The 57,671-nt window shown below is 69.1% G+C and carries 51 protein-coding genes, 1 tRNA gene and 2 pseudogenes (2 of these 54 running past the window's edge); 25 read left to right on the top strand and 29 right to left on the bottom strand.

Features of this window, described 5'->3' with window-relative positions; genetic code table 11:
- The 4 genes from AB0H49_RS18980 to AB0H49_RS18965 form a co-directional block, all read right to left on the bottom strand.
- Positions 1-341: the 5' portion of an endonuclease gene (locus AB0H49_RS18980; protein WP_357253057.1), read on the bottom strand. 295 nt of this gene lie to the left of the window's left edge; only the first 341 of its 636 coding nucleotides appear in the window; it begins with the start codon at positions 339-341; the stop codon falls past the left edge of the window.
- A 502-nt stretch (positions 342-843) separates the two neighbouring features.
- On the bottom strand, positions 844-2,412 hold the full coding sequence (locus tag AB0H49_RS18975) for a dynamin family protein (RefSeq protein WP_357253054.1): 1,569 nt from the start codon (positions 2,410-2,412) through the stop codon (positions 844-846).
- A 94-nt stretch (positions 2,413-2,506) separates the two neighbouring features.
- Positions 2,507-4,369, bottom strand: a complete 1,863-nt coding sequence (locus AB0H49_RS18970; RefSeq protein ID WP_354998581.1) for a dynamin family protein — start codon at positions 4,367-4,369, stop codon at positions 2,507-2,509.
- A 17-nt stretch (positions 4,370-4,386) separates the two neighbouring features.
- Positions 4,387-5,496 (bottom strand): hypothetical protein, encoded by a 1,110-nt coding sequence (locus AB0H49_RS18965; protein ID WP_357253188.1) that lies wholly within the window; start codon positions 5,494-5,496, stop codon positions 4,387-4,389.
- Between AB0H49_RS18965 and AB0H49_RS18960 the strand changes: the two genes are divergently transcribed.
- The gene (locus AB0H49_RS18960) at positions 5,458-8,004 is read left to right on the top strand and encodes a hypothetical protein (RefSeq protein WP_357253186.1); all 2,547 of its coding nucleotides are present in this window, start codon (positions 5,458-5,460) and stop codon (positions 8,002-8,004) included. The two genes, AB0H49_RS18965 and AB0H49_RS18960, sit on opposite strands and share 39 nt — an antisense overlap.
- Here the strand turns inward: AB0H49_RS18960 and AB0H49_RS18955 are convergent.
- Complete coding sequence (locus AB0H49_RS18955) at positions 8,001-8,390, bottom strand: hypothetical protein (RefSeq protein ID WP_357253183.1); 390 nt, start codon at positions 8,388-8,390, stop codon at positions 8,001-8,003. The genes AB0H49_RS18960 and AB0H49_RS18955 overlap by 4 nt on opposite strands.
- A 200-nt stretch (positions 8,391-8,590) precedes the next feature.
- On the opposite strand from AB0H49_RS18955, the gene AB0H49_RS18950 reads away from it, so the two are divergent.
- Complete coding sequence (locus tag AB0H49_RS18950; protein WP_357253180.1) at positions 8,591-8,833, top strand: hypothetical protein; 243 nt, start codon at positions 8,591-8,593, stop codon at positions 8,831-8,833.
- Here AB0H49_RS18950 and AB0H49_RS18945 read toward each other — a convergent pair.
- Positions 8,800-8,898, bottom strand: a pseudogene (locus AB0H49_RS18945) (hypothetical protein); the annotation flags it as partial. The gene AB0H49_RS18950 and the pseudogene AB0H49_RS18945 sit on opposite strands and share 34 nt — an antisense overlap.
- A 297-nt stretch (positions 8,899-9,195) precedes the next feature.
- Between AB0H49_RS18945 and AB0H49_RS18940 the strand changes: the two are divergent.
- The 6 genes from AB0H49_RS18940 (at position 9,196) to AB0H49_RS18915 (ending at position 18,682) form a co-directional block, all read left to right on the top strand.
- On the top strand, positions 9,196-10,980 hold the full coding sequence (locus AB0H49_RS18940) for an Hsp70 family protein (RefSeq protein WP_357253050.1): 1,785 nt from the start codon (positions 9,196-9,198) through the stop codon (positions 10,978-10,980).
- On the top strand, positions 10,973-13,534 hold the full coding sequence (locus tag AB0H49_RS18935; protein ID WP_357253047.1) for a LuxR C-terminal-related transcriptional regulator: 2,562 nt from the start codon (positions 10,973-10,975) through the stop codon (positions 13,532-13,534). Before AB0H49_RS18940 ends, AB0H49_RS18935 begins: the two co-directional genes overlap by 8 nt.
- Before the next feature lie 42 nt (positions 13,535-13,576).
- Entirely contained in the window at positions 13,577-14,707 is a 1,131-nt protein-coding gene (locus AB0H49_RS18930) for a hypothetical protein (RefSeq protein WP_357253045.1), read from the top strand.
- Between the two features lie 175 nt (positions 14,708-14,882).
- Positions 14,883-16,238 (top strand): S1 family peptidase, encoded by a 1,356-nt coding sequence (locus AB0H49_RS18925; RefSeq protein ID WP_354998577.1) that lies wholly within the window; start codon positions 14,883-14,885, stop codon positions 16,236-16,238.
- A 139-nt stretch (positions 16,239-16,377) separates the two neighbouring features.
- Positions 16,378-17,622, top strand: coding sequence for a S1 family peptidase (locus AB0H49_RS18920; protein ID WP_354998576.1), 1,245 nt, complete (start codon positions 16,378-16,380; stop codon positions 17,620-17,622).
- 178 nt (positions 17,623-17,800) lie between these two features.
- Positions 17,801-18,682, top strand: coding sequence for an NRDE family protein (locus tag AB0H49_RS18915; RefSeq protein ID WP_357253041.1), 882 nt, complete (start codon positions 17,801-17,803; stop codon positions 18,680-18,682).
- A 128-nt stretch (positions 18,683-18,810) separates the two neighbouring features.
- Here AB0H49_RS18915 and AB0H49_RS18910 read toward each other — a convergent pair whose 3' ends face one another.
- Entirely contained in the window at positions 18,811-19,563 is a 753-nt protein-coding gene (locus AB0H49_RS18910; protein ID WP_357253038.1) for a hypothetical protein, read from the bottom strand.
- A gap of 467 nt (positions 19,564-20,030) precedes the next feature.
- Between AB0H49_RS18910 and AB0H49_RS18905 the strand changes: the two genes are divergently transcribed.
- Positions 20,031-23,237 (top strand): (Fe-S)-binding protein, encoded by a 3,207-nt coding sequence (locus AB0H49_RS18905; RefSeq protein ID WP_357253035.1) that lies wholly within the window; start codon positions 20,031-20,033, stop codon positions 23,235-23,237.
- Between the two features lie 93 nt (positions 23,238-23,330).
- Here the strand turns inward: AB0H49_RS18905 and AB0H49_RS18900 are convergent, their stop codons facing one another.
- From AB0H49_RS18900 to AB0H49_RS18875, 6 genes are all read right to left on the bottom strand, one after another.
- Entirely contained in the window at positions 23,331-23,690 is a 360-nt protein-coding gene (locus tag AB0H49_RS18900; RefSeq protein WP_357253032.1) for a hypothetical protein, read from the bottom strand.
- Entirely contained in the window at positions 23,687-24,154 is a 468-nt protein-coding gene (locus AB0H49_RS18895) for a hypothetical protein (protein ID WP_357253029.1), read from the bottom strand. The genes AB0H49_RS18900 and AB0H49_RS18895 overlap by 4 nt, the downstream gene beginning before the upstream one ends.
- Positions 24,155-24,184: 30 nt before the next feature.
- Positions 24,185-25,348: an acyl-CoA dehydrogenase family protein gene (locus AB0H49_RS18890; RefSeq protein WP_357253026.1), complete on the bottom strand. Its 1,164-nt coding sequence runs from the start codon at positions 25,346-25,348 to the stop codon at positions 24,185-24,187.
- On the bottom strand, positions 25,348-26,577 hold the full coding sequence (locus AB0H49_RS18885) for an acyl-CoA dehydrogenase family protein (RefSeq protein WP_357253023.1): 1,230 nt from the start codon (positions 26,575-26,577) through the stop codon (positions 25,348-25,350). Before AB0H49_RS18885 ends, AB0H49_RS18890 begins: the two co-directional genes overlap by 1 nt.
- Positions 26,578-26,829: 252 nt before the next feature.
- The gene (locus tag AB0H49_RS18880) at positions 26,830-27,372 is read right to left on the bottom strand and encodes a hypothetical protein (protein WP_357253020.1); all 543 of its coding nucleotides are present in this window, start codon (positions 27,370-27,372) and stop codon (positions 26,830-26,832) included.
- Between the two features lie 171 nt (positions 27,373-27,543).
- Positions 27,544-28,080, bottom strand: a complete 537-nt coding sequence (locus tag AB0H49_RS18875) for a YdcF family protein (RefSeq protein WP_357253017.1) — start codon at positions 28,078-28,080, stop codon at positions 27,544-27,546.
- A 138-nt stretch (positions 28,081-28,218) separates the two neighbouring features.
- Here AB0H49_RS18875 and AB0H49_RS18870 point away from each other — a divergent pair, with 138 nt between their 5' ends.
- Complete coding sequence (locus tag AB0H49_RS18870) at positions 28,219-29,541, top strand: UDP-glucose/GDP-mannose dehydrogenase family protein (RefSeq protein ID WP_357253014.1); 1,323 nt, start codon at positions 28,219-28,221, stop codon at positions 29,539-29,541.
- Between the two features lie 146 nt (positions 29,542-29,687).
- Positions 29,688-31,121 (top strand): Hsp70 family protein, encoded by a 1,434-nt coding sequence (locus AB0H49_RS18865; protein WP_357253011.1) that lies wholly within the window; start codon positions 29,688-29,690, stop codon positions 31,119-31,121.
- Between the two features lie 13 nt (positions 31,122-31,134).
- Here AB0H49_RS18865 and AB0H49_RS18860 read toward each other — a convergent pair whose 3' ends face one another.
- The 3 genes from AB0H49_RS18860 to AB0H49_RS18850 all read right to left on the bottom strand — a co-directional run bounded on the left by AB0H49_RS18860 (position 31,135) and on the right by AB0H49_RS18850 (position 35,265).
- A complete protein-coding gene (locus AB0H49_RS18860) occupies positions 31,135-32,415 on the bottom strand; it encodes a YibE/F family protein (RefSeq protein WP_357253008.1) in 1,281 nt (426 codons plus the stop codon).
- 548 nt (positions 32,416-32,963) lie between these two features.
- A complete protein-coding gene (locus AB0H49_RS18855) occupies positions 32,964-34,211 on the bottom strand; it encodes a pyridoxal phosphate-dependent aminotransferase (protein ID WP_354998563.1) in 1,248 nt (415 codons plus the stop codon).
- A gap of 43 nt (positions 34,212-34,254) precedes the next feature.
- A complete protein-coding gene (locus tag AB0H49_RS18850; protein WP_357253005.1) occupies positions 34,255-35,265 on the bottom strand; it encodes an XRE family transcriptional regulator in 1,011 nt (336 codons plus the stop codon).
- 604 nt (positions 35,266-35,869) lie between these two features.
- On the opposite strand from AB0H49_RS18850, the gene AB0H49_RS18845 reads away from it, so the two are divergent.
- A complete protein-coding gene (locus AB0H49_RS18845; RefSeq protein WP_354998561.1) occupies positions 35,870-36,319 on the top strand; it encodes a hypothetical protein in 450 nt (149 codons plus the stop codon).
- A gap of 98 nt (positions 36,320-36,417) precedes the next feature.
- On the opposite strand, the gene dcd is transcribed toward AB0H49_RS18845, so the two are convergent.
- Positions 36,418-37,017 (bottom strand): dCTP deaminase, encoded by a 600-nt coding sequence (gene dcd / locus AB0H49_RS18840; protein WP_354998560.1) that lies wholly within the window; start codon positions 37,015-37,017, stop codon positions 36,418-36,420.
- 108 nt (positions 37,018-37,125) lie between these two features.
- On the opposite strand from dcd, the gene AB0H49_RS18835 reads away from it, so the two are divergent.
- The 4 genes from AB0H49_RS18835 (at position 37,126) to AB0H49_RS18820 (ending at position 38,796) form a co-directional block, all read left to right on the top strand.
- Positions 37,126-37,845 (top strand): phosphatase PAP2 family protein, encoded by a 720-nt coding sequence (locus AB0H49_RS18835; RefSeq protein WP_357253001.1) that lies wholly within the window; start codon positions 37,126-37,128, stop codon positions 37,843-37,845.
- On the top strand, positions 37,791-38,294 hold the full coding sequence (locus AB0H49_RS18830) for an SRPBCC family protein (protein WP_357252998.1): 504 nt from the start codon (positions 37,791-37,793) through the stop codon (positions 38,292-38,294). Before AB0H49_RS18835 ends, AB0H49_RS18830 begins: the two co-directional genes overlap by 55 nt.
- A 64-nt stretch (positions 38,295-38,358) precedes the next feature.
- Positions 38,359-38,499 (top strand): hypothetical protein, encoded by a 141-nt coding sequence (locus AB0H49_RS18825; protein WP_357252995.1) that lies wholly within the window; start codon positions 38,359-38,361, stop codon positions 38,497-38,499.
- Positions 38,500-38,725: 226 nt separating this feature from the next.
- Positions 38,726-38,796 (top strand) — tRNA-Gly (locus tag AB0H49_RS18820).
- Positions 38,797-38,845: 49 nt separating this feature from the next.
- Here the strand turns inward: AB0H49_RS18820 and AB0H49_RS18815 are convergent.
- From AB0H49_RS18815 to AB0H49_RS18805, 3 genes and pseudogenes are all read right to left on the bottom strand, one after another.
- On the bottom strand, positions 38,846-39,196 hold the full coding sequence (locus tag AB0H49_RS18815) for a hypothetical protein (RefSeq protein ID WP_354998557.1): 351 nt from the start codon (positions 39,194-39,196) through the stop codon (positions 38,846-38,848).
- 25 nt (positions 39,197-39,221) lie between these two features.
- Positions 39,222-39,746 (bottom strand): flavin reductase family protein, encoded by a 525-nt coding sequence (locus AB0H49_RS18810; RefSeq protein WP_357252992.1) that lies wholly within the window; start codon positions 39,744-39,746, stop codon positions 39,222-39,224.
- Positions 39,747-39,930: 184 nt separating this feature from the next.
- A pseudogene (locus AB0H49_RS18805) lies at positions 39,931-40,413 on the bottom strand (NAD(P)H-dependent oxidoreductase); the annotation flags it as partial.
- Positions 40,414-40,783: 370 nt separating this feature from the next.
- Between AB0H49_RS18805 and AB0H49_RS18800 the strand changes: the two are divergent.
- Complete coding sequence (locus tag AB0H49_RS18800) at positions 40,784-41,086, top strand: DUF1905 domain-containing protein (RefSeq protein WP_357252989.1); 303 nt, start codon at positions 40,784-40,786, stop codon at positions 41,084-41,086.
- 195 nt (positions 41,087-41,281) lie between these two features.
- On the opposite strand, the gene AB0H49_RS18795 is transcribed toward AB0H49_RS18800, so the two are convergent.
- From AB0H49_RS18795 to AB0H49_RS18785, 3 genes are all read right to left on the bottom strand, one after another.
- A complete protein-coding gene (locus tag AB0H49_RS18795; RefSeq protein WP_357252986.1) occupies positions 41,282-41,677 on the bottom strand; it encodes a hypothetical protein in 396 nt (131 codons plus the stop codon).
- Positions 41,678-41,739: 62 nt separating this feature from the next.
- Positions 41,740-42,036 (bottom strand): hypothetical protein, encoded by a 297-nt coding sequence (locus AB0H49_RS18790; protein WP_354998553.1) that lies wholly within the window; start codon positions 42,034-42,036, stop codon positions 41,740-41,742.
- Positions 42,023-42,247 (bottom strand): hypothetical protein, encoded by a 225-nt coding sequence (locus AB0H49_RS18785; protein ID WP_354998552.1) that lies wholly within the window; start codon positions 42,245-42,247, stop codon positions 42,023-42,025. Before AB0H49_RS18785 ends, AB0H49_RS18790 begins: the two co-directional genes overlap by 14 nt.
- 95 nt (positions 42,248-42,342) lie before the next feature.
- Here AB0H49_RS18785 and AB0H49_RS18780 point away from each other — a divergent pair, with 95 nt between their 5' ends.
- Positions 42,343-43,125, top strand: coding sequence for an alpha/beta hydrolase (locus tag AB0H49_RS18780; protein WP_357252983.1), 783 nt, complete (start codon positions 42,343-42,345; stop codon positions 43,123-43,125).
- 74 nt (positions 43,126-43,199) lie between these two features.
- On the opposite strand, the gene AB0H49_RS18775 is transcribed toward AB0H49_RS18780, so the two are convergent.
- Genes AB0H49_RS18775 through AB0H49_RS18765 form a run of 3 tightly spaced genes read right to left on the bottom strand, consistent with a single transcriptional unit; the run spans position 43,200 to position 46,139 of the window.
- Entirely contained in the window at positions 43,200-43,841 is a 642-nt protein-coding gene (locus tag AB0H49_RS18775) for a TetR/AcrR family transcriptional regulator (RefSeq protein WP_357252980.1), read from the bottom strand.
- A 4-nt stretch (positions 43,842-43,845) separates the two neighbouring features.
- Positions 43,846-44,610, bottom strand: coding sequence for a crotonase/enoyl-CoA hydratase family protein (locus AB0H49_RS18770; RefSeq protein ID WP_357252977.1), 765 nt, complete (start codon positions 44,608-44,610; stop codon positions 43,846-43,848).
- Entirely contained in the window at positions 44,607-46,139 is a 1,533-nt protein-coding gene (locus tag AB0H49_RS18765; RefSeq protein WP_357252974.1) for an acetyl-CoA acetyltransferase, read from the bottom strand. The genes AB0H49_RS18770 and AB0H49_RS18765 overlap by 4 nt, the downstream gene beginning before the upstream one ends.
- Positions 46,140-46,261: 122 nt before the next feature.
- Here AB0H49_RS18765 and AB0H49_RS18760 point away from each other — a divergent pair, with 122 nt between their 5' ends.
- From AB0H49_RS18760 to AB0H49_RS18745, 4 genes are all read left to right on the top strand, one after another.
- Positions 46,262-47,038: a crotonase/enoyl-CoA hydratase family protein gene (locus tag AB0H49_RS18760; RefSeq protein WP_357252971.1), complete on the top strand. Its 777-nt coding sequence runs from the start codon at positions 46,262-46,264 to the stop codon at positions 47,036-47,038.
- Between the two features lie 160 nt (positions 47,039-47,198).
- On the top strand, positions 47,199-48,287 hold the full coding sequence (locus AB0H49_RS18755; protein ID WP_357253169.1) for a DUF4185 domain-containing protein: 1,089 nt from the start codon (positions 47,199-47,201) through the stop codon (positions 48,285-48,287).
- A 268-nt stretch (positions 48,288-48,555) separates the two neighbouring features.
- On the top strand, positions 48,556-49,785 hold the full coding sequence (locus AB0H49_RS18750) for an erythromycin esterase family protein (protein WP_357252968.1): 1,230 nt from the start codon (positions 48,556-48,558) through the stop codon (positions 49,783-49,785).
- A 48-nt stretch (positions 49,786-49,833) separates the two neighbouring features.
- The gene (locus tag AB0H49_RS18745) at positions 49,834-50,520 is read left to right on the top strand and encodes a class I SAM-dependent methyltransferase (protein ID WP_357252965.1); all 687 of its coding nucleotides are present in this window, start codon (positions 49,834-49,836) and stop codon (positions 50,518-50,520) included.
- A 72-nt stretch (positions 50,521-50,592) separates the two neighbouring features.
- Here the strand turns inward: AB0H49_RS18745 and AB0H49_RS18740 are convergent, their stop codons facing one another.
- On the bottom strand, positions 50,593-51,189 hold the full coding sequence (locus AB0H49_RS18740) for an alpha/beta family hydrolase (protein ID WP_357252962.1): 597 nt from the start codon (positions 51,187-51,189) through the stop codon (positions 50,593-50,595).
- Positions 51,190-51,419: 230 nt separating this feature from the next.
- On the opposite strand from AB0H49_RS18740, the gene AB0H49_RS18735 reads away from it, so the two are divergent.
- A complete protein-coding gene (locus AB0H49_RS18735) occupies positions 51,420-53,255 on the top strand; it encodes an acyl-CoA dehydrogenase (RefSeq protein ID WP_357252959.1) in 1,836 nt (611 codons plus the stop codon).
- A gap of 169 nt (positions 53,256-53,424) precedes the next feature.
- A complete protein-coding gene (locus AB0H49_RS18730; protein ID WP_357252956.1) occupies positions 53,425-54,510 on the top strand; it encodes a DUF4185 domain-containing protein in 1,086 nt (361 codons plus the stop codon).
- Between the two features lie 307 nt (positions 54,511-54,817).
- Here AB0H49_RS18730 and AB0H49_RS18725 read toward each other — a convergent pair whose 3' ends face one another.
- Together AB0H49_RS18725 and AB0H49_RS18720 are read right to left on the bottom strand one after the other, a co-directional pair.
- Positions 54,818-55,201 (bottom strand): hypothetical protein, encoded by a 384-nt coding sequence (locus tag AB0H49_RS18725; RefSeq protein ID WP_354998541.1) that lies wholly within the window; start codon positions 55,199-55,201, stop codon positions 54,818-54,820.
- Between the two features lie 685 nt (positions 55,202-55,886).
- Entirely contained in the window at positions 55,887-56,234 is a 348-nt protein-coding gene (locus AB0H49_RS18720) for a hypothetical protein (protein WP_357252953.1), read from the bottom strand.
- Positions 56,235-56,998: 764 nt separating this feature from the next.
- On the opposite strand from AB0H49_RS18720, the gene AB0H49_RS18715 reads away from it, so the two are divergent.
- A protein-coding gene (locus AB0H49_RS18715) for a hypothetical protein (protein ID WP_357252950.1) crosses the window boundary here: on the top strand, positions 56,999-57,671 show its 5' portion. It continues 503 nt past the right edge of the window; only the first 673 of its 1,176 coding nucleotides appear in the window; the start codon lies at positions 56,999-57,001; its stop codon lies beyond the right edge, outside the window.

Here is a 57,671-nt window from a genome sequence, read left to right as displayed (position 1 = left end):
CGCAGGTCACCGTGGTACTGGTCGAGGACCCGGTGGGCGTTCGCACCGAGCCGGGTCGCGGTGCTCTCGTCGTAGCGCTTGTAGTGGGCGCGGCCGAGGGCGTCGACGAGGTCTTGCCAGTCGGCGTCGGCGACCTTCTGCGGCGTGCGGTAACCGCTGTCGATCAGTTCCTTGGCGGCGGAAACGGCGATGTCGGCGGAGATTCGAGTGCTCAGCAGTTCGGCGAGCATCAGTAATTGGAACAGCGGCGCTGGTTTGTCCGCGAGCTTGATGCCCGCCTCGGCGGCGTACCCGGTGCCCGCGCGGTCCAGCAGGGTCTGCACGACTTCGCGATCGCTCATCACGGCCTCCTTACAGGCGCCGTCCGCCCACAGACCACGCACGGCCGAAGGCGAGGCGGAAGTACTCCTGCCGGACGCGTACCCCGAGTCGGCGCGTTGATGCCAGGGAATCGAACCGCGGCAGTGCGCGGGCAATGTGCTCACCAACGCTGCTCGCCATGTTGCCGAGTTCGCTGAGCGGCAGCACCGCAGCCATTCCAGCCACGTCTGGGTGTGCACCGCGCGGGAAGCGATCGATCCGGAGTTGTCGACCACGGCGGGCCGGTCGTGCCGGATCCGAGTCGGTCATGCGATCTCGTTGGCGCTCGGTATCCGGCTATCACTACCGTCGCCGACTCACATGGGCGGAAGTCGGGGCGCACGCGGCGGTGACCAATTCAACCGCCTGTTCGTCGAAGCCGCCGGGCTGCCGGTTCTCGAGTGTCGCCAGCAGCAGCTCGAGAGACCTGCGCATACCTCAGGGCGCACGATCGAGGTGTTGTCGCCACCGCGCGGAAGCCGATCAGCGGCGGCCCATGCGCATCTCCGGCGCCGGGGGCAGCATGCTCAACGTGCCCTCGGCGCTGCGGGCGGCGGTGAGGCAGGCGAGGGTGGTGAGCTGGTCGGCCATGGGGTGGCGGGCGCGTTCGCGCCATTTGCGGACCGCGGCGACGGCCTGCGCGCGCTGGGCCTCCGGGCCCGCGTTCGGCGGGAGGCCGAGGCGCAGGTGGGGTGCGATGCCCGAGCCGCCGATCAAACGGTGCAGTTCGGCGAGATCCGCTGGGGGCAGGGTCAATTCGTCGGTGCGCAAGCGCCCGAGCAGGCGCAGTTCGGCGAAACCGTGCACGTCGGCGAGCAGGGTGCGGACTCGGGGCATCAGTTGATCGGCGGAGGTGCCTGGATAGGCGGTCAGCACCCTGGCCAGTGCCGTCAGTGCCGAATGCGCCTTGAGTTGGTCGGCCCGCTGGCCGAACTGGACATCGAGCACCGAACGCAGCTCGTCGACGCCGCTGCGGCTGGTCAATTCCGCCGCGAGCGTGGCGGAATCGCGGACGCCGAGCCGAATCAAAGTGACGGCCATGCGAATACCGAACATGCCGAAACGCTCGGCCAGCTGGGCGCGCAGTTCCGGCGCGACGGGCAGCGGAATGTCGGGGCGCGCGAAGCGATCCGCCGACAACATCGCCGCGGTCAGCTCGTCCACCGGGACGCTCGCCAAGGCCTGGAACGCGGTGAACTCCTGTTGCCGCAGCGTCTCCGCGGCGAAGGCGAGCAGGCCTGCGACGGGAATCACGGCCTGGCACAACCCGGTTCGCTCCAGCTCGGTGGCGAACCGGGACGCGACGTCGCGAGCCGAATGCAGTGCGTCGATGCGTCCAGCACCGATCTCATCCGCCCGTGAGACCACACCGACCACACCGAGAGGACCGGTCAATCCCGAAGCGCCTTGCCGCGCAGCGGTTCCCGAACCGATGCGCTCCAGGAAGCGAACGTCGGTGGCGTCCAACCTGCGCAGCAGATAGACGACCGCGTCGGCGCCGGGGACGGAAAGGGTGGCCTCGGCCTCCTCGTCGTCGGGGGTCAGCAGGCGGGCGGTGCGGCGGGACACCTCGCGCGAGAGCGAGGAGGTGCCCGGTGTGTCGATGATGGTGGTGTGGGCCAGCGCGGCGGCGGGCCATTCGACCTCGAGATGGTCGACCTCGCGCGGGCTCGGCGCGTTCCAGTTCAGCCGTTCCAGGTCGAAGGTCAGGCCGTGCGCACCACCACCGCGGCGCACCACCACGTTCGCGGTGGCGCCGTCGGGGGCGTACGCGGTGACGCTCGGGGTCGGGCCGTTGCGATACCAGGTGACCACCCTGGTGCACTCGGTCGCGTCGGTCGGGGCGATGTCCTGGCCGACCAGCGAGTTCAACAGCGTCGACTTGCCCGCCTTCAGTGAACCCGCCAGCGCGACCCGCAGCGGCTGATCCAACCTGCGCGCGCAGTCCGCGAGCAGAGCCCTGGGGCGCGGTTCGCGCGCGAACGCCTGCCTGGCCGCGTCCACCAGCCGATGCGCCTCGACGACGATGCCGGGCGCGACTCTCGTGGTCACCGGCGCCCCATGGCGCGAACGCCGATTCGGGCCTCGACGGATGCGCACCGGAAGGACGCGGCGCCCCTGGTCGAGCGCGAGTGGGGTGTCGTGATCACCCCGATACCGTACCGAGGGCTCCCCGGACGGGCGCGGCGGCGATGGGCTGTTGCATCGCGTCGGCGTAGCGGCGCAGTTCCGCGACGAAGCGCAGCTGCCGTTCCAGCACGGTGCAGCGCTCGGTGCGGCGCGCGGTCTCCATCGTGGCCGCCTCCTGCGCGGCGCGCAGCGAGTCCTCGAGGGAGCGGAGGCTGCGCTCGGCGACACCGCTGTAGTGGTCGCGCAGGGCGCGGTGGATGCGGTGCAGGCGGTCCTTGGATTCCTTGCCCGCTTGGAAGGCGACGTCGTCGACGAAGCGGCGCACCGCGTTCTTCGCCTCGACCCGGCGGCGCGCGAGGCGGGCCTGCTTGTCGTCGCGAAAAGCCTTGCCGCCCACGATGACACCCGCGCCGATGGAGATCGGATTGAGCATGGCCAGTCCGGCGAAGGTGCTGGCGAGACCGACCATCAGCACACCGCCGTAGGAACCGCGCATGCCGACGAGCAGCTTGCTGGCGAAGCCGATGTCCGGTTCCAGATCGCCGAGGGTGCCGGAGATCGGGTTGTCCTCGGCGTTCAATCCGCTCTTCACGTCGGGCAGGTCGACGGCGCCGAAGTGGATGAAGTGTTCGGCGACCTGTTCGGCCAGCTGGACCGCGCGTTTGTGGGTCCACAGCAGGTTGTCGGCGAGGGCACTGTCGACGGTGCCGGTGAGCCATTCGGTGATGGCGTCCCAGTGCCTGCCCGGGTCGTGCTCGTCGATCCACTCCTCGCCGGTTCGGGTGAGGTGTCGCAAGCGATCTCGCAGGTCGTGGTCGACATCGCTTGCGAGATCGGTGATTCCGTCGGAGAGCGTCTGCTGCCAGGCGGCGGTGCGCCGATGCAGGTCTTCCGCAGCGGCTTTCGCGGACTGGAGTTCCTTGATCGCGGCCGCGCCCTGGTTCGGGTCGCGCAGCGCGACGAGTTCGCTGCCCAGCGCGAGCGCCAGATGCTCTGCGGCGGACTGGATGTCGCGTGCGACGGCGGCGCGGGTCTCGGCCTGGTCGCGCGCGACCACCTGCTCGCGCAGGAATTGATACAGCACACCGAAACCCGATTCCTGGCCGAGCTGCGCGTCCTGCAAACGCATGGCGTGCTCGCGCAGCAGCGCGGACACCGGGATGATCGGCACCTCCAACCCGGCGCGGTACAGGTGGCCGAGATTCGCCTCGTGGACCTGGCGCCAGTGCGGGTACAGATCGATCTTGGTGAGCAGCAGCGCGACCGTCGGGCACAGCTCGCGGACCTGGCGCAGGAAGGCGAGCTCGGGTTCGGTGATCTCGGTGGAGGCGTCGGACAGCACGAACACCGCGTCGGCGGCCGGAACCATGCCGAGAACCGTTGTGGCGCTGGCGTTTCCGTGACCTCCGACGCCCGGGGTATCGACGAGGACGATGCCGTCGGCGAGCAGCGGATTCGGCAGCTGGATCTCCAGGCGCATCATCCGCCTGCCGTCGGCGAGCGGGCTGCGGGAGTCGATCGTCGGAATTTGTTCGATCGGGACCGGCACCCGGCTCTCGCTGCCGCCGCGCGGTTCGGTGAGCAGGAACTGAGCCTGCGCGTATTCACCGTGCGAGAGCGTGGCGGGGACGACCGTGGTCGCGTCGTCGCCCACCGGGCAGATGTCGAAGTTCAGCAGGGCGTTCACGAAACGGCTCTTGCCCTGGCCGAGTTGGCCCGCGATCACGATGCGACGCCGCGGGTCGCGGACCCGGTCGGCCGCCGTTTCCAGGCGGCCGACGAGGTCGGTGCGACCCGCGGCGCGCGCCGCGGCGATGGTCTCACCCAGTACCGACAGCAGCGGCACTCCGGGCGCGGAAGCGGGTACGGGTGTTCCCATCGCGTTGTCGTCCTCTCTCAGTGCAGGAACGCGTCACCCGACAGGTCCGTCGACCCGCCGAGCTCGGCGCTCGACTCGCCCTCGGCGAACAGCGAGGTCTCGCCGGTAGTGCCGAGGCCGCCGTCGAAGCCGGAGCCGAACGCGCTCGAAACGTCCAGCGACGACCAGGTGTTCGCGGTGGTCTCCGCCGTGGATCCGATGCTGCCACCCAGGTCCGAACCGCCGCCGAGCGCACCCTGCGCGCCGAGCGAACCCGTGGCGTCCGCGCCGCCTTCGAACGCGCCGGACGCTCCGGAGGAGAGGTCGCCGCCGAGGCCGGAGTCCAGACCGGCGCCCGCGTTGCCCAGGCCGGTCTCGAGGCCACTGTTGAGGCCCGCACCCGCGTTGCCCGCGGCGCCGAGGCCGGTTTCCAGACCACCGGACAGACCGGCACCCGCGTTTCCGGCGGCACCGAGACCGGCTTCGAGCCCGCTGTTCAGGCCAGCGCCCGCGTTGCCCGCGGCACCGAGGCCGGTTTCCAGGCCGCCGGACAGACCGGCACCGGCGTTGCCTGCCGCACCCAAACCAGCTTCGAGCCCGCTGTTGAGGCCCGCACCGGCATTCCCGGCAGCGCCCAGACCAGCTTCGAGGCCGCTACTCAGGCCAGCGCCCGCGTTCCCCGCGGCACCCAGTCCGGCCGAGAGACCCGACTCGAGCCCGGCGCCCGCCTGACCCGCCGCGCCGATCGCACCCTCGAGTCCAGCCGTGAGACCGGCGCCCGCCTGCGTGGCCGCGCCGACACCCGCCGAGAGGCCCGCCTCGAGCCCGGACACCGCCTGGCCGCCCGCTTCGAGCGCGCCGCCGAGGCCGCCCGCCAGGTCGGCGCCGGCCGCCGCGCCGGACTCGATACCGCCGGAAAGGCCTGTCTCCAGACCGGATCCGAATTCGCCGCCCGCCTCGACGGCGGCTTCGGCGCCACCGGACAGGTCGCCGCCGAACCCGGACACACCGCCGACCAAGCCCTGCAAACCGCCGCCCAGTTCCGCGCCGCCCTGCGCGCCGCTGGCGAGCACACCGCCGAGTTCGCTGTTCAGCCCGCCGCCGATCTCGTGCTCCGCGCCGAGCACCGTGCCCAGCCCGGCCGACATGCTCGTCTCCAGGCCGGTGACCGCCTGACCACCCGCGTTCGCCCCGCCGGACACACCGGACCCGACGCCCGCTCCGGCTTCCACCGCCCCCTGCAACCCGCTCTCCAGCCCGGCGCCCAGGCCCGAACCGGCCTCGACAGCCCCGCCGATGCCGCCGGCGAAGTCGCCGCCGAACTCCGCCGCGGTCCCGAGCCCGGCCGCCACTCCGGCCCCGGCCTCGGCGCCCGCGCTCAGCGCGCCTTCGACGCCACCGGCCAGTTCGCCGCCCGCCTCGAGCGCGCCGTTCGCCGCGCCTTCCAGCCCACCGGCCAGACCGGCGCCCGCATCGACCGCGCCACCGAGACCGGCCGCGAGATCAGCGCCGAACCCGCCACCGAGACCGGTCTCCAAACCAGTCCCGGCGTCGAGCGCGCCGCCCAGCCCGGTTTCCAGACCGGCCGCGGCTTCCGCACCGGCACCCAGCGCACCCTCGAAGCCGCCGCCCAGACCCGCGGCCAGGTCGCCACCGAAATCAGCGCCAGCGTCGACCGCGCCACCCAGCCCGGTCTCGAGACCACCGGCCAGTCCGGCGCCAGCTTCCGCGCCCGCACCGAACGCGCCTTCCAGACCCGCACCCGCACCCGCGGCAAGATCACCGCCGAAGTCCGCACCGGCATCGATCGCGCTGCCGAACCCGGACTCCAGTCCCCCAGCCAGCCCGGTGCCCGCACCGACAGCGCCTTCGAGGCCCGCGGCAAGATCACCGCCGAAGTCCGCGCCCGCGTCGACCGCGCCACCGAACCCGGACTCGAGGCCACCCGCGAGACCAGCGCCCGCCTCGGCACCCGCTCCGAGCGCACCCTCTACGCCCGCAGCAAGATTCGTCCCCGCGTCCAGCGCGCCATCGAAACCGGCCGACAGATCACCACCGAACTCGGTCCCCGCGTCGACCGCACCGCCGAGACCAGCCGACAGATCCCCACCGAACCCGGCACCGGCATCAACCGCACCGCCGAGACCAGCTTCGAGCCCGCCGCCGAAATCAGCGCCCGCCTCGGCACCGGCGTCGATTACGCCACCGAGACCAGCGGAAAGGTCACCACCGAGCCCGGCACCCGCGTCGACCGCGCCATCCAGACCACCGGCCAGCTGACCACCGAAGTCCGCACCCGCGTCGATCGCGCCGCCCAGTCCCGCACCCAGATCGGCACCCGCCTGAGCACCCGCGCCGAGCGCACCACCGACACCGGCGGAAAGATCGCCACCCAGTTCGGCGCCCGTACCGACACCCGCGTCCAACGCGCCTTCCAGACCACCGGCCAGCTCGCCGCCGAACTCGGCACCCGCATCCAGCGCACCCCCTACGCCCGCGCCCAGATCGGCACCGGCCTGAGCGCCAGCGCCGAGAGCACCACCGAGACCAGCCGACAGGTCACCGCCGAGCTCGGTGCCCGCGCCGAGGCCCGCATCCAGCGCACCCTCCAGACCACCGGCAAGCTGGCCGCCGAAGTCGGCACCCGCATCGAGTGCACCGCCCAAGCCGGCACCGGCGTCGATCGCGCCGCCGACACCAGCGGACAGGTCACCGCCGAACTCGCCGCCAGCATCGAGCGCGCCACCCAAGCCCGCACCGAGGTCGGCACCCGCCTGAGCTCCCGCGCCGAGAGCACCATCGATTCCGGCCGACAGATCACCGCCCAGTTCGGCACCCGCACCTACGGCACCCTCGAGTCCCGCGCCCAGACCAGCGCCCGCGCCAATGCCCGCATCCACAGCGCCACTCAGACCACCAGCCAGATCGCCACCGAACTCGGCACCCGCGTCCAGCGCACCGCCCAAGCCCGCGCCCAGATCGGCACCGGCCTGGGCACCGGCGTCGAGAGCACCACCCAGACCGGCCGACAGGTCACCGCCAATTTCAGTACCCGCACCGAGGCCGACATCCAACGCGCCATCCAGACCACCAGCCAGACCACCGCCGAATTCGGCACCCGCGTCCAGCGCACCACCGAGGCCCGCACCCAAGCCGGCACCGGCTTCTGCGCCTGCGTCGATCGCGCCGCCGACACCAGCGGACAGGTCACTGCCGAACTCGCCGCCAGCATCGAGCGCGCCACCCAAGCCCGCACCGAGGTCGGCACCCGCCTGAGCTCCCGCGCCGAGAGCACCACCGAGACCGGCCGACAGATCACCGCCGAGATCGGCGCCCGCATCCAGCGCGCCACCCAGGCCCGCGCCCAGGTCGACACCCGCCTGCGCACCGGCACCAAGAGCGCCACCGAGTCCCGCCGACAGATCACCGCCGATTCCGGCACCGGCACCGAGGCCCGCGTCCAGCGCACCGCCCAGGCCAGCGCCCAGATCGGCACCCGCATCGATCGCGCCGTCGACACCAGCGGACAGGTCGCTGCCGAACTCGCCGCCAGCTCCGAGTGCGCCGTCCAGGCCCGCGCCCAGGCCAGCGCCCACGTTTCCGACTGCGCCGAGCGCCCCTTCGAGCCCGCCCGCGAGCTCGCCGCCTGCGCCTAGAGCGCCGCCGAGGCCCGCAGACAGGTCCGCGCCCGCCTCCGCGACGGATCCGATCGTGCCTTCCAGCGCGCCGCCGAGACCCGCGCCCGCACCCACCGCGCCTTCCAGACCAGCGCCGACGGAACCTTCGAGACCCGCGCCCAGGTCAGCGCCAGCGCCGAGGCCCGCGTCGAGCGCACCACCCAAACCAGCACCCGCGCCCAGGCCCACATCGAGCGCACCACCCAAACCAGCACCCGCTCCGGCGGCGATATCACCGACACCGTCCAACACGCCACCGACAGCACCACCCAGACCAGCGCCCACACCCGCGCCCGCACCGAGAGCCCCCTCGAGCACGCCACCGAGACCGGCGCCCGCTCCGGCAGCGATATCCCCGACGCCATCCAGCACCCCACCGACAGCACCACCCAGACCAGCGCCCACACCCGCGCCCGCGCCGAGAACCCCGCCGAGGCCCGCGCCGAGCGCGCCGCCCAGGTCGAGCCCCGCGCCGAGATCGCCGTTCAGGCCGAGGTCGATGTCGGTGTTCAGATCCGCGCCGAGGTCGATGTCGGTGTTCACGTCCGCGCCGAGGTCGATGTCGGTGTTCACACCGGCGCCCAGGTCGACGCCCGCGCCGACCGCCGCGTTCGCACCCGCCGACGCGGCCGCACCGACGCCGACGGCGGCACCGGCCGACGTGCCCGCCGCGACGATCGCCGACAGCTGCGAGCCGCCGGCCACCAACGCCGACTCAGCAACCATCGGGGCCACCGCGGCGATGTCCTCCGGCGTGACCGCGGACAGTCCCGCGGCGGCCAGCGCGCCTTCCGGGTTGGCGCAGTAACCCACCGCGGCCTCGCGGTCGCGCAGCAGGCCGAGGATGAACTCGAGAATCACATTGGGGGTCATCGAGGATCGTCTCCTGGGATCGGCGGACCACGCGATCCGCACTCGTTGGAATGCATTTCACGCTAGGCACGCCTCGCGTTACGGGGGAACGGGGCGGACCCCCACCAATCACGAGAGCGACGCATTAGGGGCGCGTCCGCCATTAGGGGCATTTCCCCGCTCTTTCCCCTACCTCGGTAACGGCGGCCCCCCAGCAACCGACAGATCTGGCAGGCCGGATCACACGGCTATATCGCACAATCGAACAACACAGCAGCGACTACCGGATCCCACGGTTTCCCCATACGAGGTTCACCAATGACACAGCGTCTGGCGCTCGGCATCAAGGTCGGGGCGTCGAATTCGGTCGCCGTGGCGACGACGGGTGAGATCGGCGACACCCAGGCAGGCCCCGCGGCGGGCGGCGCCGTCGTGAGCCACCCGAGTGTGTTGCGTCTGAGCCAGGACGCCCCGCCTACCTTCGGGTCCGGCGCGGGGCGCACCGGAAGACACTCCAGTGACGCGGTGCTGGAAGGGTTTCTGGCTCGGGTCGGCGATCCGGTCGACATCCTGGCCGAAAACGGTTCCGCGCACGCGGCGGAGGACTTGGTCGCCACGGCCGTCACCTGTCTCATCGACGAAATCGCCGATGCCACAGGGGAACAGCCCGGCGCCGTCGTCGCCTGCCATCCGGCGTGGTGGTCGCGGCACACGATCGACGTGCAGCGCGCCGCGTTGGACGCCGCGGGCCTGCACGAAGTGACACTCGTCCCCGAGCCGACGGCGGCGGTGCAGTGGCTCGAGGCCGCGCACGGTCCGCTCGGCGAGGGCGCGCTGGTGGTCTACGACCTCGGCGCGACCGGATCGACCGTCTCGGTGGTGCGCACCGGTAGTCAGACGGCCCTGCTCGCGTCGCTCCGCTCGACCGACGTCGCCGGTTCCGAATTCGATCTGCTGACCATGCGTTACGTGCTGGCTAACGCATTGCGTGGAAATGATTTCGATCCGTTCGACCCGGTTGTGGAACGTGAATTGTCGGTATTACGAGAGCGCTGCAAAAATGCGAAAGAAGAGCTTTCCATAAATACCGCTACGGTCGTCCCCGTCCGCCTCGACCCGACTTCTCCCGCGGGCGACCAGATCCGCTTGGTCCGCAGCGAGCTGGAAGAACTGATCCGCGGTCCGCTGCTCACCTCCATCGATCTGATCCGCGACACCGTGCACCGCGCCGGACTCGACATCGGTGACATCAGCCGGGTGCTGCTCACCGGCGGCGGAGGTGCGATTCCGTTGGTCGGCGAGCTGATCTCGAGCGAGTTCGGTCTCCCGCTGGTCGCCGCGCCCGAGCCCGCCAACACCAGTGCACGCGGGGCTGCCGCGCTGGCCGCGGACCTGCTGGACAGCGCGATCGACACCGCGCCGGTCGCGGCGCTCGCCCAGACCCCCGCCGCGCCGAAGACCAAGGAGCTGCCCGCCCTCGAGCGGTCCAGCCGTCCCGGCGGCAAGGAGAACGCGCTGCCGGTTTCCCGTATTCGCAGGCTCACCGGCCGCCAGCGCGCCGCGATCGTCGCGGGTGCGGCCCTGGTCATCGGACTGCTCGCCACCGGAACCGTCGCGATCGGCACCGGCGCGCAGTCCCCGGCGAACTCGCCCACCGCCGAACAGTCCACGTCGCCGGGACCCGCCGAAGTCGCGGCCCCCGGCGGCACGGGCGCACCTGTAACGGACACTCCCGTCACCGATTCCGGCAACGGCACACCACAGCAGCCGAAACCCGTTTCCGCACAGCCTGGTTCGACGGCGAACTCGGTTCCCGGCTCCAGCACCGTGGCGGTGGTGAACAGTCAGCCCGCGCCCGGGCAACCCGCGCCGGGACAGCCCGCCGCCGGAGAACAGACAGCGCCGCAACCTGCGCCGCAACCCACTCCTGGCCCCCATCCCCCTGCGCCGCAACCGCAGCCGCAGCCCCAACAACCCCAGGTCCCGGACCTGCCCACCGAAGTGCTGACCGAACCGCTCGGTGAGGTCGTGGACGGAGTGGGCGGCGCGGTCGGCACGGTGCTGCGCGCGCCGGGCGAGATCCTCGGGGGGAACGGTGGCTGACACGGCGTTCGACACCCTGCCGAGCGCCCGCGACATCCTGCGCGAACTCGACAGCGCCGAGCAGGAACCGGCGGTCTACCTGATCCGCGGCCGCTCGGGCACCGGCAAGTCCACCCTGCTTTCCGTCATCCGGACACGCCTGCGCGGACGCGGTATCCCCTTGCAGGACAACGTCGCCGCACCCGGTCCGACGGTGGCGACGAACGGCGCGCACCACGGCCACGTGGACAGCGTCGACCCGGACGCGCCCCGCCCCGCGCTCGTCATCGACAACGCGCACACCTTGGGCGCGACGGAACTGCAAACGCTCTGCGCCGCCGTCGAATCCGGCAACTACACGGCGGTGATCGCGGTGCAGCCGCGCCCGCACGACCCGCAGCTGCGCACCCTCGCCGAGGCGGTGGCCCGGCGCGGGCGCATCGTCGACCTGCGACCACTCGGCGTCGCCGACATCCTGCCCTTCGCAAGGGAATTGGGCATGATGGTGCCGCGGCCCGTCGCTCAGCACATCCATCAGCAGACCGGCGGCATCCGCGGCGGCGTCGTCGCGGCGCTCACCGCGGCCTGCTCGGCGCGCTTGGACGCCGGGATTCGCGTCGTGGACGAGGCGGTGGCCGACTGGTCGCGCTCGCAGCTGGACAACCTGGAACCGGACCTGCTGGAGACATTGGTCGTCGCGACCACCGGGACCGGCCTGGATTCCAGCGAACTCACCGAGGTGCTCGGCGTCGAATCCACTGCCGCTCAGTCCCTCATCGACCGCGCCCGCGCCACCGCCCTGGTGACCGACGCCGATCTCTTGCTGGCCCCCGCGGTCGCTCCGCTGCGCACCATGCTCGGCGACCGCAGGTTCGTCGCGGTACAGCGCAGGCTGCTCACCGCACGCCTGGACGCGGGCCTGCTGCGCGACCATACCGCGCTACTGCTCGCCGAATCCGGCGTCCGCGACCCTCGGCTCGCCGAATTCCTCTGCACCGCAGCCGAAACCGCCGGACGCGAGGCCGTTCGTTACTACGCCGCCGCCGCCTCCGCAGGCGCCGATGCGAATCAGATCGCGCTGCGCTGGGCCGAGGCCGCCGCCCGCACCGGCGACGGTGAGACCGCCATGCGGCTGGCCGAACCCGTGCTGGCGAGGGCGGGCGTCGACGGACCCGAACTCGCCGACGCCGTGCGGATCTGCGCGGGCGTCCTGACTCGCCGCGGTCTGATCGGCCGCGCCGCCCAGCTCTACGGCTGGCTCGGCCCGAACCGAGTGGGGCCGGACTGGGCGGTGGGCGCCACCGTGCTGTATCTGGCGGGCAACGTGCATGCCGCGGGCGAGCTGTCCGGCACGGCGGGCAACTGGCCGCCCACCCAGGCGGGCGCGCACGCCCAACTCATCGCGACCGCGCTCTCGAACACCCTCGTCGACCACGGAAGCGCGACGCCCACCGCGGTTTCCGCGCTCATCCAGGCCGCGCACGCCGACTCCGGCGTCGACCGTTTCCTGCCGTGCACGGCCGTCTCCATCGCGACTCTGCTGTGCCTGAGCACGGGTGAGCCGCGCCGCGCCGGTGACGCGCTGCGCCGGGCCGCCACCAGCGGGCTGCGCTGCCATCAACTTCAAGTGCTCACCGCGTGGGCGGCCATGCTCGGCGGTGACGAACAGGCCGCGGCGAACACCGTCGCCGCCTTCGACTGGGACCAGCTCGACGTCCGCGACCGGCTGCTCGCGCACGGCGTCGCGGTCGGCCTGGCCCGTCGCGGCGGCGACCACGCCGCGCTGACCCGCGCGTGGCAAGCCGCCTACCCGCTTTTCGACGACGTCGACGCCGACCTGCTCACCGTGCTGCCGATCGGGGAGCTGTGGCTCGCGGGCATCCGGCTGCGCGACGAACGCCGCATTGCGCCGCTCGTCGACGCGACACTCGCCCTGCTCGGCCGCCTCGATCAGCCGCCCGCCTGGGCCAATGCTTTCCACTGGTACGGCGTGCAGGCCGCCATCGCGCACGAGAGCCCCGCGGAACTGCTGCCGCACGCGCGCCTGCTCAAAGCCGCCGCGGAGGCCGGTGACCGGCACGCGGCCGTACTGGTGGACGCGGGCCGCACCTGGGTGCTCGTGCTGCGCGGACAGGTCGAAGTGAAACCGGTCGAGGTGGCCGTCAACGGGCTGCGCGAGATCGGCCTGACCTGGGACGCGGCCCGGCTGGCCAGCGAGGCCGCGCTGTCGGCCGCCGACTCCTCGACCGCGACGGCGCTGCTCAAGCTGGCCCGCATGGTGCGCGCCGAGTCCAAGCCGCAGGAGCAGCCGGTCCCGCCGACCGCCGCGCCGCGCGCCTCGAACGCGCCGGATGCCCCGGCGGACGGCACCGCGATTCTGAGCGAGCGGGAACGCGAAGTCGCCGAACTGGTGCTGCTCGGACTGACCTACCGCGAGATCGGCGCGCGGCTGTACATCTCCGCGAAGACGGTGGAGCATCACGTCGCCCGGATCCGACGTCGGATCGGTGCGCGATCTCGCTCGGAGTTATTGTCAATGCTCCGCGCCATGGGACACGGCTCGTTGCTCGTGTGATCGCCTCTGGGCGGGCCGATCGACGTCGAAACGAGGAATGTGATGGCCACAGGGGTGGGCCTGCGGATCGCCGATGCGGACTGCACCGCCGCGATCGTCACCGACTCCGGCGACCTGCACTACGTCGTCCGGGAGTCGGTGCTGCACATGTCCGACGACGGCGACACCGTGCTCGGCGGCGACGCGCCGTCGGACCACTCGCACTCCATCACCGATTTCGTCGGCGCGGTGGGCAATCCCGCTGGTATCTCCGTCGACGACGGTGAGGCGTATCGCGCCGAAGACCTGGTCGCCACCGCCCTGTTCTGCCTGATCAACCTGACCACCGAGCACCTCAGCGGCGCGGCCGAGTTCTATGCCACCCACCCCGGCGCCTGGCCTGCCCAACAGGTGCAGTCGCTGCGCGAGGCGCTGGACTACCTGGGCCTGAAGTCGGTGGTGTTGGTCAGCGAAGCCGATCTGCCCGCGGTCGACACCGCCGAACCCGGCAAGTCGTTCGCCTACGACGCGGCACGGGCCGCACTGGCCTCGGTACTCGCCACTCCCGCGGGCGCGACGCCGCCGGATCCGAGCGCCGCCGAGAACTCGACCGTGGTGACCGACGTGATCCCCGCGGTGCCCGCGCCCGAGCCCACCATGCAGGCCTATTCGGCGGCGCTGCCCGCGGCGCCGCTGCCGACCGAGCTGCTCACCGAGGCGACGCCGCTCGAAAAACCAGCCCCGCCAGCCGAATCCGGCGATCGTCGCCGCGTCACGGTGCTGATCGCGGTCGCCGCGTTCATCGGCCTGACGCTCGGCGGCCTCGGTGTCGCCGTGCTCTTCCGCGGCGACGAATCGCCCGCCGTTCCGCAGGTGCGCGACGCCCAGTCCGGCACCTCGAGCACCGTCGTCCCGCCCCCGCCACCGCCCGCGCCGATCGCCCCGCCGGTCGCCGAGCCGCCGGTGGTCGTCACCGAGACCACCGAGCCGGAGCCGACCACCGAGCCCGCGCCGCCGCCCCCGACGACCACCGAGTCGACCACCACGCCGAGCGCCACCGCGCCGCCGACCACCACCGTGCCGCGCCGGACCACCACGCGCCCCACCAACCCGTGGTACCCGTACGACTCCGACAACCCGTACGAATGGTGGACTCCGCAGTGGCAGCCGCCCGGAAACAATCGGCCCCGTTGATTCGAGGTCGTTTAATAGCGAACGGAAGCGGTTTGTGGCCTAGAGTGAAGCGCTGACCGGTCCGTCCGACGTTTCCCGGGCGAATCGTGTCGCTGGACGAGGACTGTGCGCCAACGGGTTCGCCGCCGACGGCCCACGGATTTAGCTGGCACTTCTGTGCCGACGAAGGGACTTCATGCGCAAGTTGGTGGCGCGTCGCGCCGCGGTCAAAGCAGCCTCTCTCGGAGCCGCGGCGACCGTTCTCCTGGCCCCCTTGTCCGGCACGGCGACGGCGGAACCCGCACCGCCACAGCTCAGCGCGGATACCCTGCCCGCCGAGCTGGTCGAGGCGATCGCGCGCGATCTGAAGATGACGCCCACCGAGTATCTCGACCGCGCGGCCCGCGCCCAGCAGCTCAGGGATTACGCCCGCGACTTCCGCTCCGAGCGCCCCGAGTCCTACGCGGGCGCGTGGATGAGCGCCGACGGCAAGCCCGTCGTCGCGGTGACCTCGCCGGATGCCGCCAGCATCGCCGCGGCCGACGGCTACCAGACCCGGCTCGCCCCGGTCTCGGCGGACAGCCTGGAAAGCTCGCTGATGCAGCTCAACCAGTGGATCACCTCGTTGCCGCGCGAGCTGTCCGAGGCGATCAACTCGGTCGCCATCGACTTCCTGAACAGCCAGCTGGTGCTCAGCGTCGCGAACACTCCCGCGGGTCACGTGCTGAACCTGCCGACCCTGATCGCCAACATCAAGGTCATCCTCTCTCCGGGCAGCGGCGGCCCGGCCGAGCGCAGGCCGATGGGCGGCGACACCTACATCAGCGCGCCCAGCTCCCTGCACGACTCGTCGCTGCGCAACGTCGACGTCTGCTCCTTCGGCTTCAACAGCGTCGACGACGCGGGCAACGCGCTCAACATCAGCGCGGGCCACTGCGACCCGAACCTTGGCAAGCCGAACCAGGAGGCGGGCGTCTACCTGCCCAACCTGAAGGACCTCCCGAACAGCCCCGAGCTGGGCACCTTCGTGCAGGCGACGCTGGGCGGGCAGAACGCGCTGGACTACTCGGTGATCAAGCTGAACGAGCGCGCCGTCCGTGCGGGCATGGACCAGCCCTCGGTGCGTGGCGCCAACGGCACCACCCTGTCGATCACCGGCACCGCCGACCCGATCACCGGCGCTCCGGTGTGCAAGTCGGGTCAGTCGTCCACGTTCACTTGCGGTTTCGTGGTCGCGGACCGGGTCGAGACGCAGCTCTACACCGCCGACGGCGAGAGCAAGACGATCCGCGGCTTCGCCAGCTCCGCCTGCACCCTCGGTGGCGACAGTGGCGGCGCGATCGTCTCCGGCACCCTCGCGCTCGGCATCACCAGCGGTTCGAACGCCGCCGACGCACCGGACTGCAACGAGGCGAACCTGGCGCTCGCTCCGTACGGCGGCACCGCCTCGCTGGGCATTCCCATCCGCGCGATCCTCGCCGACATCGACTCGACGGCGGGCGGCGGGCTCGGCAGCGGCATCCAGGTGCGGACTCGGCCGAACGCCGGATAGCCGATAAGTCCGATTCGGGCAAAAATGGGGTCCCGGTCGGGTGGGAATACCGGCCCGGACCCCATATAGTCTGGTCATGCTCCTGCCACGTATAGGTCAGTTCCGATCCGCTGCGCGACAGACCAGGTTCCGGAAATCAGTGATCGCCGCCTCGGCGGCGATCTTGCTGTTCGGGCCGACGGCGGCAGTGGCGAACGCGGAACCCGCCCCGGGCCTGCCCGCGGACCTCATCGCCGCGGTCACCCGTGATCTGAAGATCTCCCCCGAGGAATACCTGCGCCGTGCCGATCTCGGCCAGCAGGTCGCGGCCTTCGCCACGTCGGCGCAGCGCCAGTACCCGGAGGTCTTCGGTGGCGCTTGGCTCGACGACGCGGGCAAGGCCGTCGTCGCGATCGCGCAGGGGCCGGGCGCGGAGGAAGCGCGCAACGCGGCCGCGTCGGCCGGGTTCGAGGTCCGCAACGTCGCCAAGAGCGAGGCCGCGCTGCGTGGCGAGAAGAGCGCGTTCGAGCGTTGGCTGGAGGGCCAGCCCGAGGCGGTCGCCGCCTTGGTGCGCGGCGTCGTGATCGACACGGTCAACAACAGCATCGCGGTGCGCGTGGACCAGGCGGGTCTGCCGATGCCCAGCTTCGTCGACCCGGCGCGGGTCATCGTGATCGCGCCGCCGGTGGCGGCCGAGCAGCTGCCGCAGGGCACTGCCATCGCCGAGGGCGACAACCAGGCCGCGCTGGCGGGCGGCGACGGCTACGCGTCGGTGGGCGGCGGGAGCCAGCTGCGCTGCTCGTTCGGTTTCAACGGCACCGACCGGGCGGGCAACGTCGTGAACATCTCGGCGGGCCACTGCAACCCCGACCTCGACAACGCCTCGGCCGTGCACGAGCTGCTGCCACGGGAGACGCGCGGCGCCCAGCTCGGCGTGTTCCAGAAGTCGGTGCTGGGCAACCAGGACTACTCGATCATCCGGATCAACGACGCCTTCGTCGGCCGTTTCAGCAACAACAGCGTGCGGGTGCCCGGCGCCGCGCCGATCGCGGTCGACGGTGTGGCCACCCCGGTGGTCGGCGCCCCCGTCTGCAAGTCGGGTTCGCGCACCGGATTCAGCTGCGGCATCGTCAACGCCGTCGACCAGACCGTGCAGGTCGGCGATCGTGAACTGACGCAGAGCTTCTCGGCCAACATCTGCGCCCTGCCCGGCGACAGCGGCGGCCCGATCGTCACGGGACGGCTCGCGCTCGGCATCTCCAGCGCGTCGTCGGTGGCCGACTACCCGATCTGCGAGATCCCCAACTTGATCGGCGCGCTCACCGGCAACACGCCGCAGCTGTTCGCGCAGCCGGTCAGCGTGGTCCTCTCGGACAACCCGGGGCTGCGCATCCGCACCAACTGACCTTCGGGGTCCACGGAAGGCCGTCGACGTTCGCGTCGGCGGCCTTCGTCGTTGGCGGTGTCGTTCGACCGCGCACGGCCGCAGCGAAGGCGAAGGTACGCCTTTTTACTGTTTCCAGCACCGGTTTTCGCTGCCCTTTCCGATGACCGGGCGGCGGGTGTTCCGGCATTCTGGACCAATGTGTTTGGTGTTGATCGGCTGGCGCGCACACCCGGACTACCGGTTGATCGTGGCCGCCAACCGGGACGAGTTCTACCTCAGGCCTACCGAATCCATGCGGTGGTGGCCGGAGGTGCCCGGACTGCTCGCGGGCCGGGACACGGGCGCGGTCGGCAGGGCCGAGGGCGATCCGCCCGGCACCTGGCTCGGCACGACCGTGGCGGGCGCACACAATCGCTTCGCCGCGGTGACCAACGTCCGAAATCCGAATGACGCACGGATCGGCGCTCGTTCACGCGGCGCGCTGCTGATGGATTTCCTGCGCGGCGGCGACGACCGGCATCCCTGCGGCGAATTCCCCAGCCCGGAAAAGTACGTTCGCGAGGTCGCCGCGGCGCCCGACGACTACAACGGCTACAACCTCGTCGTCTCGGATCTCGCTGCGCTGTGGTGGCATTCGAACCGCAGCGCGAATCCTCCGCAACCGCTCGCTCCCGGCTTCCACGGGCTGTCCAACGGCACTTTTGTCACATCGGCGGAGGCGGTGCCCGGCGCCGAACTGGAGGCGCCGCAGCGAATCTGGCCCAAGGTGCGGGACGGCCTGACCGAGCTGCGCAAGGTGGTGGAATCCGATCCCGGTGCGGTGGACCGGTATTTCGACGTCCTCTCCGATCGCACGGAGGCCCCCGACGACGAGTTGCCGCACACGGGCGTCCCGCTGGAGATGGAGCGGGGGTTGTCGGCACGGTTCATCGCCAACGAGGTGCACGGCACCAGGGCCAGCACGGTGCTGCTGGTGCGCGAGAACGGCACGTTCGAGACGGCGGAGCGGTCCTACGGTGAGAGGGGGGTTCGGTTGGGGGCGGTCACTTTCCACGGCTCGCTGGAGTTGCCCGGCTGAGCCACTGAAGCGCTGCCGCTCGCGGCGCTGAGCCTGGGGCGTTGGTGCGCTGTGGCAGACCTACCCGCGCAAACGAAAACCGGCCCGCTCCCCGAAGGGAACGGGCCGGTCGGCTGTTCGGAGCCGGGTCAGTTCGCGGACTGACCGGCCTTCGGCTTGTCGGCCCACTTGGTGGTGCCTTCCGGAGCCTGGAGGGTGTTGATCAGGTCCATACCCGCGAGGGCCAGAGCCGGACCGCCGAGCGCGATGGTGCCCAGGATGCCTCCGATACCGGCGAAGGCGGCGATAGTCGGAATCGCCGCGATGCAGCCGATAATCGTGGCGCACTGGACGATGCCGACCGCCGTGCCGATCAGACCACCGGCAACCACACCGATCGCGGTGCCGAGGAAGCCGCCGACCGCCGTCGCGATGCCGAACTGGCTGGCGAACTCGTTCTGCGCACGCTGGTTTTCCATCGGAGAGGCAACCGGCTTGACGGCCAAGCTCACCGCGTCGACCTTCGTGGCCGCCTTCTTGTCGGCGGGGATCGCGGTCTGGTCCGGAGTCAGCTCGAGGACCTTGCCGTCGTTCTTGACCTCCGGCTTCACCGGCACCGCGATGTCGGCGACCTTGAAGGCGAGCGGCAGCTCGAGCACGGTGTTGCCCGCATCGTCCTTGACCAGGTAGAGGTCATTTTCCTGGACGTCCTCGGACGACTTGGCGAGCTCGAAGGTCCCCCCCTTGAGCGTCGTCACCACCGTCTTGTCCACAAGCTTGACCGAGTAGTCGATGCCCTCGGCCGGTGCGGGTGCGGCAGGTTCGGCGTGAGCAGTACCCATACCGATGGTCATCGCGCCGACGACCAGCGCGGCAGCCGCGGTGGTTCTGCGGAGATTCAATTCAGTTTCCAATCCATCAGGTGTCGTTGTCCGCGCGCCGCGCTTACACACGCGAGAGCGCTCATTCAACCCGAAAGGCGGTCGGCCCCTTCGGATTCTCCCCGAGCGGTGTGACGAAGGCGTAGCAAACAGAACGCACGTGAGCGTAATCGAACGAACGCCCAGAAGCGAGATCGATAACAAAACACGCCGAGTAAGCCTGTCCTTACCGAATAGGACGACTTGCTCGGCGTTTACGGTGGTGACCGGCCGGTCTCACAACGAACCACCAAGAGTTCATGTGAGATTGATCACAGGTAAATTTCAGGTCAAGCCCCAGTAAGCAGGGTTACGCCTCAAATACCGATCGTACGATAGACACCAGAAGTTACCGGTGGGTAACTTACTGGCGGTTACGATACGAGCCAACCGGTGCTGCAGGCCTGCCGCACCAGAACGCTCGTGTTGCCTCAAAGAAAGGTCGCGACATGAATGCCCTGACAGTGACGCTGGGCACGATTGGGGCGACGCTCAGTCTGCTGTGCTGGGCGTCGTTCTTCGGCGGCGTCAGGAACATCGCTCGCACCATCATGGTCGGACAGGGCGCGCCGGATCGGTGGCGACCGTTCTTCCCGCGCTTCAAGCAGATGCTGATCGAGTTCCTCGCGCATACGCGGATGAACAAGTTCCGCACCGTCGGCTGGGCGCACTGGCTCGTCATGATCGGCTTCATGGGCGGCGCCATGTTGTGGTTCGAGGCGTACGGTCAGACCTTCGACCCCGAGTTCCACTGGCCGATCATCGGCGACACGGCGATCTACCACCTGTGGGACGAGATCCTCGGCATCGGCACCGTGGTCGGCATCGGCACGCTGATCATCATCCGGCAGCTGAACCACCCGCGCCTGCCCGAGCGCCTGTCCCGCTTCAGCGGCTCGAAGTTCGCACCGGCCTACGTCATCGAGGCGATCGTCCTGCTCGAGGGCCTCGGCATGATCTTCGTGAAGGCCGGCAAGATCGCGACCTATCACCACTCCAACGCCGCGACCGACTTCTTCACCATGCAGGTCGCCAAGCTGCTGCCCGCGAGCCCGACCCTTGTGTCGATCTTCGCGTTCATCAAGCTGATGTCGGGTATGGCCTTCCTCTACCTGGTCGGCCGCAACATCACCTGGGGCGTGGCCTGGCACCGCTTCTCGGCCTTCCCGAACATCTACTTCAAGCGCGAGGACGACGGCGGCGTCGCCCTCGGCGCGGCCAAGCCGATGATCTCCAACGGCAAGGTCCTCGACATGGAGAACGTCGACCCCGACACCGACACCCTCGGCGCGGGCCGGATCGAGGACTTCTCCTGGAAGGGCATTCTCGACTTCACCACCTGCACCGAGTGCGGTCGCTGCCAGTCGCAGTGCCCCGCGTGGAACACCGGTAAGCCGCTGTCGCCGAAGCTGCTGATCATGTCGCTGCGCGACCACACCTACGCCAAGGCGCCGTACCTGCTGGCTGGTGGCCGCAAGGACATGGGCGGCGACGAGGTCGGCCTAGTCGACGCCGAAGGCAAGCCGAACGAGGCCGCGCTGGCCAAGATCTCGGAAGCGGCCAAGGCCGAGGCCGAGCGTCCGCTGGTCGGCGGCGAGGACGTCAACGGCATCATCGACCCCGAGGTGCTGTGGAGCTGCACCACCTGTGGCGCGTGCGTCGAGCAGTGCCCGGTGGATATCGAGCACGTCGACCACATCATCGACATGCGCCGCTACCAGGTGCTCATCGAGTCGGAGTTCCCCTCCGAGCTGGCGGGTCTGTTCAAGAACCTGGAGAACAAGGGCAACCCCTGGGGCCAGAACGCCAAGGACCGCCTGAACTGGATCAACGAGGTCGACTTCCAGATCCCGGTCTTCGGCCAGGACGCGGACAGCTTCGACGGCTACGAGTACCTGTTCTGGGTGGGTTGCGCTGGCGCCTACGAGGACCGCGCCAAGAAGACCACCAAGGCCGTCGCCGAGCTGCTCGCCACCGCGGGCGTGAAGTTCATGGTGCTCGGCCAGGAGGAGACCTGCACCGGTGACTCGGCCCGTCGCGCGGGCAACGAGTTCCTGTTCCAGCAGCTGGCGGCGCAGAACATCGAGCTGCTGAACTCGGTGTTCGAGGGCGTCGAGGACCGCAAGAAGAAGATCGTCGTCACCTGTGCGCACTGCTTCAACGCGCTCAACAACGAGTACCCACAGGTCGGCGGCACCTACGAGGTCGTGCACCACACCCAGCTGCTGAACCGCCTGGTGCGGCAGAAGAAGCTGATCCCGGTCGCCTCGGTGACGCAGAACGTGACCTACCACGATCCCTGCTACCTGGGCCGGCACAACAAGGTCTACAACGCGCCGCGTGAGCTGATGGAAGCCTCCGGCTCGACCCTGGTCGAAATGCCGCGGCACGGCGAGCGCTCCATGTGCTGTGGCGCCGGTGGCGCGCGCATGTGGATGGAGGAGCAGCTCGGCAAGCGCATCAACGTCGACCGGGTGGACGAGGGTCTGTCGACCCTCGCGGCGTCGAACGGCTCCGGGCCGGGCAAGATCGCGACCGGTTGCCCCTTCTGCCGCGTGATGCTGAACGACGGTGTCACCGCGCGTCAGGAGAAGGGCGAAGGCGAAGGCGTCGAGGTCGTCGACGTGGCCCAGCTGATGCTGGACGCCATCGAGCGCGTCGAGCCCGCCACGCTGACCGCGAACCTGACCGTCATCCAGGAGCCCAAGGCCGAGCCGGAGCCCGAGCCGGAACCGGAGCCCGTCGCCGTGGCGACCGAGACCCCGGCGCCCGCCAAGGCGGCGCCGACCGGTGGCGGCCTGGCCATGAAGGGCCCCGCGAAGGCGCCCGGTGGTCTGGGCATGAAGGGTGCCGCCAAGGCGCCGGGTGCGAAGGCCGAAGCGGCTCCGGCCGCGGAAGCAGCCGCGCCCGCCAAGGGTCTGGCCATGAAGGGTCCGGCCAAGGCTCCCGGCAAGGGCCTAGGTATGAAGGGCGCCGCCAAGGCGCCGGGTGCGAAGGCCGAAGCGGCTCCGGCCGCGGACGCTCCGGCCGCCGAGGCTTCGACCGCTCCCGCCGCGCCCGTCAAGGGCCTGGCCATGAAGGGTCCGGCCAAGGCTCCCGGCAAAGGCCTTGGCATGAAGGGCGCCGCCAAGGCTCCCGGTGCGAAGGCGGCTCCGGCTGCGGAGGCCGCTGAAGCTCCCGCCACGGAAGCGCCCGCGGCCCCGCCCGTCAAGGGTCTGGGCATGAAGGGTGCGGCCAAGGCGCCCGGTGGCAAGGGTCTGGCGATGAAGGGTGCCGCGAAGGCGCCCGGCGCGAAGGCCGCGGCCCCCGCCGCGCCCGCGGAGCCCGCTGCGGAAACCCCTGCCGCGGCACCGGCTTCGGCTTCGGCTCCCTCCGAGACCAAGCCGACCGTCCCGGCCAAGGGCCTCGCCATGAAGTCCGGCTTCAAGCGCCCCGGGCCCAAGGCCCCCGGCGCCGCCGCGACCCCGGCCCCCGCCGAACCGGCTGCTGCCGAACCGGCCCCGGCCGCGGAAGCCCCGGCCGAAACCCCGCAGCCCGCACCGGAACAGCCCACCAACGGCACCTCCGGCAACGGCGCCGCCGTCGCACCGCCGACCGCCAAGCCAGGCGGCCTCGGCTTCAAGTCGGGCGCGAAGGCCCCGGGCCGCAAGAACTGACACGGTCCCCAACTGAACACAGCGCTCGGCCCGGGTTCGATCGGAACCCGGGCCGAGCGCTTTCGGGTGCGGCTGACGATCGCGCTCTGCGCCCTACTCCGTCTCCTTGGGATGCCCGGGGAGGCAGCGCTCGAGCAGCACGCGGCCCGCGGTTCGGCTGCCTTTCGGCGCGTGTTCGACGAAGTACCAGAGCCGTCCGCCGTCGCTGAATTTGTATTGGTAGCGCTCGTAGGTTTGGCCCTGGTAGCCGCCGTAGCGCAGCTCGCCCTTCAACGGGTACAACCTCGCCGACCGGACCTCGGGTGCGCGGGTCAGCAGGTCCCAGGCGTCGACCATCGCGTTGCGCGCCGCGGCGAGGCAGTCTGTCCAGCCTTTCTGCGCTTCGCTGGTGACGAAGACGATCTCGTATTCGGTGCGTTTCAGTGGCCTAGTGACATCCCGTCGCTTGCTCACTCGTCGCCCTCGGGGTTCGGTACCGGGACCGGTTCGTCCAGGTAATCGAGGTCGGAGGCGTCGACGCGGATGCGGGGGTCCGCGTAGGCGGCTGCGGTGTCGCGCCATGCGGCGAGCGTCGCGCTGAGCCCCGAGAGGCGGCCGACCGAAAGACCGCCACGGGCGTTGTTCAGGAAGTCCGCGACGAACTCCGGCCGCTGGTTCTCGGGCAACAACTCGATCCACGGGAACGCGATGGTGAGCCGGTCGACGAGCCGGTCCAGCAGCTCGTCGTCCATCGCCAGGGCGAGAAGTTGGGTCAGCGCGCCGAGCGTCTCCTGGGTCGCGGCGGCCTCGGCCGCATCCGATAGCCGTACTGGCGGTGCGGAACGACGAACGAGGGTCACATCCCCGTTCTCCTCCATCGCCTCGATGACCCGATTCGGGTCACGTAGGAACTCCGACCATGTAGCTGTCGCACCCATGCGACAAGTATGTCAGAACTAGTTCTGATGTCACTCGGATAGCGCTGACGGCCTTGTCAGCCGCGCGTAGCGGGCGCGGTGGTGGTCGGTGGTGCCGAATTCGCGTTCCAGGGCGGTGAGGCGTTTGAAATAGTGGCCGATGGCGAGTTCTTCGGTCATGCCCATGGCGCCGTGCAGTTGGACGGCGTTCTGGCCGATGAAGCGGGCGGCGCGGCCGATGGTGACTTTGGCGGCGGAGAGAGCGCGGGCGCGGTCGGCGGGGGCGGCGGAGAGGGCGTGGGTGGCTAGGTGGGCCGCGGCGATGGACTGCTCCAGTTCCATGTACATGTCGACCATGCGGTGTTGCAGGGCCTGGAAACTGCCGATCGGCACGCCGAATTGCTGGCGCTGCTCGGCGTATTCGACGGTGTCGCCCAGCACTTTGCGCAGACAGCCGACGGCTTCGGCGCAGATCGCGGCGATCGCGACGTCCACCGTCGGTTCGATCGCGTCCCACGCCGCGCCTTCGGCGCCGAGCAGCGCGTCGGCGGGGAGCCGGAACCCGGTGAAGACGAGGTCGGATCCGACACGATCGTCGATGGTGCGGTAGGAGTGCACCTCGACTCCGGCGGGCGGATGCGCCGCATCGAATTCGGTGAGGAACAGGGAGATTCCGGCGCGATCGCGCCGCTCACCCGCAGTGCGCGCGGTGACGAGCAGATGGGTAGCGAGCGGCGCGCTGGTCACCACGCATTTGGCTCCGTCGAGCACCCACGAGTCGCCGTCTCGGCGCGCGACGGTGCTGACGTCGTGCAGCGTCGGACCGGAAGTCGGTTCCAGCGACGCGAACGCGGTGCGCACATCGCCCGCGACGATCCCGCGCAGCGCTTCGTCCGCCCGCGCGCTTCCGGATCGCTCCAACAGACCGGCGCCGACCACAACGGTGTCGACGAACGGCTCGACGACCAGCGCGCGACCCAATTCCTCGGCGATGACCATCAATTCGGCAGGGCCACCGCCCATTCCGTCGACCCGCTCGGGCAGCGTCGCGCCGAGAATCCCGAGCTCCTCGGCGAATCCGCGCCAGACGGCGGGCTGCCAGCCCTGCGCGGATTTGGCGGCGGCCCTGCTCTTCTCCAGGTCGTAGCGGACGCCGAGGAATCCGGCGACCGCGTCACGCAGCAGCTGCTGCTCCTCGGTGAGTGTGAAGTCCATCAGAGCCCCAATGCTGCTTTGGCGAGGATGTTTCGCTGAATCTCGTTGCTACCGGCGTAGATCGATCCGGCGCGGTCGTTGAAGTAGCGCAGCGGCGCGACCGCCTGCCAGTCCGCGCCGCTGTGGTAACCGTCTGCGGGCGGCGCGAATTCGGCGATCGGGCCGCCCGGTGCGGTGGCATGCGGCTGGTAAACGCGACCGACGGGGCCCGCGCCGTCCAGCGCGAGTTCGGTCAGCTGCTGACTCAGCTCGGTCGCCAGGATTTTCAGCATCGACGAGGCGGGACCGGGGTCCTTGCCCTGCCCCATCGCCGAAATGGTCCGATACTCCAGCACTTCCAGCACATCGGTGCGAATCCTGACGTCCGCCAAGCGCAGAGCGAAGCCGGGATCGTCGATGAGCGGATTCCCGTCCGGGCCCGGCTGCCGCGCCGCCGCCTCGGCCAGCTCCTGACCCATGACCTGCAGCATCGGCGCCGCCGCGCCGCCGCGCTCGTGCACGAGCAGGTATTTCGCCACCGTCCAGCCGTCGTCGACGCGGCCGAGCACATTGCTCTTGGGCACCCGGACGTTGTCGAAGAACACCTGGTTCTGCACCTGCTCGCCGGAAGTCATCACCAGCGGCCGGATCTCGATGCCCGGGGTGTTCATGTCGATGAGCAGGAAGGTGATGCCCTGCTGCTTCTTGCCCGTGCGCGAGGTGCGCACCAGGCAGAAGATCCAGTTGGCCTCGGTGGCGTGGGTGGTCCAGATCTTGCTTCCGGTGCAGACGAAATCGTCGCCGTCGTCGATCGCCGCCATGCTGAGCGAGGCCAGGTCCGAGCCCGCTTCCGGCTCCGAATAGCCCTGGCAGAAGAAGATCTCGCCGGTCAGGATGCGCGGCAGGTAGAAGGCCTTCTGCTCCGGGGTACCGAAGGCGATGATGGCGGGCGCGACCATCCTGATGCCCATCGGCGACAGCGTCGGCGCGCCGGCGAGCGTCGATTCCCGGCTGAAGATGTAGTGCTGGGTCAGGCTCCAGCCGCACCCGCCGTGCTCCACCGGCCAGTGCGGCGCCGCCCATCCGCGCTCGTGCAGGATCCGCTGCCACTCCATGCTGGCCTCGTGGTCCGGATAGACGCTAGTCGCCAGCCGCCCGGCCCGCCGCAACTCCGGCGTCAGCTTCGCGTCGAGAAAACCCCGTACCTCGTCCCGAAAGGCCAGATCGGCCGCTGACCAGTCGTAATCCATCTGTCCTCCCGGCGGGGTATGCCACGGTGCACCACTATTGGCCAACGGCCAACATGTCCCCAATGTAGGACGCCCGCCGCCGGGAAATCAAACTGAAGCACCTTGCCCTCAGTTTAGACACGTAGGTCCGGTCCCTGGCCGCGGCAGAAAGATCGTCTTCGTGAATTTCCAGACGATGTCGGGCGTCGGCGCAGAACCTACGGGGTCTCTTCCGGTGGTTCGAGGCGGAACCCTCCGCCCGGCAGAGCGCTTTCAGCCGCAGGTTCTCGTCTCGCCGTACTTCACGACGGACAGCACCGCATCCCCTTCGCCAATCAACACACCCGGCGCCGGATTCTGGCCGATGACGATCCAATTCCGGTCCATGATCTGCATCCGGCCCGCGCCGGTGGCGTCCGTCGACCGCGAGTAGAAGACGCCCGCAGCCTGAATAGCGTCCTGCGCCGCCTGCAGATTCATGCAGACGACGTTGGGCATCGGCACTTGCACCGCGGGCGCGGCCACGGCAGTGGTCCTCTGCGTGCTGGTCGGTCGAACCGCCTCGGACGTGGGCACGGCCGCGACCGGCACCCGCGCGGCGGATGTCGGCACGGCGGCGACGGGAGCAGCAGCGGGCTCGACCGACTTCTCTCGCTCGCCGCCGCCGAGCGCGGTTCCGATCAATCCCACGAACAGAATCGCCCCGAAAACCGCTGCGACCCAGATCCACCCCGGTACTCCTTTCTTGGGCGGCCCATACGGCCCGCTACCCTGAGGACCGAAATTCCCGTGCGGTTGCTGCGTCGGGTAAGCCATGGATGTATCCCCTGCTCGTAGTCGGTCGCGCGACCTCTGGTGGCCCGAAGGCGGCTCCCCCCGACAGGAGTCGTCGTGCGTGCAGACATATTGCACCCCGGGCGGCAAGCGCACGTGGGTTTTGTAGGAACTACTACCTACAAATTTGCCCACAGTCTGCTCGGAGCAGAATCAGCAGTTCTCGAAGAAAGCCTTTGTGTACCCGGCGGATTGGTAGACATAGTCGTACGCCCACCGGAGCGCCGAAAGATCCGGTTCCGGATCGACGAAGAGAAGCTCACCGTCCCAACACTTTTCGAGAATGAACCGGGCGCGGGAGATGTGCGGGGTGAAGGTGACGACGATGACGCGGCGCCATCCTTCGGCGCGCGCGCGGCGAGCGAGCTCGCGTCCCTCACCGCGGGTGGTGCGCGGGGACGGATCGAAGCAGATGACGTCGAAGCGGTAGCCGCCGTGACAGATGCGGTTCATCCGCGCGCTGTACTCGTAGGGGTCGGAGAACAGCACCCGTGGCGCGTAACCCGCCGCGGCCAGGCGCAGGCCGAGCTGCTCGCGGCCATCGTGCGCGCCGCCGAGCACCAGGATCGCGTCGGCCGGCGCGGGCGGATCGGTGCGCGGCCGGACATAGACCGGCCAGAGCGCGACGACAGCGACGACGAGCACCGCGACGAGACCGATCACGGCACGGGTCACCGAACGTCGTCGCACGCCTTCGATCGTATCGGCACCGCATCACCGCAGGTCACCGCCGCCGAGCGGAGGCTGTTGCCACCTGTACACCTGCTGTTGCCGTGACCCTTGCCTCACTGACGTGGCGCGGCCACCGTGGGGGCTTACCAATCGATCATGCGATGCACAGTCTTCGGAACCGGGTACCTGGGGGCCACGCACGCCGCCTGCATGGCCGAACTCGGGCACGACGTGATCGGGGTGGACGTCGATCCGGGCAAGGTGGCGAAGCTGTCCGACGGCGTGGTGCCGTTCTACGAACCCGGCCTCGAGGAGGTGCTGCGCCGGAATCTCGACGCGGGCAGACTCAGGTTCACCACGTCCTATCCGGAGGCGGCCGCGCACGCCGACGTGCACTTCCTCGGCGTCGGCACGCCGCAGAAGAAGGGCGAGTACGCCGCCGACCTGAAATACGTGCACGCCGTGGTGGATACGCTCGCCCCGCTGCTGGAGCGGCCCTCGGTGCTGATCGGCAAGTCGACCGTTCCGGTGGGCACGGCCGCCGCGCTCGGCGCGCGGGCCCGGGAGCTGGCGAGCACCGACGTCGAAGTGGCGTGGAATCCGGAGTTCCTGCGTGAGGGTTTCGCGGTGCAGGACACGCTGCGCCCCGACCGCCTAGTGCTCGGCGTCGACCGCGCCAGGGACAACGCCGCCTGGGTCGAGGACCTGGTGCGCGAGATCTACGCCGATCTCATCGCGGCCGAGGTCCCCTTCCTGCTGACCGATTCGGCCACCGCGGAATTGGTGAAGGTCTCCGCGAATGCCTTTCTGGCGACGAAGATCTCGTTCATCAACGCTGTCTCGGAAGTCTGCGAGGCGACCGGCGCCGATGTCACCGTGCTCGCCGACGCGCTCGGCTACGACGCGCGCATCGGTCGCCGATTCCTCAACGCGGGCTTGGGGTTCGGTGGCGGCTGTCTGCCCAAGGACATTCGAGCCTTCATGGCGCGCTCCGGCGAGCTCGGCGCGGACCACGCGGTCGCCTTCCTGCGCGAGGTCGACAACATCAACATGCGCCGTCGCACCAAAGTGGTGGACATGGCCGCGAAAGCTTGCGGCGGTTCGCTGCTCGGCGCGAACGTCGCGGTGCTCGGCGCGGCCTTCAAACCGGAATCCGACGACGTGCGCGACTCCCCCGCGCTGAACGTCGCGGGCATGATCCAACTGCACGGCGCGGTGGTGACGGTGTACGACCCTAAGGCACTGGAGAATTCGCGCCGGGTCTTCCCCACCCTGAACTACGCGACCTCGGTGGCCGAGGCGTGCGACCGCGCCGACGTGGTGCTCGTGCTCACCGAGTGGGACGAGTTCACGGCGCTGCGTCCGCGAGATCTGGATCGGGTGGTGCGCGGCAGGTCGATCATCGACGGTCGCAACTGTCTCAATCGTGCCACCTGGAGAGAGGCGGGATGGGTGTACGCCGGACTCGGCACACCGTAGAGTTGCCTGGCGAGGCCGCGCCGGATTTCCCGATCCTGCCTGCCTCGTGTGCGACTGAGCGCCGCCGGTAGGGTCCCGGGAGCGGGTCGCGTCCTTGGCGACGCGGGCTCGCTTTGTCGTGAAGCGTGAAACGAGATGGGCAGCTGATGAGTTCGGTACTGGGGGTTTCGGTGGGGGCCGGCGCTGTCCGTATGGCGCGACCGCACGCCGGTAATCCCCCCGGGCACGTCACTCCCGACGCCTTCGACCTGCAGACCATCCCGGTGACCCAGCACCACGCGGAAGAACTCGCCGCGGAGGCGGTCGGCGTCACGCTGGCGACCCACCAGATCGGCGCGACCGCGTTCGCCTATCGCAGCGAACAGCAGGCCAGGGCGGTCCGCGCCGCCATGGCGCGCCAGCAGATCACCAACTACGAGCTGGTGCCCGAGGTCTTCGCCGCGCTCGAATTCGCCCAGGCCACCGGCGATATCCGCGGCATCTCGTCGTTGGTGGTCTACGACCTCGGTAGCACCGGACTCTCGGTGAGCGTGGTCGACACCCAGACCAGGGAGGTCAGGCACAGCGAGCGCACCAGCGACATCAGCGGCGACTACCTGGATTCGCTGATCCGCGAACAGCAGATCGCCTCGGGCCGCATCGCGCACCCGCAGGACCCGGCGGGCCTCGCCGCGCTGGACGCGCTGTGCCGGGAGGCCAAGGAACAGCTGTCCAGCAATACCGCGGTCGCGCTGCCCAGCGAGCAGGGACTGGTGCTGCTCGCGCAGGAGAACTTCGAATCGCTGATCATGCTGGCCATCGAGTCGTCGGCGCGGATGGCGCGGGATGTGATCGTGCGTTCCGATCGTCCGGTGCACGGTGTGCTCGCGATCGGCGGTTGCGCCAGGATTCCGCTGATCGGCAAGGTGCTCGAGCGTTGGATGGGCGTGCCGGTCATCGTGCCGGAGAGCCCGGAGACGGTGGTCGCGCGCGGTGCGGCGCTGCTCGCGAGACCGGTCCGGCCCGCGGCCCCGGTCGGTGCGCCGAGTCCCGCCCCGAGCCAGGCGCCCACGGGCGGCTACCACGACGAGGATCTCTCACCGGCCTGGCTGTCCGCGCCGCCCAAGCGCCGCCCGAAGCGCCCGAAGGGTAGACCGCAGCCGGACGACGTCGACGATATCGACGGTCTCGCCGAGGACTGGCTCGCCGCCAACCCGCGCCGCCACGAGAAGCGCGAATTGAACGGCGCCGTGCTGACCGTCAGCGCGTTGGCCGTCGTCGCCGCGATCGGACTGGGCCTGGGCTACGGACCTCAAGTGCTGGAACGGGATTCGCGGAGCAGCGAGGGCTCGACGTCGGTCTCGCCGAGCGGCGTGCCGCGCACCACCACCCTCGATCCACAGATCGCGGTCGCACCGGCCACCACGACGGAGACCGAGGAATCGGTCGCCGCCCCGCCCCCGCGCCGTCAGACGACCACGACCCCGCCGCCCACCCAGGGTCCGAACACCTTCGTCGTCCCCGGCCTCCCCCCGATCGTGGTGCCGACCATCCCGCCCGAGGTCTTCCCCTTTCCGCCCCCACCGCCCCCGCCGGGCTGAACAGCGCCAGCCCTCACCCCCGCGAGTGCCGCCCGTGCCGAGGCGCGGGCGCGGCCACCTTCTTGTGCCCGAACGGCCGCGCGAGCAGCGCCGCGATACCGGTGGTCAGCGGCACCGAAAGGGCCAGCGCGATACCACCGACCGAGGATCGCGCGATCTCGATGGCGACCGCGTCGCCGGCGAGCACGTCGCGGATCGAGCGGCCCGCGACGCTGAACAGCAACAGCAGCGGCAGCGCACCACCGGCGTAGGCGAGCACGAGGGTGTAGACGGTGCTGGCGATGTGGTCTCGGCCGACCCGCATGGCGGCGGCGAAAACCTCCCGACGCGAGGCGGATTCGTCCAGGGCGGCCAACTCGAAGGCGGCCGAGGCCTGGGTGATGGTGACGTCGTTGAGCACACCGAGCGAACCGATGATGAAGCCCGCGAGCAGCAGGCCCGTGATGCTGACGTGCTCGATATAGGTGGCGACGTTGGTGTTCTGCTCCTCGGACAGACCGGTGAGATGGGTCATCTCGATCACAAGCCAGGACAGCCCCGCGGCGAGCAGCATCGCCGAGAGCGTGCCGAGCAGCGCGGAACTGGTGCGCAGGTTGACGCCGTGCGCGAGATACAGCACGGCGTAGAGAATCAGCGACCCGGCCGTCAACGCGACCGGAATCGCGGGCTTGCCGTCCAGCAGCGCGGGCAGCAGGAACATCACCAGCACCGCGAAAGCGAACCCCAGACCGATCAGCGCGCGCACACCGCGCCAGCGCGCCACCACGATGATCACCACCACGAAGGCGAGCGCGATCAGCGTCAGCGGCAGCCCGCGCGAGTAGTCCTCGAAGGAGTACAGCGGGGTGCCGTTCGGATCGGTCTGCCGGACCAGCCGGATCTCGTCACCGGCGCGCAGATCGGGTTGCCCTGGGCCCGGCGCGATTTCGAGCAGCGTCTTGTTGCCCTCGTGCGGACCGGAGTCGATGGTGATAAGGCTGCGCTGGCAGGTGTAGGCGTTGGTGCGCGGCGGCTCGGGCTTGTCGGCGAACACCTTGCCGATGGACGGGCTGCCGCACGGACCGACGTCCTGCGCGATGACCGTGCCCGCCTCGGTCACCACCGCGCCGCCGCCCGCGTTCTGCATCGGCAGCGGAATCTCGACGTGCTGACGGCTCGGCCACAGCCAGATCGTGGCGATGACAGTGATCACGCCGATGACGGCGAGCAGCCCGACCACGACGCGCGCGGCGGTGTCGCCGATCGCGATCGGGCCGGAGTGATCGTGGTGGTGGTGATGATGGTGGTCGCTCACCGGGTTCCTACCTGTCCGTCGTGGCCCCGGACACTCGTGCCGGACGGCAAGAGCTTGCTTCCCCGAGGCAGCTGCGCGGTGCCGAGCTTAAAGGATGTCATTTTCAAGATCAGGTTGCCTGCCCAGCACCACCGGGACACAACCAGAACATCGACACGCGATAACTGATCTCGCGAGATCCGGGTAACTCACCGGGTACGGGCCAACTCGACCACCCACCTACCGCCAGCCGCCAACGCAAACCACCACGCACCTGAGTCTGGCCTTATACGCGGAGAGGCGGAATTGCGGGACGGGGCGGCGGAGAGCAGGGGGATGTCTCCGCCGCCCGCAGGCCGGCGGCCCAGGGGGGTAGGCGGCCGAACCCGAGGCCAGGTTGCCCAGGGGGGGTAGGCAACCCGACCGGGCACTCGAAGTGCCAAGAGCCACTGTACACAAAAGTTGCTCTTTTGCGCTAGCGGGTCTTCAAAACTCGCTTCTATCCATACATTCGGTATGTTTCCGGCCCAGAAGCGGGGCGATTCGGCCCTAAAGGCCCGCGACGCAGATCACTGTCGATAGCTCGCCAAGAAGTTGCCGAATCGCTCGATCGCGACCGCGAGGTCGCGCGCCCACGGCAGCGTGACAATCCGCAGATGATCGTGGTTCGGCCAATTGAAGCCGGTGCCCTGCACCATCAAGATCTTCTCCTGGAGCAACAGATCCAGGACCAGCTTCGAATCGTCGTGGATGTCGTACACATTCGGATCCAGCCGCGGGAACGCGTAGAGCGCGCCCTTCGGCTTGACGCACGACACACCCGGGATCATGTTCAACCGCTCCCACGCGACGTCGCGCTGTTCGAGCAGCCGCCCGCCGGGCAGAATCAGGTCCTCGATGCTCTGGTGCCCGCCGAGCGCGACTTGAATCGCGTGCTGCGCGGGCACATTCGGGCACAAACGGGAGGAGGCGAGCAGGTCGATGCCCTCCAGGAAGCCCGCGGCGTGATCCTTCGGACCGGTGATGGCCAGCCAACCCGAGCGGTATCCGGCGACCCGGTAGGCCTTGGACAGGCCGTTGAAGGTCAGGCACAGCAGGTCGGGCGCGAGGCTGGCCAGCGAGATGTGCTTGGCGTCGTCGTAGAGGATCTTGTCGTAGATCTCGTCGGCGAGCAGCAGCAGCTGGTGCTTGCGCGCCAGGTCGACCAGCTGCTGGAGCACCTCGGCCGAGTAGACCGCGCCGGTCGGGTTGTTCGGATTGATCACCAGCAGCGCCTTGGTCTTGTCGGTGATCTTCGACTCGATGTCGGCGACGTCGGGCTGCCAGCCGTTGGACTCGTCGCACAGGTAGTGCACCGGGGTGCCGCCCGCCAGGCTCGTCATCGCCGTCCACAGCGGGTAGTCCGGCGCCGGGATCAGCACCTCGTCGCCGTTGTTCAGCAGCGCCTGCATGGTGATGGTGATCAGTTCGGAGACGCCGTTGCCCAGGTAGACGCCGTCCACGTCCAGTTCGGGGAAGCCGGGCACCAGCTCGTAGCGGGTCACGATGGCGCGCCGAGCCGACAGGATGCCCTTGGATTCCGAGTAACCCTGGGCGTAGGGCAGCGCGGCGATGATGTCGCGCATGATCACATCGGGCGCCTCGAAACCGAACGGCGCCGGATTGCCGATGTTCAGCTTGAGAATGCGGTGGCCCTCCGCCTCCAGCCGTGCCGCGTGCGCGTGTACCGGTCCACGGATTTCGTAGACGACGTTCTGCAGCTTCGTCGACTGCTCGAGAACGCGCGGCGGATGGTGGGGGAGATGACTCGGGCTCACCTTCCCATGGTGCCATCCCCTCGCAAGGGCATTCGACAGTGCGTCAAGGTGCGGAATTGCCGGGCGGGATGCCCTTGGCCGCGGTCGAGCCGCAGAACTCCTCGATGCGTTCGTCCAGGAAACGGGCCTCGACGGCGTCGCGGAACGCGGGCTGGGCGATCCGTCTTCGCACTCCGGTCAGCCGCTCCTCGAGCTGGGCGATGCGCTTGTCCTCGGCCAGTCCGAGCACCGGGTGCAGGGCCTCGGCGGCGCCGTCCAGGCTGCCGTTGATCAGATGCGCGGCCGCGCAGTCCACCCGGGCGAGCGCCTCGGCGCCATAGGAGCGCTTCTCCGACGGACCGTTCGAGTAGAGGTCGATGGCGCGCTCGGTCGCGGTGAGCGCGGGCTCGGCCTGGCCGAGATGGATATAGGTGGCGCCCGCGTAGTACTGGGCCTTGGCGTCGGGGAAACCGAAGACGCCGCCGACCCCGTCGTGCAGGTCGTCGCTTGCGGCCTGCTCGCGCGCCTCGTCGGCGGCGCGGATGCAGCGGTCGGTGTCGGCGGCGCTGCCGATCTTGGACCAGATCCTGGCCTCGATGTTGAGCAGCCGGACCTTGGCGGTCGCCGAATCGGCGAAGTCCTGCCCGCTCTGCGCGAGCAGCACGGCCCGGCGCGGACGCTCCGACCAGTACTCGATGAGCGCGTGCATGCCGCGCGTCCAAGCGCGCAGCCCGTTGTGCCCGCATAGCTCGGCGTAAGCCCATGCCGCTCTGGCCTGCTCGCCCGCCGCGTCGTAGTAGCCGAGGTCGGTGCTCGCGTTCGCGAGCAGGCCGGACAGCGTGCCCGCGAGCAGATACAGGTGGCTGGTGTCGGCCGGGCGCTGATGACCCTCGAGCAGTCGATACACCCGGCGCCGGACCCGAAGCATCTCCACCATCATCGGAACCGGCGGGATGTGCACGTATTCGTTCGCGATGCGCGTGACATCGGCGTCGAGCTGTTCCAACGTGGACGCACCCACATTGGTGCTCTCGGCCCGGCCTGCGTGTTCGCTGGCCTCGTGGGCAGCCGCCATGATCAGATCCCTCTCCGAAATAGCTGCTAACGCATCACCTCTCATCGCACCGGCGTCTATGAGAGCAAGAAGGTCCGCGTCGCTCGAATAACTCGCACGCGCCCCCGCTGCGGAACGCACGTCGAATCCGGCGGCAGATCCATCGACCGGCGATTCGCCGGTCAGCGCCGCAAACCGTGCCCGCACAACCTCGTCGGACCTGGCAAGGGATGTATCGAGCGCGGCTTGGTTGACGGGACGCGGATGGACTCGGTCGCCCCCCGCCTCCCACTTGGACACCAGGCGTTCGTGGACACCGAGATGCGCCGCGAATTCCCGGATACTCATCCGCTTGGCATCGCGAAGGGCGCGGGTCTCTCTACCTGACCAGTGCCGGACCACGATGTCATCCCTTCCGCACGAACTTTCATCCAGGGTACGAGGGCCGAGTGGCGACTGCCACACATAATTCCTAGTTGCTATGGGCGCTGCGGGTTTTGGCGGCTCAGGTCGGCGAGGTCCTTCCGGTCAAGGGCAGCGGATTGGCAGTAGAAGGCGGGCATGGGGGCGATGCCGAGTCGCGGTCGATGGCCCGACCCTGGTAGCAGGAGGCAAGGAGTTGGCCGTGAACGTGGACAAACTCAGGACAGTCGAGGATTGGGTGGCCTTCTACCGGCACGAGTACGGGCTACCGGTGACCGAGCGTGGCGGTTTCGTGATGCTGCCCATCAGCGGCCGAGTCTGCGTCGTTCATCTGCCGACCGTCCGGGCCGAAAAGGTCAGGGCGGCACTGGAACAGCAGGGGACGAGGGGTCCCATGCTGGCCAGGCAGATCCGTTGGAGCTTCCTTGCCGAGCCGGACAGCCGTCCCGGCGCGCAGGTGCTGGAGGTGCTGAACCGTCTGGATATCGGGATACCTGCCATCGGCAGTGCGGTGATGTTGCCGACGGGGCTCGGACGCTTCACCCGGGAAGGGTGCTTCTGGGTGAACCCGCCGAGCCGCGGCGACACGCTTCCGCCGCTGTCCGCCGTCGTCACGACGGCGCTGGCGGTGGGAGCGGGCGGCGGGGACTGAATGCGTCGTCGGTCCTCGCCGCCGATCGGCGGCCGAATCCGCCCCCTTTGTTGGCAGTCGGCGGGGCGGATTCGGTCGTGGGTCGCGGGGTGCGCGGCCTACCGCGATTCCGCGGCGTCGACCACCTCGGTCGGCAGCGGGAAGTTCAGGTAGGAGCGCGAAGGAGTCGGCCCGCGCTGGCCTTGGTACTTGGAACCGGCCACCGCGCTGCCGTACGGGTGCTCCGCGGGGCTGGTCAAACGGAGCAGGCACAGCTGGCCGATCTTCATGCCGGGCCACAGGGTGATCGGCAGGTTCGCGACGTTCGACAGTTCCAGCGTGATGTGGCCGCTGAAACCGGGATCGATGAAGCCCGCCGTCGAGTGCGTGAGCAGGCCCAAACGGCCGAGACTCGACTTGCCCTCCAGCCGCCCGGCCAGGTCGTTCGGCAGCGTGCACACCTCCAGCGTGGAGCCGAGCACGAACTCGCCGGGGTGCAGCACGAACGGTTCGCCCGGACCGGGCTCGACCAGGCTGGTCAGCTCGTCTTGGCGCTGCGCGGGATCGATGTGGGTGTAGCGGGTGTTGTCGAAGACGCGGAACATCCGGTCCAGGCGAACGTCGATACTCGACGGCTGGATCAGGCTCTCCAGCAACGGTTCGACCCCGAGACGCCCAGCGGCGATCTCCGCACGGAGGTCACGATCGGAAAGCAGCACGGCACGAGCGTAGCGTTCGGCGAATCGGGTCCTTCGGCGGCACGGGTGCGGGCGAAGCGGCCGCCGTTCTTCAGTTAATTCTCAGCGCGAGCGGGCAACCTAGGAACAGTGAACTCGAATCTCCGCAGAACGGTGCCGACGCTCATCGCGCTCGGTGTGCTGCTCGCGGCTTTCATCACCGTGCTCACCCGCAATGTGCTCGACAGCAGCGGGCTCGCGACGATGGACCCGGAGATCTCCGGCTGGGCCGTCGACAATCGCAACGGGGTGCTCACGCCCACCGCGCAGATGGCCAGCAACTGCGGTGACACCTTGTCCATGACGATCCTGACCGTGATCGTCTGCGTGGCGCTGCTGCGCGAGCGCGACCGGTTGCGCGCCGTACTCATCGCCGTGACCGGGCTCGGGGCCGCGCTCATCGTCGCGATCGCCAAGCGACTCGTCGGCCGGGAACGCCCGCCGGTCGCCGATCGCCTCGCGGTGGAGAACAGCCTGTCCTATCCGTCCGGCCACAGCACGGGCACGTTCGTGGTGGTCGGGATCGTGGCCATCGTGCTCATCCCCAAGCTGGCGCACGCGGCGGCCAGAGTCGGTGCGGCGCTGGTCGCGGTCCTGTTCATCGCCGCCGTCGGCGCTTCCCGTGTCTACCTGGGCGTGCACTGGCCCACCGACGTGCTGGCGGGTTGGACCATCGGGGCGCTGTGGATCCTGCTCTGCCTGGCCGTGTTCCGCTACCTGACGCTGCGTTCGGGGGCCGCCGCTACAGTCGATCCGTGCCACGAACAAAGCGGATCTCCGACAGCATCGTCGTCGCGATCGACCCGGTGACGGCTTACGACCGGGTCAGCGACGTCACCCAGATCCACCGCTGGAGCCCGGAGAACACCGGCGCGGTCGTCGCCGAGCCAGGCGCGCCGGCACGCGTCGGCATGCGCTTCGTCGGCACCAACGTCCGCCGCGGCGTGCGCTGGTCCACCGGCTGCGAGGTCACCGCCGCCGACCGCGGCAGCCGCTTCGCGTTCAAGGTCCGCCGCTACGGACTGCGCAAACCGGTCCTGCGGGTCGCCATCGCCAGCTGGGAATACCGCTTCGAGGCCGTGCCCGAGGGAACCATGATCACCGAAACCTGGACCGACGACCGCCGCGGCTGGCCCGACCTGCCGACCCTCTGGTTCGACAAGCTCGCCACCGGCAAGCCGGGGTTCGCCGAGTTCCAGCACGGGAACATCCGGCGCACGTTGCAGCGGTTGAAGGCGGACTTGGAAAGCGCGTCCTGATCCCCGCCTCGCTCGCCACCATCCGCACGCGTGACCTGCCACAAGCTTCGCAGCGAGTAGAACCGTGCGGACCGCACGAGCCCCCGCCGCCGTCCTCATCCGCCCCGACGGCTACACCGCTTGGGCCACCGACGATCTGGCGGCCGACGGCCTGACGAAAGTCCTCCGGAACTGGACCGATCCCGTGGCGGCTCTCGCCCACTGAACCACCGGCACGATCGACTTGCTGGCTCGGCGGATGCGATGGAGCGCGAGATTTGGGGAAGACCGACCGCCCTGAATCCGACCGAACGGCACGGGCGACACCGATCAGCTCGCGGGCGTCGGCTGTCTCGCTGCCGCAGCATCAGCGCAGGTCAGGGCCTTCTAGCTCGACTTTTCCCACCGCAACGCCGCTTCTGCTACAGTCTCGGGTGGTACCTCGGTACCGCGCCGATGTAGTTCAATGGTAGAACTTCTGCTTCCCAAGCAGACAGCGCGGGTTCGATTCCCGTCATCGGCTCAGCTATTCGAAACCCGCTGCCCCGCAGCGGGTTTCGTCGTTTCCGGGGCTACTCCGTCTGGGCCCAGGCGGCGATGGGCATGGTGAGGTAGATGCCGAAGTCGGCGAGTGGGGTGTGGTCGGTGATGGCGCGGTGGAGGGCGTCGACGCGGGATTGGCGGGTGGCGGCGCGGGAGTCGAAGTACTTGGAGCGGATCTCGATGACCGCGTCGAGGCCGCTGCGGTCGTAGGGGCCGAGGGGGCGGAAGCGGAGTTCGACGTCGCCGGGTTGGAGGTCGCCGTCGTAGGGCTCCTCGGGGCACTCCACAGCGACCGAGACCAGGTGCGGGAGGTGCTCGGCGAGTGCGTGCAGGGTCGACTCGGGGACGTGGGGGGCGTAGGTCACCTCGACTAGGGGCACCGGCCCAGGGTAGGGCCGGGGGTGATCAGCTCGCCACGTCGGTGATCTCGCTCGGCTCGGCGTGCAGGCGGCGGAAGCGACTGCCGTGGAAGACGAGGGGGTCGACGTCGTGGCGGGTGGCCAGGCGGTGGATACGCAGGATGACGACGAGGTGGTCGCCCGCGGGAACCTGCGCCTCGGGGACGCCCTCGATCCACGCGGACGCGCCGCGGATGAAGACGGCATCGCCGGTGCCGCGGTGTAATTCGCTGGCGCGGAAGCGGTCGCCGTCGCGGGCGCCGAGCGCGCGTGCGGCGTCGGTTTGATCCGTGCCGAGCAGGCTCAGGCCGAGATGGGACGCGGCGGACAGGCGCGGCCAGGTCGAGGAACTGTTCTGCACGCAGAAGGAGACCAGCGGCGGATCGAGGGAGACGGGCACGAAGGTGCTGACGGCGAGGCCATGCGGTGTGCCGTCGACCTCGGCGCAGACCGCGACCACACCGCTCGGGAAGTTCGCGAACGCGCGACGCAAACCCGTTCCGTCGGCGGGAGTTTCGAAGAGGTCATGCATGTTCCACCGCCTTGCTCGTGTGCACGTCCGGAGCCGCGTCCGAAGGGGTCCGGCCCGGAACAGCGGCGCCTGCTGAGTCCGCGCCCGCAACGCTCGCGCCCGCTGAGTCCGCACCCGAAGAACTCGTCCCTGAACCACCCCCATCGGACCGGTCCGTGCCCGGTTCCGCCGCACCGGGACGGCCCAACGCTCGAACAACCGACCCCCAGCGCTCGGCGTAGGCACCGATCACGCCGTCCTCGGCGAAGGTCCGATCGGCGAGGTAGAGACCGGGCAACGCGGCGGTCGCGCCGAGTTCGACCAGCACCGGCTTGAGCAGCAGGTCCGGCGCGAGGGCGTGCGCCGGTCCCGCACCGAGCATCACCGGGACGGCCAGCGCTCCGGCCAATCCCGTTCCGCCGTCGAACTGTTCGAGGAACAGCTTGAGCAGTCCGGTGTAGGTGGCCTTGAAGGTGGGGCTCGCGAACACCACCAGTTCGGATTCGGCCACGGTCCGCACGGCATCGGCCACGGCCGGATCACCCCAGCTGAGCAGGGCCGGGCCGTAGGAAGCCAGGTCGAGCACGGTGGGTTCGGCATCGGGGCGCAGGCCGCGCGCCACGAGGGTGGCCGCGGCCAGGGTGCGGGATGCTGGTTTCGGGTTGCCGACGACGACGGTCACTGTCACCGCTGTGTCCTTTCTTTCGTGGTTTCCCTGTCCGATGACGCCGTGCAGGGGTGACGTGGTCTCGTGCGGCAGGGCACGGCCGATGTGCTGGCATTTCCAGCGGCTGTTCGATACCGCTGGTGACCAGGCCGCCGCTGACATTGGGCACCCGCTAGGCGAATTCGATCTGCTCCGCGATCCGCTCCGTCGTCATGGCCGCTCCGTGGTGTCCGGTAGTTCGTGGGGTAGCCGGGCGCGGCTGCTGGTGCACCCGGCTGTTCCCAGTGCATCACCGGGGCGGTGGTGAGACGAGGGTTTGAATCTGTGCGATCGCATGGGCTGACGTGGTTTGGAGACGGACCGTGTCGGACCGCGCCGTTAGAGTCGCGACGTGGCTGGTTCGCGGTATTCGTTCACGGCGCGGGTATGGGAGCACTCCGGCGCGGGCTCCTGGCATTTCGTGTCGCTGCCCGAGGAGATCGCCGACGAGATCGAGGAGCGCTACGGGCACCGGTCCGGGGGTTTCGGGGCGGTCCGCGTGCATGTCAGGATCGGCGCGAGCGCGTGGTCGACCTCGTTGTTCCCGGACAAGAAGCGCGGGACGTACGTGCTGCCGGTGAAGAAGCCGGTCCGGATCGCCGAGGATCTCGTCGAAGGTTCACACGCCGAGATCGACCTGACGATCGCTGTCTGACCGCCCTCGGTGACACGGGATCCTCGTCGACGGGCGACAGTTCACGGCGAGCCCAGCGGTCGAGCTGCACCGGGCGCGAACTGGCTCGCCAGCAAGCCGATTCCGCTCATCTGTCGTCGCGCGTGGGGTGGCACGGCGCGAACTCCGCGCCCTTGCGCATCCCTTTCGGACGGCTCGCCGCGGCGCGGGATCCCGTCAGAAAATGCACTCCTGCACCATCCGCTGGGTGGCCGTACCGACCCGCGTCCGGTCTTCCGCACTGAGCCCGAGCAGCACCGGGTCTACCGGACCGCTCAGATCCGCACCGAGAATCCTGCGCAACCCGTCCTGAGAGATCTTCTCCTCCACATAGATTCGCGCGACGCACTCGGATTGCTTCGGCGGAAGCCCCTTGCCCGCCAGCGCCGACGCGATATCGGCTTGGCCCAAGTCCCCGGCGGGCAGCGCGACGGTGGAGGTCGCCGCGGAGGTGACAGACGCGATACTTTCGGTCGACGTGGCGGCAGTGGTGGACGCCGTGCTCGCCTCGTCCCCACAACCCGCTAGCAGCGGTAGCACGACACACGCCACCGCGATTACCGTTCTTCTCACCCGAATGCCCTCGCTCTCAACGGTTCCCGCACCGGGACCGTACCCCCGCCGAGCCATCCGCGTCACAAGTCCATCGCGGCGCGCAACGCGGTGTCCAACCGTTCCAGCACCTCGGCGTCCATGTCATCGATGCGCTCGGCGAGCCAGCCGCGGTAGATGCGGCCGATGTTGCCCGCGTGGACCCAGCCGCGTCCAGGCACTTGGACCGCGAGGATGTCCTGCGGATCCTGGTCGAGCAGTTCGGCGGCGATCAGCCACTGCCGGGGAGATTCGTTGATGCCGTCGCTGCTGATGAGCACGACGGTACGGCGCCGTGGCGAACCGTGCGGGTGATAGCTCCACAGTTCACCCCTGCGCACGCATCGCCTCCTCGGCGGCGGCCAGCTCCGCCTCGTCGGCCGCGGCTTCCGCCGCCGCGTCGGTCACCGGACCGACGCCCGTGCGCACCGCTTCCCGCCGCGCGGCTTTGGAGATCCACGCCGACGGCGACATGCCCGCCCTGGCCGCCGCTTGTTCCGCGAACGACCAGGCCGCCTCGTCCAGCGAGAGGGTGACCTTACGCGTTGCCATACCATTTATCGTACCCGCGAACGACCACTCTGCCAGCGGGAACGCGGATGCCCTGATACTGTTGGCACATCGCCAACAGATAACCGAGGACGAGCATGACTGCGTGGAATCATCACCGGGTCGGCACGGGCGAACCGCTGGTCTTGGTGCACGGCGTCGGCAGCCGCTGGCAGATCTGGGAGCCGATCATCGAAACGCTTGCCGCGTCCTTCGACGTGATCGCCGTCGATCTGCCCGGCTTCGGGCACTCGGATCCGTTGCCGCACACGTCCGTCGACGAACTCACCGACGCGCTGGCCGACTGGCTCGCCGAGCAGGGCATCGAGCGCCCGCACCTCGGCGGCAACTCGATGGGCGGACTGATCGCCCTGAAACTGGGCGCGCGCGGGCTGGCCCGCTCGGTCACGGCCTACTCCCCGGCGGGGTTCTGGGACACGGCTGGCCGGGTGTGGTGCCAGCAGTCGCTGGGCAAGTCGGTGCTGCTCGCGCGCACCTTGCGTCCAGTGCTGCCGAAGATCCTGGGCAACGCAGCGGGCCGCACCGTCTTCCTTTCCCTGATCTTCGGCAAGCCGTGGGCGGTGGACGCGCAGGTCGCGATCGACACGGCCGAAGGGGCGGTCCGCTCGACCGGTTTCGCCGAAGCGCTGGACTCCTTCACCGACGTCCGACTGCCCGAAATCGGCGCGCTCGCAAACATTCCCGTCACCATCGCCTGGGGCAACCGCGACATCCTCCTCACCTACGCCACCCAGCACCGCAGGGCGCGGGCGGCGTTTCCCAACGCCAGGCACGTCACGCTGCCCGGCAGCGGGCACTCGCCGTATTTCGACGACCCCGAGGGGTGCGCTCGGCTGTTGCTCGATCAGTTGGACAAGTAGCGCGCACGCTCGCGGCCGTCGCGATCAGCTAGGGCCGCCTGGGAACAGAGCAGGCGAGCGACCGGTGGCGCCACTCAGACCGACCGAACCTCCAGCAGCGTGTCCGCCGGAGCCGTCCCCAACAACACCCGCACCGCATTCCCCCACCGCTGCTGAAGAATTCGGTTCCGCTCCACATTTCCCGTCAACAGCGCACGCATCGCCAGCCCGGTCATGATCTCGATAGTGAACTCGGTGATCGTCGGCACCCGGGGATCGTCGGGGAACTCGGCGCGGAAGATGTCGCGGATGCTGGTGTGCATCAGCTCGAAGAGGCGCTGTTCCAACGGCAGGAAGGCGGCGCGCAGTTCCGCGTCGGTGCGGGCGCCGACCCAAATCTCCAGTGCGGCAAGGAATGACGCGCCGCTGAACATGCGCATGGTGAGTTCGACCGCAGTAGCCAGCCGATCGACGTCCTCGGGGATCGCCGCGAATTCGGTTGTCAGCTGCTCCAATCGGCGCGCGGCCAGATGTTCGACGGCGCCCGCGAGCAGGTCCGGCTTGGTCGGGAAGTGGTGCTGCAACGTACCGCGCGGAACGCCCGCGCGGTTCTGCACTTCGAGCGTCGTGGTGCCCGCGTATCCGACCTCGACCAAGCTCTCGATCGCCGCGTCCAGGAGCCGGGTGCGCATCCGCGCGCGGCGCTGCGCCTGCGTCTCCCGGACGCGTTCGGTCATCGGGTCAGCGCCCCTGCCACTTCGGTTCGCGCTTCTGCGCGAACGCCAGCGCACCCTCGGCGGCGTCCTTGGAGAACAGCGCGGGCAACGCGATCTCACCCTGCTTGGCGAACCCCTCGGCCACCGTCCAGTCCGGCGACTCGTCGATGATGCGCTTGCTCGCCGCGACGGAAAGCGGTGCGGCCGCGACGATTTCGGCGGCCAGCTCCAGCGCGCTCGCCAGCGCGGCGCCCGGCTCGGTGACCCGGTTGACCAGCCCGAGCTGGTACAGCCGCTCGGCTCCGATGCGGCCGCCGGTCAGCGCGAGCTCGGCCGCGATGGGGCGCGGCAGACGCTGAGTCAGCCGCAGGACACCGCCGCCCGCGGCGACCAGACCGCGCTTCACCTCGGGGATTCCGAACTGCGCGTCCCGGGCCGCGACGATCAGATCGCCCGCGAGCGCCAGCTCGAAGCCACCCGCCAGCGCGAAACCCTCGACGGCCGAGATCATCGGCTTGGCAGGCGGTTTCGCCGCGATGCCGAGCGGGCCGCGGCGCTGCGTCATCGGCATCTCGCCCTTCGACGCTGCGACGAGATCCATTCCCGCGCTGAAGGTTCCGCCCGCACCGGTCAGCACGAGCACGCGCGCGTCGGAGTTGGCCTCGAAGTCGTCGACGGCCGCCTCGATGGCCTGCGCGGTGGCCAGATCGATCGCGTTGCGTGCCTCGGGCCGGTTGACGGTCAACAGCGTGATCGCGTCGCGGCGTTCGACGAGTACCTGGTCGGTCATCGGAGGGTCCTCTCGGTGCGCAGGGTGAGCTGGTCGGCGGCGATGATCTGGGCGCTGGCGCCGATCGGGTCGCCGTCGGTGAACGCCGCGATGGTCTCGGCGTCGGAAACCCGAACAAGTATGCGTGCGCCAGCCGGATTCAGCGCGCTGATCACCACTGCCTCGGGTTCGTCGGCGTGCTCCGGCGCGGGGCCCTTGCGGTAGGCGACGGTGTAGGCCTCGACGGTCGCCGGGCCGGTGTAGCCGGGCGCGGTGGCGCGGCGTTCGACGGGCACCGTGGCCTCGGCCGCGCGAAACAGGTTGGCGGGCGGGCGCGTCGAGTAGACGCCGACGCCGTGCTTGGTGATGTACCAGCCGAGCGCGGTCGCCAGACCGTACGAGCCGGGATCCTCGCGCAGCCGCGCGGCGAGGGTGGCGATGGAGTGCGTGGCGTAGTTGTTGCCCGGGCCGCCCGCGAAAGTCAGGCCGCCGGTGACCGAGAGCGGCCGCGCCGGATCGTCGATCGGCAGACCGAGCGCCTCCGCGGCGACCTGCACCGCGACGGGGAAGCAGGAGTACAGGTCGACATGCGCGACATCGTCGATGCCGATGCCCGCCGCGCCGAGCGCGGACCGGCCCGCCGCCGCGATCGCGGGTGAGACGCTCATGTCCGCGCGTTCGGAGACGAACCACTCGTCCGTCGCGGTCGCGCCGCCGTGCGGGAAGACCCACTGATCGCGCGGCACTCCGGCCGCGTCCGCGGCCGCCGCGCTGCACAGGATCAGTCCCGCGCCGAGATCCACGGACAAGTTCGCGACCAGCAGTTTCGGGTAAGGAGTCGACACCATCCGGTTGCCGGACGACGGCGTCACCAGATCGGCGGACGACTGCGCGGCGGGCAGCCACGCGTAGGGGTTGTCCGCGGCCACCGCCGACAACCGCGACCACAGTCCGCCGATCCGCTCGCGGTGCGCGTCCTCGCTCAGTCCGAGCCTGCCGCGCAGCGCGGTCTCCATCAGCGCGTAGAAGTAGACCGGACCCCACAGTCCGGCCGCGGTCTCCATCTCGGAGTTGGGCGCCTTGTCCGAGCCGATCACCTCGCTCGGCGCGACATCCTCCGATTGCTCGGGCCAACCGGGCGCGGCGCCCGCGCGAGTGGCCGCGTTCCAAGAGGCCACGGACTCGGCGCCGGTGATCAGGGCAATCTCGGACTGTCCGTCGGCGATGGCCTGCGCGACCGTGTTCAGCAGCCGCTGCGGTGCGTCACCGCCGAATCGCACGGACTGCATCGTGCGCTTCGGCGCGGCGCCCAATTCGGCCGCGACCAGCGCACCCAGATCCGGGTACGGCTTGCTGACCGGGGCGACCGCCGCGACCAGATCGGCGGCGCGCAGCAGCCGATCCCCGGCGCCGCTGTCCGCGCCCGCGCGGCGCAGCGATTCGGTGGCGAGCTCGACCGGACCGGGCAGTCCCGGCTCCCCCGCCCTGTGCACGACCTGCCCGACGCCGACGAGCACCGGCGTCCGCGGATCCATTCCGGCTGGCAGCATTCTTCCTCCGCTCGACTCCAGTTACCGTCAACATTGACGGTAACTTGATTCGATTGAAGCAGACCCCTCCGACCAGGGCAATAGCCCGTGGACAAGAACTGACTCGAGAGTAAGATCCGGGCATGGGATCCCACATCGCGCTACGGTTCGACGGCGACCGCGCCTACGTGAACTTGAACCGGCCGGACAAGCACAACGGCCTGACCATCGAGATGCTCGAGGACTTGGTCGACGCCGCCCGTACGGTCGCGAAGCGCGAGAGCGTCCGCGCCGTGATCCTGTCCGGCAACGGCCCCAGCTTCAGCAGCGGACTGGACGTCGCCAAGGCGACCAAGGACCCGCTCGCGGCCGCGCTGAACTTCGTGCCCCTGCCTTGGCGCGGCACCAACACTTTTCAAGAGGCCTGTTGGGCATGGCGGAGGCTGGAAATTCCGGTCATCGCCGCGGTGCACGGTCGCTGTTTCGGCGGCGGATTGCAGATCGCGCTGGCCGCCGACGTCCGCTTCGCCACACCCGACGCCGAGTTCTCGGTGATGGAGGCCAAACACGGCCTGGTCCCCGACATGACCGGCGCGGCGACCCTTTCGAGGCTGATCGGCATCGACAAAGCGCTGCTGCTGACCATGACCGCCGACGTGGTCGACGCCGCCTACGCCGAGCGCATCGGCCTGGTCACCGAGGTGACCGCGGACCCGCTGGAGGCCGCCGAGAAGCTGGCCGAACGCATCGCGGCCCGCTCGCCGCACGCGGTGGCCGGCGCCAAGCGGCTGTTCGAGCGGTCCTGGCATGCGTCGGCCCGGCGCACTTTCGGCATCGAGCGCGCGACGCAGCTGCCGTTGCTGCTCCGATCGGCCATGAAGCGCGATGGAAGATCGCACAACGAAAGCAACGATTCGTAGGGACAAGATCGCAAGCCACCAATTTCCCCGGTTCGACTGCTAGCATTTCCGTCGATTTGCCAGCCATTCGAAATGTGCTTCGGGACACATCGGGGGGTGGTGTGTCGAGGCCGATTCGGCGAGACCCGGAGGGCCCACGACTTTGAACAAGACCGCAAGAATCCTGCTTTCGACGCTAGCGGGTAGCACGGCCTTGCTTCTCACGGCAACTACCCCCGCCACGGCAAACCCGAACGCGATCAACCCGATTCCGGTGCTCAATGGCACCACCGGGCTGCCGAATCTGGCCGGTCGCAGCCGAGCGGTTTTCCAGGTGACCGGCATGGCGAGTCCCAACAACACCCAGACCTACAACGTGCTCGGCACCGATCTGGGCATCATGTGGGACAACGGCCACGGCGAGATGCTGACCGCGTTCGGCGACACCGCCGGACTCGGCTTCCCCAACTTGCTGGCGGGCAGCATGTGGGCGTGGCGCAGCAACATCCTGGTGCGCAGCAATACCAAGGACCCCTCCAACGGCATCTATTTCGACAGCGCGGTGCGCGACGTCCTCGGCCAGGCGCGCGATCTCATTCCGAGCCCGAAAATTCCGTTCATCGAAATCAGCCGCATTCCCACGGCGGGCATCTCGGTCGACGGCGTGCAGTACATGAGCATGATGTCGGTGAAGACCTGGGACAACGTCGGCGAGTGGACCACCAATTACTCGGGCCTGGCCGCCTCCGCCGACAATGGTGAGACCTGGGCGGATCTCGGGCACACCCGCCGCCCGAACGAGGGCGGCAACGCCAACTTCCAGATGAACGCCTTCCTGAAGAGCGGCGGATACGTCTACGAGTACGGCACCCCGTCCGGGCGCGACAACGCGGCGTACGTGGCGCGAGTGCGCGAGCACGACATCCAGAACCTGGGCGAGTACGAGTACTGGGACGGCGAAGGCTGGCGCAAGGACGACGTCAACGCGGCCGCGCCGATCATGGGGGGCGTCGGTGAACTGTCGGTCATGTGGAACGACTATCTGGGCCAATACATCTCGCTGACCACCGACCCATTCAACTCGGTCGTGATGCGGCGGGCCTCCTCGCCCGCGGGGCCGTGGAGCGAGCCGGAGGTTTTGATCGACACCAGGGAGCTTCCGTCGGCTTACGCGCCGTCGATCTTCCCGTATCAGACCGGGCGCGATCTGTACTTCATGACGACGGTGCACAGTCAGTACAACGTGGTGTTGATGCGTACCACGTTGTAATCGCGTTGGGCGGTGCGCATTCGATCGCTGCGTGGGACGCGCTGATCCCGGTGCGATGCGGGCTTTCGATCGTGCCGTGATGCGAGTGTTCCCTTGCGCCACGAGGTGCGCATTCGATCGTTTTGCGGTCAAACTTTTCGCCCGCGATGCGCTCGAGCGGGGCGTCCGCTATCCGCGGGCGCCCCAACTCCTTTCCCGGAGCGCTTGACCTCAACATTGCTTGATGTATGAGGCTGGCGGCAGAGACGCGAGCACTCCGGGAGGAACAGTGACTTCTGCATCCAGCATCGCCCCCGCCGAACTGGCGGCCTGGCTGCGCATCGCCGCGCGTCCCGTGGCGGACACCGAGCCGGGCTTCGTCGGGCCGGACCTCGACGAACTCGTCGAGACCCTCGGCTCGGCGACGATCGTCGGGCTCGGCGAGTCGACCAGATTCTCCCGGCAGACCTACGGCGTGCGGGAGCGGCTCTTCCGCTCGCTCGTCGACCGGCACGGGTTCCGCGCGTTGGCGATCCAGGACAGCGCGCGTTCCGGTGAGCGCCTCGACGAGTACGTCCGCACCGGGACGGGCGATCCGGACACCGCGCTGGCCGGGGCGTGGCGGCCGCTGCGGACGGTCGAGATGGTCGAAACGCTGGCCTGGATCAGGCTGTTCAATCAGCAGCACCCGGACGACCCGATCCGCGTCTTCGGCGTCGAACCGCCGCGCGCCGAACCTTCCGACTACGACGCGGTGCTGGACTACCTGCGCCGGATCGCACCGGATCGGCTGGCGCCCGCCGAATCCCACCTGAACCCGATCCGCACCGCGCACCAGATCGACGAGCACGTCCAGCGCCACCAACGCATTCATCCCGGACGCCCGTTCGCCGAACATGCCCGCGACGCGCTCGCCCTGCTCGACGGACTGCCCGACACCGACGAGCACCGCACGGCCCATGCGCACGCGCGACTGATCGTCGAGTTCCATGAGCACAGCGTCGCCGGGCAAGGCGGCTTCGCCCGCGACGAGCGGCCGTCGGCCGAGCGCGTCATCGCGTGGCAACGCGAGACCGGCGCGAAGATCGCGTACTGGGACGGGATCGCCCACGTCAGCGCGCAGTCGCTCGGCGTCGGCTCGGCCGCGGGCGAGTTCCGCGGGACGGGCGCCCACCTGCGCGATCACTTCGGCACGGACTACGTCGCCATCGCCATCGGATTCCACCACGGCGATCTCGGCATGGCTCAGGCGCCGCGGCCACGGCCGGAGCTGGTGGACGCGCTGCTCGGCGAAGTCGACCTCGCCGCGTTCTCCGTCGATTTGCGCACGGCCGCAACGGAATCGGTGGACGCGTGGCGCCACGCCCCGGCCGAGCTGCGCACGATCAGCGGAATCTACGACCCCGCGAAGGACGCCGAGGCGCACATCGCCGTGCCGTCGCTGGCGGGCGCGTTCGACGTGCTCGTGCACATTCGCGAAACGTCGCCGGTGCAGTGGCTGCCCACCTTCTCCGGGTGAGTGGTGCCGACAGTTCGCCCGCGCGGGACGGTTCCTAGACTCGCGGGTATGGATGCGGCCGATTGGGACGCGCGGTACGGGCAGAGTGAATTGGTCTGGGGCGCACCACCGAACAGCACCGTAGTGGAGCACGTCTACGGGCTGGATCGGCGCGTGCCGCCGCGACCCGAGACCGCCGACGGCGAGACCCTGCCGAGGGCGCTCGACCTGGCGTGCGGCGAAGGGCGCAACGCGGTCTGGCTCGCCACCCACGGCTGGGAGGTGCACGCGGTCGATTATTCGCAGGTCGGCATCGACAAAGGGCGGACCGTGGCCACGCGGTTGTCCCGGTCGGTGCGCGGCCGCATCACCTGGCAGTGCGCCGACGTCACCGATCTCGACGCCGCCGGGGTCACCGGTCCGTACGAGCTGGTGCTGATGGTCTTCCTGCACCTGCCCGCCGAGCAGCGCCGCGCGGTCCTGCGCCGTGCGGCCGAGCTGCTCACCCCGGCGGGCACGCTGCTCGTCCTCGGCCACGACACGCTCAACCTGACGGAGGGCTTCGGCGGACCGCCGGACCCGTCGATCCTCTTCACGCCCGACGACATCGTCGCCGATCTCGCCTCGTCCTCCGATCTGGAGATCCACACCGCGGAACGGGTGCTGCGACCGACCGAGCACCGGGACGCCATCGATGCGCTGGTCATCGCGACCAAGCCCGCCCCGGAGCCCGTCGAGCCAGAGACGCCTTCCTGATCGGTCGGATCGTCGCGACTGGATCAACCTTGCCGACGAGCTGCCGGAACCCGGCCGGTTAGCCTTGCGCACCTACTCCGACCAGCGGCGCAACCAGGGCTGGGCGGTCGCCGCGATGGTGTCGAACCCCGCGCGGAACGAATGCGGCTGCCCCGCGATCACCCGCACCTCGGCGGCGTCGGCGGAATCGGGCACGCCGAACGGATCGTTGGCCCCATTGATCACGACGACCTCGATGCCGCCCGGCGCGAGCAGCTCCTCGCGCCGCGATTTCTCCGGCTTCCCCGGCGGATGCAGTGGAAACGACAGCGCGAGCACGCCGCGAGCACGTGCCGCGACCGCCGTGCGACAGGCGACCCTGGCTCCGTTGCTGCGTCCGCCTTGGATCACGGGGACCCCGCGCACCTTCTTGCGCAGCGCGGCCACGATCTCCAACCAGGCCTCGTCCTGCTTGACCGCGGAACCGGGTGCGCGCCGCCCGGCGACGCGGTAGGGCTGCACCACTCTGGCCACCGCGCCGCCCAGCTCGAGCGCCGAATCGCGCACCGCCAGAAGGTCTTTCGTTTCCACCCCGCCGCCGGAACCGTGGGTGAGCAGCAGCAGGAAGGCAGGCTTGCGCGGCCGGTCGAGCTCGATCTCCGCGGGACCCGCGCTCGTCTCGATCTGCACACCTCACCGTAGCCGCCACCGAGCGGAGAGCACAGATGCCGCGCTCAGGGGCTGTTTATCGCGTCACATTGCGCCCCGCCGTCTTTGCCAGCCCCTTACCGGCCGGTAATATGGCGCATAAGTTACCCGCGAGTAGCATGCGGAAAACCGGACACTACCCCGGTGGCGACAACGGGCGGGAACGGCAACCAAACCGACCGCACCAACTCAACGGAGAGTGAGTACAGACCATGGGTCACTACAAGAGCAACGTCCGCGACCTTGAGTTCAACCTCTTCGAGGTCCTCGGACTGGGCACCCTCCTCGACACGGGCGCCTACGGCGACCTGGACAGCGACACCGTCAAGGAGATGCTCAACGAGGTGCGTCGCCTGGCCGAGGGCCCCCTGGCCGAGTCCTTCGTCGAGGGCGACCGCAACCCGCCGGTCTTCGATCCCGAGACTCACACCGTCACCCTGCCGGAAGCCTTCAAGAAGTCCTACCGCGCCCTCGAAGAGGGTGAGTGGATGAAGGTCGGCGTCCGCGAGGAGCTCGGCGGCCTCGGCGCTCCCTCCAGCGTGGTCTGGGCACTGAGCGAGATGATCCTCGGCGCCAACCCGCCCGCTCAGATGTACGGCGCGGGCGCCGGCTTCGCGCAGGTGTTCTACAACAACGGCACCGACGAGCAGAAGAAGTGGGCCCAGATCATCGCCGAGCGCAACTGGGGCGCCACCATGGTGCTGACCGAGCCGGACGCCGGTTCGGACGTCGGCGCCGGCCGCACCAAGGCGATCAAGCAGGAAGACGGCACCTGGCACATCGAGGGCGTCAAGCGCTTCATCACCTCGGGTGACTCCGACGACCTGTTCGAGAACATCATGCACCTGGTGCTGGCTCGCCCCGAGGGCGCTGGCCCGGGCACCAAGGGTCTGTCGCTGTTCTACGTGCCGAAGTACCACTTCGACTTCGAGACCCAGACCCTGGGCGACCGCAACGGTGTGTTCGTCACCAACGTCGAGCACAAGATGGGCATCAAGGTCTCGGCCACCTGTGAGGTCACCTTCGGCGGCCACGGCGTGCCCGCCAAGGGCTGGCTGGTCGGCGAGGTGCACAACGGCATCGCGCAGATGTTCGACGTCATCGAGAACGCTCGCATGATGGTCGGCACCAAGGCCATCGCGACCCTGTCGACCGGTTACCTGAACGCCCTGTCCTTCGCCAAGGAGCGCGTGCAGGGTGCGGACCTCACCCAGATGGCCGACAAGACCGCGCCGCGCGTCACCATCACTCACCACCCGGACGTGCGTCGTTCGCTGGCCCTGCAGAAGGCTTACGCCGAGGGCCTGCGCGCCATCTACCTCTACACCGCCGCGCACCAGAACGCCGACGTGGCGAACCTGGTCTCCGGCGCCGACGAGGACGTGGCGTTCCGGGTCAACGACCTGCTGCTGCCGATCGTCAAGGGTGTCGGTTCCGAGCGGGCCTACCAGTACCTGACCGAGTCGCTGCAGACCTTCGGTGGTTCCGGCTTCCTCCAGGACTACCCGATCGAGCAGTACATCCGCGACGCCAAGATCGACTCGCTGTACGAGGGCACCACCGCCATCCAGGCGCAGGACTTCTTCTTCCGGAAGATCGCCCGCGACCGCGGTGTGGCGCTGGCCCACGTGGCTGGTCAGGTCCAGAAGTTCATCGAGTCGGAGGCGGGCAACGGCCGCCTGAAGGGCGAGCGCAAGCTGCTGGCCACCGCGCTCGAGGACGTTCAGGCCATGGCCGCCACCCTGACCGGCCACCTGATGGGCGCTCAGGAGCAGCCGGCCGAGCTGTACAAGGTCGGCCTGGGATCGGTGCGCTTCCTGCTCGCCGTCGGTGACCTGCTCATCGGCTGGCAGCTGCTGCGCCAGGCCGAGGTCGCCATCGCGGCCCTCGACGCCGGTGCCACCGGCTCGGACGTGGCGTTCTACAACGGCAAGATCGGTGTGGCGCAGTTCTTCGCCCGCAACGTCCTGCCCGAGCTGACCGCCACCCGCGCGATCCTGTCCAACCTGGACAACGACATCATGGAGCTCGACGAAGCCGCCTTCTGAGGCTCGTAGCTCGAAATACCCGCGGAGCGGTCCGGATTCGTCCGGGCCGCTCTTCGGCGTTTCGGGGCTGCGGCGTGTCCGGCCCCACAGCTTCACTCTTGCCCCGAATGCGCGGCGGGCAGGCAGAATGTTCGGGGCAGACGCGCGCCACAGAAGGGATCCGTCCGGGATGAAACGATCGCTGTCCGCATTCGCCAGAGCCGGGGCCGTCGCCGCGGCGTGCACGGTCGTGCTGGCAGGCCCCGCCGCCGCCGATCCGAACAACGTCAACCCGATCCCGGTGCTCAACGGCTGGCGCGGACTACCGCAGCTGCCCGGGCCGACCAAGGCCGTCTTCCAGATGACCGGCATGGACAGCCCGAACCGGACGCAGAACGTCAACGTGCTCGGCACCGACCTCGGCATCATGTGGGACGACGGCAGCGGCCGGATGATCACCGCCTTCGGCGACAGCGCCGGGCTCGGCATACCGAACCTGCTCGCGGGCAGCATGTGGGCGTGGACCTCGAACGTGCTGTTCCGCAGCACGACCAAGGATCCGTCCGGTGGCATCTTCTACGACGGCGTCGTGCCGAATCCGTTGCCGAGCCCCAAGATTCCCGGCATCGAGATCAGTCTCATTCCAACCGCGGGCATTTCGGTGGGCGGCGTCCAGTACATGAGCCTGATGTCGGTGCGGGAGTGGGGCGATCACGGCAAGTGGCACACCAACTTCGCCACCCTCGCCGTCTCCGGTGACGGCGGCCAGACCTGGGCGCCGCTCACCAACACCCGCCGCGCGAACGTGGACGGGCACGAGCGCTTCCAGCAGAACGCCTTCCTGAAGCACGACGGCTACGTCTACCGCTACGGCACCGCCGCGGGCCGCAACAACCCCGGGTTCGTCTCGCGGACAAGGGAAGCCGACATCGCCAACATCGACTCCTACGAGTACTGGGACGGCGGCGCCTGGAAGCCGAACGACGCCAAGGCCTCCGCGCCGATCGTGGACGGCGTCGCCGAGCTCTCGGTGATGTGGAACGAGCACCTCGGTCAGTTCGTCATGCTGACCACCGATCCGACGAATTCCGTTGTGATGCGCACGGCTTCGGCGCCGGAGGGGCCGTGGAGCGCGCCGCGGGTGCTGGTCGAGGCGGCGTCGCTGCCGACCGCGTACGCGCCGATGATCTTCCCGTATCAGACCGGGTCGGATCTGTACTTCCTGCTGACGGTGCACACGCAGTACAACGTCGTGTTGATGAAGACGCCGCTGTAGGGGTGTGGAAATGCAAGAGCGGCCCGGGTTTCCGGGCCGCTCTTTCATGTTTGGGGTGCGATCGCTGTTGGTGCTGTGCGATGCGATTGGGCAGGCGCGAGTCGGCCCACCATGCGCGACGCGGTCTGCTCGGCACGCAAGTTGTCGCACGCGATGGGTACTTGCCGATTGCCGCGATCAGGGCCGCGGCCTCGCGCCACCCGGGTCGGAGGCGATCAGCCCGCCGAACCGATGGCGATCAGCCGGCCGAGCCGGTGCGGACCTGTCGGCCGAACCGATGGCGATCCGCCCGCCGAACCGGTGCCGATCAGCCCGCCGAACCGGTGCCGATCAGTCGGCCGAGACCGTTGAGCAGGTTGGAGGAACCGGCGCCCCAGCCGTCCAGCCAGGGGTTGGGGTAGCCGTCCGCGACCGGCAGCGGCTTCACGCCGCCGGAGCCGGTGCTCAGCAGCCGGGACAGGCCGGTGGCGAAGTTCGACGAACCCGCGGCGGAACCGGTCGGAGCCTCGGTCGAGGTCGGCAGCGGCTTCACGCCGCCCGAGCCGGTGCTCAGCAGGTTGGACAGGCCGGTGGCGAAGTTGGACGAACCGGCGGCCGAGCCGGTCGGGGTTTCCGCCGACGCCACGCCGGAACCACCAAGGACGATACCGGCGGCGACCACAGCGATGCCGAGCACACGAATCTTGCTCATCGAATTCTTCTCTTCCCTCGAAAGCTCTCGTCGGCAACACGCTGCGGCCGACGCGGGCCTATGTCTATCACGGCAGATTTGCGTGTCGCGACGTGATGATGAACGCAGCGCAAATGATCAGTTACGAGTAGTTCACCCGCGCGGGGACTTCCGAGTGAAGTGCAGCGGTGTGCGGTTCTACCAGCATTTCCGTGCTGACGTGCGGCGATGCCTCCCCCTGCGCGATGGCGGGATTCGCGCCGGATGTCACCGGTCCTGGCAAACGTTCGTTCCTAACGGAATCATGGGTACGGCGACATCCGATCCAGGTGATTCGATGGGTGGTAATCCGAAGTTTCGTGAGTACGGTTTCCGGCGAACTCGCACGGTTGGCTCGAAACGAAAAATTGCCCCGCCTCGGAGGAGGCGGGGCAATTCTTGTTGGTGGTTGCGGTGGCGAGGTTTCCGCGTCGATTGACGATCGGCTTCACTGTGCCGGGTCGGCGCCGGGTCTACCGCGGCGCGTTGGCGCCGGGACTACCGCGTCGCGTTGGCGCCGGGGCTACCGCGTCGGATCGGTGCCGGGGCTACCGCGTCGGATCGGTGCCGAGGTGACCGCGGCGTCGGTGCCAGGATCCGCGTCGCGTTGGCGTCGGGTTGAGGCGTCGCGTCGGCGGCAGGCCTACTACGCGGCTCGTCGCCGGGATTACTCCGTCGCGTCGCCACCACCGGCGGAACCGGTGGCGAGGAGCTCGAGCAGCGGGGCCAGCGACTCGGCCGAACCGGTCCCGGTTTCGTTCCCGGTCGGCTTCGTCTCCCCCGCCGAACCCGTCGCCAGCAGCTCGAGCAGCGGCGCCAACGACTCGGCCGAACCGGTCCCGGTTTCATTCCCGGTCGGCTTCGTCTCCCCCGCCGAACCCGTCGCCAGCAGCTCGGCCAGCGTGGTCAGCGACTCTGCCGAGCCCGTGTCGTCCGCGGCGGCGAGGCCGGAACCGGCCAGCACGATGCCGGCAGCGGCGGCGAAAGCGAACCCGAACGAACGAATGATCTTCATCTTGAAACAGTCCCCTTGGAAGAAGTTTCCCCGTCGGCTACCTCCTGGTGGCCGACGAGATTGTTCTATCACAGGGGTCCGAGTGTTAACGAGGAACACGTCACAATTCGATGAGATGCGAGTAACTCGAATTTTGCGAGATGCCCGAGATGAAAGATTCACAATTCGCCGACTCGCGACTGGAGTCAGTGGCAGAACAACGGGCAAACGAAGTGGAAAGGCACTTTCAGAAGTCGCTCTACCAGGCGATAGGACGAGCATTTCGGCATCTGAACCGAGATTTGCGGTACGCACTCGATAATCCGAACCGGGCACTGACGCCCGACGTTCACCGCATCGCAAGACCGCAGTATTGCGGGCTCACCACAATCCACGTAGCCAGTGAGATCTACCTCACAAAACCGATCTGTAACGTTCCTCCTGGGAAAACACCGAAGAATACTCGCGCATCAAAAAGCGCGTCTCATGCAATCTGCAAGCTTCGGCCTGAAGCTCGCGATTGGAAATAACTGGTAAGACCGTCTTCGAGGCGCGTACCCGACCCGGAACGCGAAAAGCCCCGCCTCCAGGGGGAGACGGGGCACGTCGTCGCGCGACGCCTACTGGGTGCCGGTCCCCGACGAACCCGAGGGCAGCACCTTCACCAAATCCATGATCACCCTGTCGATCGGGTACATACCCAAGACCATCCCCTGGCCGCACGATGGACGCGAATTGCTGTCTGCGACCGGAGTGTCCGTGAGCGGCTCCAGTAGATTCGGATCATGGGGAGTCCGACCGGCCCGGCGCGTCGGTTACACGAGTTTCGCCGTCCCGTCGCGATTGTGATCGGCATCGTTGTCGCGGTAATGATCGCGAGCTTGCTGCCGAGGTGGTGGTGCGGTCGTGACGCCGACGAGTGGTACCGCGGGGACCCGGCACGGGTGCGTGGCCTCGCCGAGGAATTGGTGGCCTTCGAAGCCGATGACGATCATCGGCGCGCCACCGGCTCGGAAAAGGGTCTCGCCGAAATGTGGGGGCTGCTCGCGCATCAGATGACGGCGCTGGGACTGGCGCAGATATGTCTGGAGCACCCCGAATTGCGGGAACGCTACGCCCTCATAGTGACTCGCGCGGCAGCCAAAAGTCTGTTACCCGAGATGCGCACCGAGTTCACCTCGGCCTGGCACGGCGCGGACGGTTCGGCGGAGCTCGACAGCCCGAACGGCCATGCCTACCTCTCCTATCCAGCCCTCGCGCTCGGGATGGCGCGCCTCGTCGATCCTGCGTTCCCGTCCGACCTCGCGAACCGCCACGACGCGCTGATCGCCTCCTTCGAGCGGCGCCTGCTCGCCTCGCCGACCGGCCTGCTCGACACCTTCCCCGGCGAGGCCTACCCCACCGACGTGGCAGCCGTCGCCGCCGCGATCGCGGTACACGGCCGCGCGACCGGCATCG

Origin of the sequence: Nocardia sp. NPDC050713 (assembly GCF_040654315.1) — a bacterium.
Classification (GTDB): domain Bacteria; phylum Actinomycetota; class Actinomycetes; order Mycobacteriales; family Mycobacteriaceae; genus Nocardia.
Note: the sequence above shows the minus strand (reverse complement) of the source record. Positions and strands in the feature narration are given on the sequence as shown.

Bases quoted from the DNA above. Each gene is read 5' to 3' on its own strand.
- AB0H49_RS18970 (WP_354998581.1), bottom strand. From the start codon at position 4,369: ATGGGAACACCCGTACCCGCTTCCGCGCCCGGAGTGCCGCTGCTGTCG.
- AB0H49_RS18965 (WP_357253188.1), bottom strand. From the start codon at position 5,496: ATGTCGGCCGGGCTGGGCACGGTGCTCGGCGCGGAGCACGAGATCGGC.
- AB0H49_RS18955 (WP_357253183.1), bottom strand. From the start codon at position 8,390: ATGGCGTCGGGGATATCGCTGCCGGAGCGGGCGCCGGTCTCGGTGGCG.
- AB0H49_RS18940 (WP_357253050.1), top strand. From the start codon at position 9,196: ATGACACAGCGTCTGGCGCTCGGCATCAAGGTCGGGGCGTCGAATTCG.
- AB0H49_RS18930 (WP_357253045.1), top strand. From the start codon at position 13,577: ATGGCCACAGGGGTGGGCCTGCGGATCGCCGATGCGGACTGCACCGCC.
- AB0H49_RS18925 (WP_354998577.1), top strand. From the start codon at position 14,883: ATGCGCAAGTTGGTGGCGCGTCGCGCCGCGGTCAAAGCAGCCTCTCTC.
- AB0H49_RS18915 (WP_357253041.1), top strand. From the start codon at position 17,801: ATGTGTTTGGTGTTGATCGGCTGGCGCGCACACCCGGACTACCGGTTG.
- AB0H49_RS18905 (WP_357253035.1), top strand. From the start codon at position 20,031: ATGAATGCCCTGACAGTGACGCTGGGCACGATTGGGGCGACGCTCAGT.
- AB0H49_RS18895 (WP_357253029.1), bottom strand. From the start codon at position 24,154: ATGGGTGCGACAGCTACATGGTCGGAGTTCCTACGTGACCCGAATCGG.
- AB0H49_RS18890 (WP_357253026.1), bottom strand. From the start codon at position 25,348: ATGGACTTCACACTCACCGAGGAGCAGCAGCTGCTGCGTGACGCGGTC.
- AB0H49_RS18885 (WP_357253023.1), bottom strand. From the start codon at position 26,577: ATGGATTACGACTGGTCAGCGGCCGATCTGGCCTTTCGGGACGAGGTA.
- AB0H49_RS18880 (WP_357253020.1), bottom strand. From the start codon at position 27,372: ATGGCTTACCCGACGCAGCAACCGCACGGGAATTTCGGTCCTCAGGGT.
- AB0H49_RS18870 (WP_357253014.1), top strand. From the start codon at position 28,219: ATGCGATGCACAGTCTTCGGAACCGGGTACCTGGGGGCCACGCACGCC.
- AB0H49_RS18865 (WP_357253011.1), top strand. From the start codon at position 29,688: ATGAGTTCGGTACTGGGGGTTTCGGTGGGGGCCGGCGCTGTCCGTATG.
- AB0H49_RS18850 (WP_357253005.1), bottom strand. From the start codon at position 35,265: ATGGCGGCTGCCCACGAGGCCAGCGAACACGCAGGCCGGGCCGAGAGC.
- AB0H49_RS18810 (WP_357252992.1), bottom strand. From the start codon at position 39,746: ATGCATGACCTCTTCGAAACTCCCGCCGACGGAACGGGTTTGCGTCGC.
- AB0H49_RS18785 (WP_354998552.1), bottom strand. From the start codon at position 42,247: ATGGCAACGCGTAAGGTCACCCTCTCGCTGGACGAGGCGGCCTGGTCG.
- AB0H49_RS18780 (WP_357252983.1), top strand. From the start codon at position 42,343: ATGACTGCGTGGAATCATCACCGGGTCGGCACGGGCGAACCGCTGGTC.
- AB0H49_RS18775 (WP_357252980.1), bottom strand. From the start codon at position 43,841: ATGACCGAACGCGTCCGGGAGACGCAGGCGCAGCGCCGCGCGCGGATG.
- AB0H49_RS18770 (WP_357252977.1), bottom strand. From the start codon at position 44,610: ATGACCGACCAGGTACTCGTCGAACGCCGCGACGCGATCACGCTGTTG.
- AB0H49_RS18765 (WP_357252974.1), bottom strand. From the start codon at position 46,139: ATGCTGCCAGCCGGAATGGATCCGCGGACGCCGGTGCTCGTCGGCGTC.
- AB0H49_RS18760 (WP_357252971.1), top strand. From the start codon at position 46,262: ATGGGATCCCACATCGCGCTACGGTTCGACGGCGACCGCGCCTACGTG.
- AB0H49_RS18745 (WP_357252965.1), top strand. From the start codon at position 49,834: ATGGATGCGGCCGATTGGGACGCGCGGTACGGGCAGAGTGAATTGGTC.
- AB0H49_RS18735 (WP_357252959.1), top strand. From the start codon at position 51,420: ATGGGTCACTACAAGAGCAACGTCCGCGACCTTGAGTTCAACCTCTTC.
- AB0H49_RS18730 (WP_357252956.1), top strand. From the start codon at position 53,425: ATGAAACGATCGCTGTCCGCATTCGCCAGAGCCGGGGCCGTCGCCGCG.
- AB0H49_RS18725 (WP_354998541.1), bottom strand. From the start codon at position 55,201: ATGAGCAAGATTCGTGTGCTCGGCATCGCTGTGGTCGCCGCCGGTATC.
- AB0H49_RS18720 (WP_357252953.1), bottom strand. From the start codon at position 56,234: ATGAAGATCATTCGTTCGTTCGGGTTCGCTTTCGCCGCCGCTGCCGGC.